We start from the raw sequence: 57,671 nt of genomic DNA, 5'->3' as shown, positions 1-57,671 counted from the left end.
GTCGCCAATCAAATGAACCTCCGTTCAATCGCAAAACCAATCATGGAAGAGCTGTGCGAGCAGACGAATGAGACAGTCATGCTTAAGATTGTAGACCATTTGGAAGGCATCTGCATAGAAAAAGTGGAGTCTTCCCAAAGCGTTCGCTATACGTCTCCGATGGGAAAAAGAGTGCCGCTTCATGCGGGAGCGACTACGAAAATATTAATGGCCTATCTGCCAGAGGATAGCATCCGGCAAATTATTGCCAACGGACTGCAGAGCTATACGAAATACACCGTATGCGATCCGGACGAGCTATTGCGGGAGCTGGCTGTGATTCGGGAGCAAGGCTATTCCATATCCGCGAATGATTTTTCGTTGGGCGGCATGGGAATTGCCGTGCCCATACAAGATTATACGGGCAATGTCGTGGCAGGTTTATCGATCTCTGGATTGGAGCTTCGAATGAGCAAAGAATCGGACCGCCTTGTTTGGCTTTGCCAGCAAGCAGCATTTTTACCCCCAACCTCTCGGAAGAGTTCGGGGTAACCCCGTCTACGATCAGCCTGAATGTGACTTTCAGCAAATTGTTCTTTGGGATTGCCGCCATTATTTATACGGCGTTGTCCGACATCAGCAGCATAGCAAGCTCTGAATGGCGCCGAGGTCTTTTTTATGGAAGTACAGCGAGACGATACAAGCAATAGAGGGGATCGAGTGGTCATAAAAGGATGGGAGAGAGACTGGGTGAATGGTGCCCGAGTCTCTTTTTTTGAGGGAGGGCGTCAAGGTAAGGCTTCGACATCGTGCCGCGCAGACGTAAACAAGGTCGTCTGGTTTCTTCCCTGCTGCTTCGAAAGGTAGAGCGCTTGATCTGCAGATGTGACAAGCTGGATCGGCTTGCTCCCATCCAGCGGAAAGCTCGCGATCCCCAGCGAGATGGTAATCGTGGATGTCGTCGGATTTTCCAACGCAGCAACAGCGTAGCGGAGACGCTCCGCGATGTGATAAGCCAATTTTTGATTGGCGTCGAGGATCAAGATTGCAAATTCCTCGCCCCCGTAGCGAAAGCAGAGGTCATCCTCCCGAGTTTGCTCCAGCATCGTTTTGGAGACGAGCTTGAGCACTTCATCACCCATGACATGTCCATAGGTATCGTTTATTTTCTTGAAATGATCGATATCCAGCATGACCAATGAAAAGGGAGTCTTGTTCTTGATGTGATCCTGGAGGGTGTAATCAAACATCTTTCGATTGTACAGCCTGGTCAATCCATCGATTCTGACCTCGGTCTGCAGCTTGATTAGCCGCTTGTTTACAAGTCGCATGGCCATTCGTGTGCTCTGGTACAGCTTTTGCACTTCGTAAATCTTGGAAGTAGTCATCGGGATCTCGGTACCCTTCCTTCCCGTTTTTACCGTTCCCCCGGAAAAATGAGCCAGCCTGGATAACGAGTTGCTGATATTTTTGGCGAGCAGCCAGACGATTCCGATAATGATTAAAAGGAAAGGCAGCGCTGTTGCTAGCAAGCTTTTGAGAAGCTGCAGGTTGGATTCATTTACGCGGGAGGTCGGCGTTTGCGATACGATCCCCCATCCGGTAATGGGTTCATAGGCATAACCTGCAAAGAAAGAATCCCCTTTGCTGTTGACGACTTCAGCAGAACCATTTTCTCTCGCCAGTGCTTTTTGAATCGCCGGGTTCATCGCGACGGACTCGCCTAGTCGCGCTTGCACTGGATGGAAGATCAAGCGGCCATCCTCATCCACGACGTACACGTATGAGCCGTCGCCGTAAAAATGCTCTTTCAGCATTCGGTTCAACACATTGGAATCCTCGAGGTAGATGGTTCCTCCGACAAAGCCTTTGTATTGTCCCTGATGATCGAAGAGGGGGGCTGATACCAAGAGAATCAGTCTGCCGGTGACGCCGACATAAGGTTTGGAGATCAAATGTTTCTTCAGTAAGATCGCTTGTTTGGCTGCAGGAGAAGTGAGCTTCGTACCTGGTTCAGCTCCTTCCACCATGGGGACAATCTGGCGTATGGTTCCTTGGGCATCCGCTATCAAAATGGAGTAAAAAAAATTCTTGTTTGCCGCAAACCAGTCCTGCAGCTCGGCTGGGGGAATGGGTTGTCTTGAGCTGCGTAAAGCCAAAGAGTCCATTGCGTTTTGCATGCCGTACAATACTTCTGTGGTGTTGCTCGCTAGCTTTCTGGCATAGTGGAAGTTGTTTTCCAAAAAGTTGGCGGTAAGTGAGGCTGTATTGACGCGAATAGAGGAAATGACACCAATCAAGACAGTGAGGAGAACGGAAAACAAGACTAGCAATTCAAGAATAAATCGGAGAGTATAGGTTTTTCTCTTCGTCATGCCCAACACCTTTTCATTTGCACCATATAAAACCATGGAATAATCTTTACCCCGTTTATTCGCAGATGAATCGTTTTTTCAAAGGAAAAAGCTGACCGTGCCGGAATGGACAGGAATAAGGTGGAGTAGAGTACCTTTTAAAAGGTATCGGCATTTCAAACACGGGACATGAGATGAGAATGACAAAATCCCAGTACCTTTACGGATACGGGGATTTGCTCTCAAAAAAGCTTCGCTCCTCAATCTGGTATTTCTTGATTTTTTGATAGAGGGTCGAGCGGCTGATAGCGAGTCTTTCAGCAGCGAGACTGCGATTTCCACCGCATTCGGAGAGAGCTGCGACGATCAAGTCTCTCTCGGCTGCCGCTATGACATCCCGCTTGCTGTGCGTCATGGCTGGCAGCTTTGCTGGGAGAAGAGGAGGGGCTGGCAAGGAAAGGGGCTCTGCATTGGCGAGAAAGGCAGGCAGCGCCTCCGGGACGATCCAGTCTCCCGCGTTCAGGTTCATGGCCCTTTCCAAGACATTTTCCAATTCCCGAACGTTTCCTGGCCAATGATGGTGCTGCAAACGCTCCAAGGTAGATGGAGTGACGCCTTGTACCTGCTTCCCTAAAATTTTATTCAGCTTCTGCACCAGATGGCTGCAGAGCAGGGGCAAGTCCTCTTTTCGCTCACGAAGCGGCGGGATGGCGAGATGAATGACGTGAATGCGGTAGTAAAGGTCTTCACGGAATTTTCGTTCGGCAATCAGATCCTCGAGATGCTTGTTGGTGGCAGAGACGATGCGCACATCCACGGTCCTGCTGACGGTGTCGCCGATCCGGTCAAAGGATTTCTCCTGCAAAACGCGCAAGAGCTTGGCTTGCAACGCCAGCGGCATATCGCCAATCTCGTCTAGAAACAGCGTGCCCCCGTCAGCCAGTTCGAATTTGCCGGGCTTTCCGCCCTTTCGAGCCCCGGTAAACGCACCGTCGGCATAACCGAAAAACTCCGATTCCAAAAGCTCCTCGGGAATGGCAGCGCAATTTACTTTGACGAAGCGGCCGGGTCTCCCTGAGATTTCGTGAATGGCTTGAGCAAACAGCTCCTTGCCTGTTCCGCTCTCGCCTGTGATCAGGACGGTCGAGGAGCCCTGGGCAGATAGATAGGCTTGGTTTTTGGTGGATTCCATCGCCGAATTGCGCGTGATCACATGGTCGAAAGCCGTACCTTGCACATGGGAGCGCATGTATTCGCCGCGATAGTAGGTGAGCTCGTGCTCCAGGTTTTCCATGCGGCTGAACAGGTCTTTCATATGGGGAAGCTGACGGAAGATGACTTTGGCAATCGCCCCCACCTGCTTGTTTTGAACGATGATCGGCATGCGGGTGATGACGCATTTGATGCCGCGGATGATCTGAATATCGCCGACGAGCTCTTTGCCCGTGCGCAGCGTGTCCTCCAGGTTCAGCTCTGGCAAGCTTTGCGAGGCTGGTGTACCGAGCAGCTCCTCCCGCGAAATGTCGTAAAGCTCCAGCAGCGCATCGTTGACCATTTGAAAGCAGCCCTGCTCATCGATGATCGCGATGCCGTCATAGGCCATCTCCAAGGCACTTTCGAGCATCCCCTCGAGACGCTTGGTCGTTTCCAGCTCGCGGGCCACTTTCTCATACGCAGTGAGATCACGCAGCACGGCAATTGCGCCAATCACTTTTTCGCGAAAAGAAATGGGGGTGTAGGAAGCCATAACGACAGCGGAAGGGAGCTGGACCTTTTGCGGTTCACGAGGGGCTTCGTTTTCCAGGGCGTGAATCATGCCGTCACTGATCTTGGGTAAAAGTGTCTGGATGTGTTCCTCCATCACTGTGGCGGAGTTGATTTGAAACATTTCCGCTGCAGCAGAGTTGAACGTATGGATATGATGCATGTGGTCGATCCCGATGACACCGTCCTCGAGATTTTCGATCAGGGCGGTCATCTGGTTGATCAAACGACGCTCTCGCTGCAGGAAGCTTTGAATCAAGTCGCTTTTGGTGGAAACACCGAGGACTTTCCCATCGTCATCCACGATCACCGCATGGGCGACCTTTGCGGAGAGCAGGATTTTCCTCGCTTCCGTGACAGGGTAGTGAAAGGGAACGGTCGTCACATCGCGGTACAGGTAAGGCGTGATGGGAGTGTCGAGTGGACAATTCTTGAGAATCATGCGATAGAGCTGATATTTCGTGATGATCCCTTCCAGGGTGCCGTCCTCATACAGGATGCATCCTACGTCTTGGCGATGCGCAAGAAACTGGGTCAAGACATATCCCAAAGTACAATCTGCCTGCAGAGCGACAAACTCTTTGGTCATGCAGCTGGACATGTTCACGAGCATTCCCCCTCTTCCACAAGATGTGTGTTTTTTTGTACAAGTGTCTGAATATTACATCAATTGTATGCGAAGGAGGAACATTTTTGTAGGCGCATTCACTTTTTTTCGTGTAAGCCAAGCAGTTGAAGGTGGCACTTCTTTTGCATAAATGAAAGCGTTAATCAGGTGAAGGGGATGGGGTGCCTGTGTCCTTATCCATTCATGCGAGGAATAGAATGGCAGTAGGCGGCATGTCGATGCGAGCTACTATGACAAATAGGCGGATGAACAGTAGAAGATGCTGGACAACCGCCAATAAGGGGGAGAAATAGGCTTGGAGCAAAAGCAATCCGTGTATGACTGGAAGCAAATCGTCGATCGCTTGCAGCAGTATTTGCGCTTAAAAACGACCCCGATCGGAATGAAGCTGTTTGCCACACGCGAGGAAATGGAAGCCATCCACCGGATTCGTCGTCCGCAGGCCATACATACAGCGGATCAGATCGTGGCGCAGGCTGCCCGTTTAGGCTGGACGGTCGGGATCACGGCAGACGATCTCGTATCTCCCCAGTGTGGAGTCGTCCTCGGGCTGCATCCTCGCACAGAGGAATGGCTGTCGGGGAAGAATATGGCCGGTGTCTGGTTTGAAAACGAACAAGAGGCAGCTGCCCATCAGCAAGCTATGACAGTCGTGCCTTTTGGACAATACGAAGCCATGGCGGTTTCTCCCTTGATCTCGCAGCGTTTTACACCCGATATTTGTCTGCTGTACGGAACACCGGGACAGATGATTCTGTTCATCAATGGCTTGCAGTGGTCCGGCTACAAAAAGCTGGAGTGGAGTGTCGTTGGTGAATCGTCCTGCGCCGATTCCTGGGGACGTGCATTGAGTACAGGGGAGCCGAGTCTCTCGATCCCCTGTTTTGCCGAAAGGCGCTACGGAGGAGTTCTGGATGACGAGCTGCTCATGGCTTTGCCGCCCGAATTTTTGCTAAAAGCACTAGATGGACTCGAACAGCTTTCCAAGAATGGACTGCGCTATCCGATTCCCCAATACGGGGTTCAGATGGATGTTCGCGCAGGGATGCAGCATAGCTACGGATAAAGACAACGCCTGGTCATAGAGGAATCCTCTGCGGCGAGTAGTATTCTTTAGAGAGACTATTCGCAGGAAATGAGGAGAAGTGCATGAACAAAATTCGCTATGAGCGCAGGCGCTACACGGCTGGACCCACTCCAATCGAGAAGCTGGAGCGGCTTTCGCAGGTGCTGGGGGGACCCACGATTTCCATCAAACGCGACGATCAGCTGGGACTGACCGTGGGGGGAAACAAGACACGCAAACTGGAATACCTGGTGGCAGACGCCCTCAGGCAGGGAGCCGATACACTGATTACATGCGGAGCCGTTCAATCCAACCATTGTCGCCTGACACTGGCTGCCGCAGTAAGGGAAGGGCTCAAATGCCAGCTAGTACTGACAGAGCCGATCGACGGCTACAATCCCCAGGCGAACGGAAACCATCTGCTGTTTCATTTGCTGGGAGTGGAAAAGATCGAAGTGATTCCTGCGGGTGGTGACACACTGCCTGTGATGGAGAAGCTGGCACAGGAGCTGGCAGACCAAGGAAGAAAAGCGTATTTGATTCCGGTGGGCGGCTCCAATGAAGTGGGGTCACTCGGCTATATGGCTTGCGCGCAGGAAATCGAGCAGCAGTCATGGGAGTCCGGCATCGTGTACGATTATGTGGTAACGGCGTCAGGGAGTGCGGGAACGCAGGCAGGCCTTTTGGCAGGCTTCCTCGCTCGCCAGTCCGACATAAAGGTGATTGGAGTAAACGTCAGCCGCGATCGTGCGGCGCAAGAAGCGAAGGTGCTGGACCTTTTCGCCAGCACCGCTGAAATGATTGGTCTGCGAGGGGAGATTCGTCCCGAGTCTGTTCTCTGCGATGACCGCTTCGTAGGTCCTGGCTATGCGATTCCAACCGAGGAAATGATCGAAGCCGTGAAGCTGGTTGCCCAAACAGAGGGCATCTTGCTCGATCCGGTTTATTCCGGAAAAGCGATGGCAGGTCTGATCGGTATGATCCGAGAGGGACGTTTTGCCAAAGAGGACCACCTATTGTTTTTGCATACGGGCGGATCGCCGGCACTGTATACGGTGCCGCAGCTGTTTATCCCCTGAGTGCCCTTTCGACAGGAAAGAAACTTTGTTCGATGATGGAGTGACGAAGACAGCATCAAGCCGATCTCAAGCAAACGCAGGGAAAAACTCGCTTTTTATGGCGAGTTTTTTTTGCTTCCTCTGCTATACTGTTCTTAGCATTCATTTGATTCGGAAAGTGGGTAACAAGTCATGATCTTTGTTCAAGTCATTTTGCCTGTCTTGTTGATCTTTCTCTCCGGTTACATCCTCCAACGCATTTTCAAGCTGGACCTGAAACCGATATCGACGCTGGCTATTTACGTTTTGACGACCGCCCTCGTATTTCGCACCTTTTACAAGACGGCCCTAGATCTTCAGCTCTTTTATATCGTGATCATTTCGATGCTGCTTCTGGCAGTCTTGATTCTGGTCACGCTCCTGACCTCCAAGCTGTTTAAATATGACAAGCAGCTGGAGAGTGCCGTGATGCTGTCCACCGCCTTCATGAACAGCGGAAACTACGGGACGCCGATTATCCTCTTTGCGTTTGGGGAAGCAGGTTTTACGTACGCCGTGCAAATCATGGTCTTTCACTCCATTATTATGGGTGTGTTCGGCGTGTATTTTGCCTCCAGGGGAAGAGGGGGAGTGGGGACGGCGGTCAAAGCCATTTTCAAGCAGCCCTCCAATTATGCCGTGGTAGTGGCGATTTTGATGCAACAGATGAATATCGTCATCCCCGAGAGCTACTACCAGGCGATTGATCTGGTCGCGCAGGCAGCTATCCCTGTTATTATGCTGATTCTCGGCATGCAGCTGGCGAATGTGTCTTCCTCCAACTTCGCATGGCAGCAGCTGAGTGTCGTCAGCTTGATCCGGCTGGTAGCGTCTCCTTTGTTGGCGTACTTGATTTGTCTGTTCTTTCCGATCGATCCGCTGCTGCGAAATGTGTTGGTCATTCTGGCAGCGATGCCTTCAGCGGCGACCACTGCGATCTACGCGATTCAATTCAATATGAGACCGCAGTTTGTATCCAGCAGTGTGCTGGTGACGACTGTCATCAGTGTAGGGACGCTCACGTTTTTGCTGAATGTCCTGCATTAGGAGCGAGCAGGAAGCAGTTTGACAATGCATGATAAAAAACAGCATTTTCCAAGCAGAAATGCATCGCAGACCGGAAGCTATGCCATTGGTCGATTCATTCAGCAGCTAAGAAAGCTGGAGAGGCAGTTCACGATTTTAATCATTCTCGGGGTGATCGGTGACTCGATCCTCGTGCTCCCCACTGTCATTGCGTCCTCCGTAAAGCAGGACGCTTGGCTATCGATGCTGATTGCATTATTTTTGGGGCTTGCTGTTGGTTGGTTATTCTCCGGAATCGCACACAAGCAGCAGCGAAAAAGCCTGATTGAAGTGGCACAAAGCAATTTTTTCTGCTTGAAATATATATGCAGCCTCACGCTAGTAAGCGAGATGGGTCAATTTATGACTACGCAGATGATGCCGGAGACCCCAGCTGAAGCCATTATCATCCTGTACACGACGGTGATCATCGCCTATCGCTATGGGGTAAAGGCATTCGCACGCATGAGTGAGCTATTGTTTCCGGTGTTTCTAGGATTGCTCGTATTTCTCGTCGTCTTCCTGATCCCTCAAGTGGACATATCGTATCTACAGCCACTTGCGGCTAAGGGCATGGGTCCCATTATAAGTGGAGTGCTTCCTGCCTTTACCTTCGGATTTGCGGAGATGTACATTCTCCTGATGCTGTATGTGGCGGGGAAGCTGCGGAAGAGCAAGACCGAGTAGAGCCTGGAAGAGAGAGCTTTATCGATCGAAACCAGGCTTTGCGCGTGTGCGGTATCTCAATATTCTGCACCTTATCATCGTTTTGTGATTCGAACTCTCATCTAGCTATGAGGCGTGTTCTATGTAACTTCCCTACTCATTTACGTATCATTTGGATATAGAAAAAAGGAGAGGGTCATCGTGATGGAAAAGATCAATATCAGTCAGCATTTTTCTCAGTTTCAAGGTTTCAGTGGTCCCGAGGTAATAGGGGAAATGAATGGATCCTCCATCAAACTGGAAAAGCTCCAGGGCGAATTTGACTGGCAGCAGCATGATGATAAGGATGAGCTCCTGTATGTAATCAAAGGTCGACTGCTCATGATGTACCATGAGCGCAACATCTGGGTGGAAGCAGGAGAGCTGATCGTCATTCCAAAAGGAGTGGCTTACAAGATCTTCGTTCCAAATGGAGAATGTCATACGCTGTTCATTGAGCCCAATCAACATTTACAAGCAAAGCTTAGGAGATGCTCTTAATAATGATAAATAGATCGTAAAAGCTGTCATGATCCGGCCGAAAGGAGCGGGATTGTGGCGGCTTTTCTTGTTTTCTGCGCAGGTAGGAAACAAATCATCTATACCATATAAAAACGTCTGATAATCTGCATTTTCAGAATTATGATACTGTTTTCGTAAAGTATTTCTACTACATACGAGGGGGCGACGATATGGGTACGACCGTATCTTTCAAAAAAATAGTAGCCTTGACGGCAATGGTGCCGCTGGTAGCTTCGTTGTTCGTGGGATGTAGCAGCTCGTCCACGAGCAACACAGCTGCGCCGAGCGGTACACAGGCAACGACAGGAGAACAGCCTGCTTCTGCGAGTCTGCAGCCGAAAAAGGGCGGGACCATCACCATTGGATTAAAAGACGAGCCGGATCAATTAGATATCCAAAAAACAGGGATGGCGGTCGCGAACCAAATCGCAGGGAACCTCGGTGGGGGATTGGTTACACAGGATCCCGAAACGCTGGAATTCAAGCCTTATTTAGCGGAGAGCTGGACCGTGTCGGAGGATGGGAAGACATGGACCTTTGTCATACGCTCCGGTGTGAAGTTTCAGGACGGCACACCGCTGACGGCCAAATCGTTTGCTGAAACGTATCAGCGAGCCCTTGACCCACAGACGGCTGCCAAAGTCGCAGGCAGCAACCTGTCTGAGGTAGCTTCGGTGGAAGCGCCGGATGATAAGACGTTAGTCCTTACGCTCAAACAACCGTTTGCGCCTTTGCTGCAATACTTAAGTGATCCGGGGTGGCTGCAGCCGCTTTCCCTGGAGGCGATCAAGAAAGCTGGAGACAAATACGGACGTCAACCGGTGGGCGTCGGACCGTGGAAATTTGAGAGCTGGGAGAATGGTCAGTCCATTACTTTCGTTCGCAATGAAGATTTCACCTGGGCGGATCCGATCGCCAAGAACCAAGGCCCTGTTTACCCTGACAAGCTCGTGTACAAATTCATCAACGAAAACCAGACCATGCTAGCGGCGCTGGAGAGTGGATCGATCGATATTGCTTCCAAAATCGATGCCAAGGACGTGAAGAAATACAAGGATAACCCACAGTATGAGGTAAAGGAAATGCTTCGCAATGGTCTCGGGCTGTTCATTATGATGAACACGAGAAAGCCGGTATTCCAGCAGCTTGAAGTCAGACAGGCTCTGAACATGGCGATCAATAAAGAAGCAATCATGAAGGCCGTCATACAGGGCGAAGGTGTGGTAGCCTATGGTCCGCTTCCTCCCTCCCTGTTTGGTTACGATGAAGGGGTAAAAGACTACGGCTATGCCTATAAAGCCGATGAAGCAAAGGCGCTGTTGGAAAAGGCCGGCTATCAGAAGAATGCGCAAGGAATCTACGAAAAGGACGGCAAGCCGCTGACGATGGAGATCTTGGCGCAAACAGGTACATGGGCACAGGCTGCGCAAGTCATTCAAGCGATGCTCAAGGATGTCGGTGTCGATGTGAAAATCGTGACGCTGGAGTGGGGCGCTTTGGTTGATACGGCGACAAAAGGAAATTTTGATATGACGCTGATGGGGTACACGCTAAATGACCCGGACGTCCTTTACCTGTTCCTGCACTCCAGCCAAATCGCCAATGGTCTGAACTTCAGTGCCGTCAAGGATGACAAGCTGGACAGTCTGTTGGTCAAAGGCAGAACGACGGTAGACAGCGCCGCCCGCAAGGAAGTCTACAAGGAAATCCAAAAATACGTCGTGGAGCAAGCATGGTGGGTACCGCTTTATACGGAGAAGCAGTTCAACGTGGTGCGTAAGCCGGTGGAAGGAGTACGGATGCATCCGTTGCGAGGCTTGATGTACCAGGACAGCTGGGTGAATCAATAATGAAACAGTTTCTATTACAGCGCTTGGGCTCCGGATTGATTGTGCTTTTGGGGATCTCGATCTTTTCCTTTGCCTTGATCCATTTGATCCCGGGTGATCCGATTCGCATCATGCTGGGGGAAAATGCGACGGCGGAGCAGGTTCAAGCCCTCCGAGAGCAGCTAGGATTGAATCAGCCGCTGTTGACGCAGTATTTTCAATACCTTTCTCATGTAGTCCAAGGGGATTTGGGGACGTCCTTCAAGACAGGACGCCCCGTCCTGACGGAAATCATAGAGCGCTTTCCCGCCACCGTCAAGCTGGCAGCGAGCGGGATGCTGATCGCGATATTCATCGGCATTACGATGGGTATTCTCGCGGCCAGATTTAAAGACACCCTGCTCGATTTTTCTGCGATGAGCCTGGCTACGCTCGGAGTTTCTATCCCTAGCTTTTGGTTGGGAATTTTATTGATCATGTTTTTTACCGTGAAGCTAGGGTGGTTCCCCATTGCAGGCGGAACTGGCTTCATGGATCTTGTTTTACCAGCAGTTACGCTCGGTGTATTGGCTTCTACGGTGATCAGTAGATTGACGAGAGCCGGAATGGTAGAAGTGCTCACGTTTGATTACATTCGTACGGCGAGAGCAAAAGGGCTGGGGGAGAGTGCGGTACTGTTCGTTCACGCTTTTCGCAATGCCATGATTCCAGTTGTGACGATCGTGGGCTTGCAGATTGCTTCGCTCTTGGGAGGTACCGTCATCATTGAGCGGGTATTTGACTGGCCTGGACTTGGGTCGCTGGCGATCAGTGCCATTGCGTCGCGTGATTTTCCCCTCGTCCAAGGAATCATTTTGTTCATCGGGGTGATTTTTGTCCTGATCAACGTGTTGGTCGACGTTTTATACAGCGTCATTGATCCGCGGATCGAGGTCGGAAAGCTCAAGGAGGGAACATGACCATGAATCAAGCCAATCCAGTTCTGCCAGCCCCTCCGCCGGTCCCTTCGCAAAAAGGAACCAGCAGGATGACGTGGATTCGGGAGGACAGCTTTCTGGAAAAGCTGTGGCGCAATCCGAAGGCCCGATACAGCTTAGGAATCCTGCTGGTGGTGATCGCTGTAGGAATAGCCGGGCCGTGGCTCGCTCCGCACGACCCGACCCAACCGTTCTATGAGGACTTGCTTACAGGACCTTCGGCAGAGCATATGCTGGGGACGGATTCCATTGGCAGAGATGTTTTATCCAGACTTCTGCACGGAGCAAGGGTCACGCTGATGGTGGCCGTCATGGCCGTATCCATCACCTTTATTACCGGGACCTTTATCGGCGTGACGAGTGGCTTCGTCGGCGGCATCGTCGACCAGGTCTTGATGCGAATCATGGATATTTTGCTCGCCATCCCGAACATCATCATGGCAATGGCGATTGTGGCAATCCTCGGTCCGAGCTTGACGAATGCGATGATTGCAGTAGGGATCGCGGGGATTCCCAAGTACGCCAGGCTGACGCGAGGTGCCACCTTGTCAGTCAAATCCTCGGGATATGTGGAGGCGAGCCGAGCAGTGGGAACCTCTCATGCTCGCATCTTGCTCTTTCAGATCATGCCGAATATCATGAGTCCTTTGCTCGTGTACACCACGCTGCAGATTGGCATCGCGATCCTGGATACAGCCGCTCTAAGCTTTATCGGTCTGGGTGCACAGCCGCCAACTCCTGAATGGGGAACGATGCTCAGCGAAGGCAAGGAATATATTCACGATGCCTGGTGGCTGGCGACCTTTCCAGGAATTTCGATCACGATCGTTGTGTTTACGGTAAATATTTTAGGAGATGCCTTGCGCGATATCTTTGACCCGAAATCAGCTTAGAACGTTTTGGCGAGGAGTGTTTTCCGTTCCAAAGCCTTGACGGCATGGATGAAAAATTCGACCAGATCGCGATTGCCATCTCGTAAAAAGATGATATCAATCTTGCGCGTGAGCTGAGCACTTGGCTGTGGCGAAATTTCATAGAGAAGGTTGTTGGACAGCTCCTCCGCTATACAGAGCTCCGGTAAAAAGCTGATGCCGACTCCGCGCATGACCATTTTTTTCGCTGCTTCAAAATTGTCTACTTCCATCATGATATGGGGATTGATCTGGTTTCGATGATAGTGGCGCTGGACCAAGAGCCACTCTATCGTGCCGTGAGCGAGAAGAATGTGCGGTTCTTTGCCCACCTTGTCCCAGGTCAGCTTTGAGGGAGGTATCTCCCGAAACGGATGATGCGGCGGCACGACCAGATGGAGTGTATCGGTGTGCAAGTGAAACGATTCGATCAGGGGATGCGACACCGTCCGTACCAGTCCAAAGTCGGCCTCCTTCTTCAATACCTTGTCCATGATATAGTCGGAGGACCCAACGAGAATCCGGATGTTGACTCCTGGGTATTTCCTGCGATAGATCGGGAGAATTTCCGGGAGAATATGCGTAGACATCAGCAGGGTGCAGCCGATGGTCAGGCTTTTTTCCGCCAAAGGCTTCTCGCGCAGCGTAGAGGAAATCTCTTGATAGGCATGCAAAATTTTTTGCGCGTACGGTAGAAATTGCTTGCCACGCTCTGTCAAAGCGATCTGCTTGCCGTCGCGGTGAAAGAGAGGGCCTTCCAATTCTCTCTCCAGGGACTGAATTCTGGCGGTGATAGACGGCTGAGTCAAGTAGAGCGCTTCTGCTGCCTTGTTGAAGCTACCGAGCTGAAACGCATACAAGAACGCCTCAATATTATCGAGATTCATCGCAACCACAACCTTTCAGAATATTACTACTTATTGATATGAGCAGAAGTATAACACAAAAAAGCAAGCGAACTTGCGGATTGGAGGTGCCAAATGAAACGCCAACCGCCCGTACTGGAGGTAAAGGGCTTGACCACCCAATTTTCCGCCCGCAAAAAAGCGGTTACAGTCGTGGATCAGGTGGACTTTTCGGTGCAAAAAGGTGAGACGCTGGGCATTGTTGGGGAGTCTGGCTGTGGGAAAAGCGTCACCTCCTTGTCGATCATGAGGCTTTTGGGCAAAAGCGGTAAAGTGGTCGCAGGCAGTGTCCTGTTTGAAGGAAAAGATATTTTGGAGTTGGAAGAGAAAGAGATGCGGACGATTCGCGGCAATCGGCTGGCGATGATTTTTCAGGAACCGATGACTTCTCTCAATCCGGTGCTGACCATCGGCAGACAAATCGGAGAAGTGCTGAAGCTGCATACCTCTCTCGGACAAGAGGAGCGAAAGCGTCGTGTCATTGAGCTGATTGCCCAAGTGGGAATTCCACGCGCCCAAGAGATTTACGGCGAGTACCCGCACCGTTTATCTGGCGGAATGAGGCAGCGTGTCATGATCGCCATGGCGATGGCTTGCCGTCCTCAGCTTCTTATCGCCGATGAACCTACGACGGCCCTCGACGTGACGATTCAGGCCCAGATGCTGGGGCTGATCCGTGAGATGCGCAAGGAAACAGGGATGTCTGTGATGCTGATTACCCATGACCTTGGCGTAATCGCGGAAATGTGCGATCGCGTGCTGGTCATGTACGCAGGTCAAGTCATCGAGTCGGCGGATGTCCGAACGCTGCTGCGCCATCCAAAGCATCCCTACACCAAAGGACTGATCCGTTCAGTACCCCATCACTCTCGGGGAGAAAAACGGCTGTATGCCATCTCGGGAAATGTCCCTTCACCGGGTGAATGGCCGACGGGATGTCGTTTTGCTGCAAGATGCACGGAGGCGATGCCAATCTGCCACGAAGAGAGTCCTGCCCTTTCTACCTTGCAGGATGGTTCTTTTTGCAGATGCTGGCTGCATGATGACCTTGTGCCGGCAGAGGGGAGGAGCATCCCGTGACGAAACCGATTCTGGAAGTAAAAGGATTGAAAAAGCATTTCGCTGCAAAAAGCGGCTGGTTTCAACCGACGGAATATGTACAGGCAGTAAATGGAATCAATCTGACTGTTCATGAGGGAGAGACGTTGAGTATTGTGGGGGAATCGGGCTGCGGAAAATCGACGACGGGCCGCTGCCTGCTGAGATTGCTGGAGCCAACGTCAGGTGAAATCTGGTATCGGGGAAAAGATTTGACGAAGCTGGCGGGAAAAGAAATGCGGGCGATGCGGAGCCAGCTGCAGATGGTGTTCCAAGACCCTTTTGCTACGTTAAATCCCAAGCTGACGATTCGCCGTATCCTGGAGGAGCCGCTGATCGCGCAAAAGGTCCCGAAGACGCGGCGGGCAGCATTAATTGAAGAGACGATACATATCGTAGGCTTGAACCCATCCCATTTGGATCGCTATCCCCATCAATTTTCAGGGGGACAGCGGCAGCGGATCGGAATCGCTAGAGCGCTGATGCTGCGTCCCCAGCTGATTGTGGCGGACGAACCTGTGTCAGCTCTGGACGTGTCCATTCAGTCACAAATTTTGAATCTTCTGCAGGACCTTCAGGAACAGTTCGGCATGACGTATATTTTCATATCCCACGATTTGGGAGTAGTTGAGCACATATCGGACAGGGTGGCCGTGATGTATTTGGGAGAGATTGTCGAGCTTGGGAGCAAGGCAGAGCTGTTCCAAAATCCACTTCATCCGTATACGAAAGCGCTGATTTCCGCCATCCCGATCTCGGACCCGGATGAACAGAAAGAACGCATCATTTTGCAGGGAGATCTGCCTTCTCCTGCGAGCCCGCCAAAGGGATGCCGCTTTCATCCCCGCTGTCAATCGTGCATGGATATTTGCAGGACAGAAGTACCGAAGGAAACATACGTACTCGGACAAATGGTCAAATGCCATCTGTACTCATAAGAAGCGAGGAGATGTAGCGCATGTATGCAAATATCAACGGAACGCGAATTTTCTTTGATGTAGAAGGAATGGGATGGGTACCGGATGGGCCGGTCTTGCGCCAGAAACCGGTGTGCTTTGTCCTTCACGGGGGGCCGGGAGGGGATCACACGGGCTACAAGCCAGGCTTGACTCCGCTGGCGGAAAAGATGCAGCTCATTTATATCGACAACCGGGGGAGCGGACGTTCTGCAAAAGGACCGCAGGAGTCGTACTCACTCGAAAACAACGTGGAGGATATTGAAGCACTGCGCAAGCATCTGGGATTGGACAAAATCATCCTGCATGGACATTCCTATGGGGGGATGGTTGCCCAGACATATGCTTTGCGCTACCCGGACAATGTGGCAGGGCTGCTGCTTTTGACGACCTCGCCCAGCTACGAGTTTTTGCATAAGGCCCAAAAAATAGTGGAGCAGAAGGGCACAGAAGAGATGAAAGCAATCGCCCAGGTATTGTGGGAGGGGGCATTTTCGTCTCAGGAGCAGCTTTCCAAGTTTTATGAATTGATGGCGCCGATGTACTCGGTGACACACAACGCTGATCCGAGTGAAGAGGAGAGAAAAGCGGCGATGGATGCACGTGCGCGTTCCAACCGCTGCTTCGAGGCATTGAATGAAGGGTTCGGCGGATTCCTAAAGACCTTTGATCAGCGCGACAAGCTCTCTACCATTCACGTGCCAACACTCGTCATGGGGGCTAGACACGACTGGATTACCCCTGTGGAGGACTCGGAGGAAATCGCAAGTCTGATACCGGAAAGCGAACTGGTCATCTTTGAGAACAGCAGTCATAGCGTCATCAAAGACGAGCATGCCCACTATGTAGCGACGGTGCTGGATTTTGTTCAAAGAAGAATCGTGTAGGATAAGGAAAGTTTCAAAGCTCCCGCGGTGCCTGTCATCGACGGGAGTTTTTGCATGGAAAAGGCTTGTTGCTCAGGAGAACTGGCAAACCTACAATCCTACCAGGTGATTATGATAGAATAGACAAATCTGGCGGTAGAGGTATATAAATAAGAGAATGTAAGTTTGCCAACTCGTTTTTTGAGGTGATGCACGTTGTTGGACGACAGTGCCTATATACTGATTAAAAAAGGCGATCCTGACCAGCTGCACAAGCGAAAGTTCTTGTCCAAGGACGCTTACACGATTGGACGCCGCGGGACGCAATTTCAGCCAGACATCGCTTTCTCCAGCTTGTACGTATCCCGAAAGCATGCCTTGTTGCAAAAGATGGGTGAGCTGTACGCCATTACGGATTTGCAAAGCAAGCATGGTACACAAGTCAATGGAGTGGACGTTTACGATACGCCGCAGCTGCTGCGGCATGGGGATCATATCAGTCTGGCGAAGGGAGCTGTTGAGCTGACCTTTTTCGCGGAAGGAAGCGAATTGGATGCGACTCGCGAGCTGTCGTTGCCCATGATGCAAGCGGCATCCGAATTGCCGGGGCTGCTGATTAATCTGGAGCGACGGGAAATTCGTCTGGATGGAAAACGGCTTCATCTGACAGGAAAAGATATGGATCTGTTGATGCTTTTGTACCAAAGGGCCAATCAGGCAGTAAGCTACGAGGAAATCATGGTGCTGATCTGGCCGGAAAGATTGGCGGGCTCGGACAAAACGATTCCCGATGTGGGCAAGGCTGAAATCAATGCGCTGGTCTACCGGCTCCGCAAGCGATTGGGGCGTTACGGCGAAAACGTCACGACCATTCCTCGCTACGGTTATATGTGGGAAATGGAAGAAGGAGGCTGAGGATGAGCCTCCTTTTTCGTGCGTAGCAGAACGAACGAGCCCTTATTCTCTGGAAGCATAGCGGAAAAAGGATGCAGCGTTTGCACGATCAGCACGCCATGCGAGGTGAGCAAGGCAGCCAGCGATTGCAAAATACCCTGAATGTCCTGGCCCAAAACTATCTTCCTCCAAGCGCCCTTTATAATCTGAATATTCAACATCATATCATATCTCTGTGATCCTGCTTTTATGGGTGCATGAGGATTTCTCCATATATTTTCCAATGCCTCTATATTATCTTGGGGAATGGGAAGGGAGAAGATCCTGGTGCGAAAGACATGGATATGGTTTTGGACGGTCTTCGTGGTCGTCTTGGCGGGATTTGGCGTAGTCTATTGGAGCCTGTGGCAGGACAGCCCCCAGCGAGAGGGAGAAAAGGCAAAAGAGATGTTTTCTGCGTACACCGCTCACTGGCAAAACGGAGAGTTTGCGGAGATGTACGAACAGCTTTCGGCAAAGACCAAACAGCAAATGACAAAAGAGCAGTTTATCTTGCGCTATCAAAATATTTATGAGGGGATCGAGGCGAGTCACGTCACGGTTGAGCCCTTGTACAACGGTCCACTAGAGCCAGATGATGATGGGACCATCAAGCTGCACTATCGTTTCAGCATGGAGACATTTGTAGACCCAATCGCCTTCACAGGGAAAGCGACCTTGGTGAAGGAGCAGCAAAACAGTGAGGAAGGCTGGTACGTCATGTGGAATCCGTCTTTCCTGCTGCCGGACATGCAGAATGGAGACAAAGTGCGAGCTTCTACGGTGGCACCCAAGCGCGGTGAAATCGTGGATCGTGCAGGTCGACCACTGGCAACCAATCGCGTCGTTGTGGAAGTAGGCGTAGATCCTAGCGAATGGAGCGAGCTGCCACAAGCCGGTCAAAGTCAGGTAGGCGACATCCTGCAGCTTTCCTCAGAAGAATTAGCTGACTTTTTGAAGGGAAGCTCTGCCGCGAAGAGTACCTTTATCCGGATTGCGACACTGGTGCAGGACGATACACGACTCTTTCAGCTGCCGGACACCAAAGGGATTGTCCTCAGAAAGAAGCAAGTGAGGTACTACCCATACAAGGAAGCAATGGCACATCTGATCGGCTATACAGGCGCGATCAGTGCCGAGGAACTAGAGAAACGAAAAGAACAAGGCTATATATCCTCTGACCGAATCGGCAAGGTAGGGCTGGAGCAAATCTATGAGGAGCGTTTGAGAGGGTCTGTAGGTGGGCGAATCTCGATTTTGAATGCAGAAGGAATCGAGAAAAAGCTCATTGGGGAAAAGCCCGCAAAAAACGGGGAGACCGTGAAGCTTACTATTGATGCCGAGCTCCAAAAAGAGATTTACGAACAGATCAAGCAGGAGGCAGGTACAACTGCAGCGATTCATCCCAAGACGGGGGATATTCTCGCGCTGGTCAGTACGCCAGCTTATGATCCGAACGATTTTATTCTCGGCATGTCGACGACGCAGTGGAACAAGCTGAATACTGATCCACAAAAGCCACTGCTCAACCGTTTTGCACACGGCTATGCGCCTGGCTCGACGTTTAAACCGATTACGGGAGCGATTGGCCTCGACACCGGTGCGATCACGACGCAAGCGGAGAGAAGCATCACAGGGCTGCACTGGCAAAAGGATTCATCGTGGGGGAATTACGAAGTTACGCGTGTCAGTGACTACAAATCTCCGGTCAATCTGCGAAAAGCACTCGTCTATTCCGATAATATCTATTTTGCGCAGACGGCACTGGCGATCGGCGAGGAGCCCTTTTTGCAGCAGGCAACCGAATTTGGCTTTGGGGAGGCGATCCCGATCCCGTTTCCTGTGGAAAAATCCAAGCTGACGAACGCAGAAATGAGAAACGAGATTCAACTGGCGGATTCAGGCTACGGTCAAGGGGAAGTGACGATGACCCCGTTGCATCTCGCCTTGGTATACAGCGCCTACGTAAACGATGGAAGCATGGTGTATCCTTCGTTAATCCAGGGGGAGCAGCATGAGCCATTCTGGAAGCAGAACGTCATGACGAAAGAAAGTGCTCAGATCATTGGGCAGGATTTGCTGCAAGTCATGGAGGATCCGCGGGGAACGGGGAGAGGAGCGCGTGTCTTTGGTCATCAGCTTGCGGGGAAGACAGGTACAGCTGAGCTCAAGCAAAAGAAGGGCGAGCTTGGGCGTGAAAATGGCTGGTACGCAGCCATCAATGTCGATGATTCCAGACTCCTGCTCGTGATGATGGTAGAGGATGTCCGCGGGCGCGGGGGCAGTCATGTGCTGGACTCCAAAGTCAAACGGATCTTTTCACAGGCCCTGCCCTAAGAAAGAGAAAAGAAAACAGGACGAAGGCTGTCTTTGCTCGCATGAACCATGAGCAAGGGCGGCTTTTTCTCTTTTTTGCTCCCCTCCACCCCCAATCGCAAAAGACTTTAGCCTTTTTTTAGAATTGATTTAGAGGCGGTTTAGACCTCGGGGCTATTCTTTATTCAGGGCCTTCCAAGCAAGGCGCTGAACCTAATGAGGCGGTGAATGACCATGAAGAAAAAATGGTGGGGAATCGGATTGAGTGTCGGACTTGGTGCGGTCGTGCTGTGGGGAGCCGGTTTGCCCGTGCAGGCGGACAATTCCGGACTGGCAGCGTATCAGGCAGCGATGAAGCATACCAAAACAGAACCGAATCTGACGGCGCATGTCAGCGTGGGTATTACGGACAACGGCAAGGACTTGATCCATGTAAGCGGTGAGGCAAAGGTCGATCGGGAGAAGCAGGAAGCGAGCGTGTCCGGTGTCATCCAAGACATTCTCGGTGAAAAAGAGCAGAGCTTTCAAGCCTATCGAGAGGACGGGAAGGTGATTGTCAAAACAGACGGCAGAGACACGTACCGCATTCTGGAGAAAAAGAACTGGGCGACAGGGCGCTTTGAACGCGAGCATACAGAGCCGCCGGTGATCGTGGAGCACATCCGAAACATTGCGCTGGGTAACATTCGTGAGCTTTCCAACGTGGAAAATCTGCCGGATGGGAGCAAGCAAGTCAGCCTGGAGCTGACAGAGGATAAGCTTCCTATATTTGCAGACAAGGCAGCGACGATGCTGTTCGCCAAAATAGCGGAGCACAAGCAGGACGCACCAGCAAAAATCAGCCTGCCTGCTCTGCAAGGGGATGTTGATGTCGAACAGGTATCCTTTCATGCCAGCATTGACGCGGACAACCGGATAAAAAGCCAGGAGGCCCAGATCCACGTATCGGGGAGTGACGCGGCAGGGGAAAAGCATGAGCTCGTCCTGAAAGTAGACGTAGCTCTCAGCGGCTTTTCCCAAACGAAGGTAGAGCACATCAATCTGACGGGAAAGCAGGTAGAAACGCTGGAGGAGTGGCATCATCCCGTATGGAAGTAGCGAGACGTCAGATCGGGTGAGTCCGCCGAAGCTGTATAGTATAATGCTTGTACGGCACCAATCGGAAAAATATGGAAGATTTTGCTGCGCTAGTAAAGGAGGGGAATGAACGCCATGTCTATCAAGACCAGACTTCTGCTATCCTATCTAGCCATGATGATCGTACCTGTCGTCTTGTTCGGATTGACGGCATCGACGCTGGCTACGTTCTTTTTTGGCGATATGGAAAGAGGGGGGATAGATCGTGGCGGACCTCCTTTCGTCAATCTGTTCAACGAGCAGAGCGAGGTGTTCGCAGGCGTGAAGTTCATGGCACAGCACGATCCCGACCGTCTGCTGGACCCAGACGTACTGAAGAGCGTGGACGGTCAGCTGGGTCCACTACAGGCAGCCGTTGTACTTGTGAAAAAGGGAGCGGTCGTGCATGCATCGCCCACAGTCAGCAAGCCAGAGCTGGAGCAGCTCATGACAGGGGCGTGGGGTAACGATAGCAGGCCGTGGTCATGGAGAAAAGAGAAGAGCGTCGAGACACTCTCATTTACCTACAAGGATCAGAGTGCAGGCATAGCCTATTTCCTTACTGACAACAAGCCCCTGCTTTCCCTGGGAAGAAATTTTATCCTTTCGCTGGTTTTGTCGCTTTTGGTCATCATCGTGCTGACGAACGGGCTTCTGACTTATCTCGTCTCCCGCAGTATCATCAAGCCTTTGAATGCCTTAAAGCGTGTGGCAGGAGACATAAAAGAAGGGAACCTGGAGAGATCCTTTCGGCTGAATCGAAAGGATGAGCTGGGCGAAGTGGGCGATGCCTTTGAAGAAATGCGAGTACGACTGCACGACTCGATTCGTTTGCAGCTACAGTATGAAGAAAATCGCAAAGAGCTGATCGCCAGTATCTCGCATGATCTCAAGACACCTATTACCGGTATTCAGGCGTGCGTGCAGGCGATGACGGACGGCATTGCCGATTCCGAAGCAAAAAGGGAAAAGTATTTGAAAATGATCGGGATCAAATCCGAGCAGATGAACCGGCTGATCGACGAGCTGTTTCTGTTTTCCAGGCTGGACCAGGGGAAGCTTCCTTTCCATTGGGAGGAGATGGACATGGCGGCTTTCTTGAAGGATTTTACGGAAGAATTGCAGCTTGACCCGCGCTTGGAGGATGTCGATGTGAGCTGCAGCCTGCCCGAGCTGTCGCCCGTTCTGGTCATGGCCGATCGTGAAAAGCTTGGGAGGGTGTTCATGAATGTGATCGACAATAGCTTGAAGTACCTGAATCAACCGGAAAAGAGAGTTCGTCTGACGCTTTCCCATGACAACGAGAACGTGATGATCGCAATCGAGGATAACGGGTCAGGCATCGAGCAAGGGGCGCTCCCGTTTATCTTTGACCGCTTTTATCGGGCAGACCCATCGCGCAACACAGCGAAAGGCGGCAGCGGACTCGGGCTTGCAATCGTAAAGCAAATCATAGAAGGGCATGGGGGCAGCGTGACAGCGGTGAGCCAGATTGGCGCGGGAACGAGCATTTGCATGACCATACCAAGACGCAAGGGCAAGGGGTGAACGGCTTTGCGACCTATTCTGATCATTGAGGATGATCCAGTCATCGCAGAGGTGGAAAAGGATTATCTGGAAGCGAGCGGCTATGCGGTGGAGATCGCGATGAGCGGCGATCTGGGACTTCAAAAGGCGCTGACGGAGGAGTACGATCTGATCCTGCTCGATTTGATGCTGCCGGGAGTGGACGGCTTTGAAATATGCAAGCGTGTGCGGGAAGTCAAAAACATCCCGATCCTGCTCGTCTCCGCCAAAAAGGAGGATATCGATAAAATCCGCGGCCTGGGTCTGGGTGCAGATGATCATATCAGCAAGCCGTTCAGCTTAGGAGAGCTGGTCGCCCGAGTAAAAGCGCATTTGTCCCGTTACGACCGCTTGCTTGCAGATCAGACGCGGAAGCTGCCTGCAGAAGAGCTCAAAATACGGGGAATCCGCATCGATAAGCTTGCGAGAAAGGTATTCGTAAATGGGGTAGAGACAATTTTGACCAGCAAGGAGTACGATCTGCTGCTCTTTTTGGCGTCCCATCCCAACTGGGTGTTTACCAAAAATGAGCTGTTTGAAAAGATATGGGGGATGGATGCGTACGGAGACAATGCAACCGTAACCGTTCATGTGAGCAAGCTTCGGGAAAAAATCGAGACAGACCCCTCGAATCCCCAGTATATCGAGACGATCTGGGGCGTCGGTTATCGTTTTCAGCTGTAAAGAAAGTCAGCAGTTGGGGAGGTGTAAAAAATGAAGACAATCAGCATGACGCAGAAAAAGTGGCTGCTGCTGCTTCACGTGATCTTCTCCGCGATCATGCTCGGAGGGGCGGTCATTTTTCTGGTCCTGAGTATTGTTGCCGGAACCACTGGAGATCCACAGGTCGTTCAGGCTTGCTATACGGTCATGCATATCCTATCCGAGAGCTCTGTCCGCGCATCGACGATTGGGACGCTGGTTACGGGCATTCTCCTGTCGGCATTTACTCATTGGGGCTTCCTGCGCTATCACTGGATCCTTGCAAAGGAGGCTCTGTCTGTTGTAGCAATCCTTCTCGGACCTATCGGGATGTACGTTTGGACGGCTGGAGCGCTTCACGGAGGAAATCGGGATATGCTCTTGATCGGGATCATCCTGCAGATCGTTTCGCTAGCAGCTATTTTTCTGCTGTCCGTATTTAAGCCTTGGGGAAAAAGAATACCCAAGTAGCATTCTCTTTCATGCTTCGTCTCCCATCGAAATAATCATCAGGTATGATGAAAGCAACAACCGGACGGAAGAGATGGGAGCGAGAGTGATGAATCCAATTTTGTTTGCGATTTTGGTCGTGGTGACAACGTCCTTGATGGGATCTTCATTTGCGATTGGAAAGATTGGTTTGACGTATGTTTCACCGCTGCTTTTGGTAGGGATGCGCTTTACGCTCGCCGGACTGCTCATGGCGCTGTGGGTGCGGAAAAAGCCCATTCCGGCAACGCTGGGAGAGTGGGGGAAGGTCGGTCTCATCGGCTTTTTGCAAACGGCAGTGGTCATGGGCTGCATCTTTCTGAGCCTGCGTACTATCACGGCTGGCGAGTCTTCCATATTGACGTTCATGAATCCGCTGCTGGTCGTCATCTGGGGAACGGTTTTCCTCGGCATGCGGTATCGTTTCAGCCAATGGGCAGGGGTGTTGGTCGGGATTGCAGGTGTCTTTATTACGCTCGGATCGCATTTGCAATGGGAAACAGGGACCTTGTTTGGCATTGGCTCCGCGATCTCCTGGTCGATTGCCACGATTCTGGTGAAGAAATGGGGTATTCATTTCAACGTGTGGGTGATGACGGCTTATCAGATGCTGGCGGGAGGAATCGTGCTGCTCATCATGGGGGTCACGCTGGAGGTGCCGAAGCTGATCCTCACGCCAACCTCGGTGTTCATCGTGCTCTGGCTGGCGATCATGGCATCGATCGTCCAGTTTGCCACATGGTTCTATCTGCTGAACCAAGGAGACCCGGGGCGGACCAGCGCCTTCCTGTTCCTCGCCCCGTTCTTTGGCGTGCTGTCTGGCTGGCTGCTTCTGGATGAAGTCGTTCAATGGCATGTTTACGCAGGTGGGCTGCTTATTTTCGCAGGTATTTTTCTCGTAAACTGGACGTTTTCAGCAAAAAGGCAATCGCAGCCTAGTGCGGCTTCGAGTGACCGGACGGGATGAGCGGTTAGTGTACGGATTCTTTTCCTTGAGAAATGTCTACTCCGAACTGTTCATAGAGCCCAGCTATCCCGGCAGGAGTGAGGCGTATCGCGCGTCCTTCCGGCAGTCGTTCGATCCAGCCGAGGTCAAACAAGCGATTGGTCAAGGACGCACCGAGCACACCTGCCAGATGATGACGGCGCTCGCTCCAGTCCAGACAGGGGCGGGCAAAGCGGCGGCGGTTTTTGGGACTGAATTCCACATCGACCCCGAGGCTTTGCAGCTTTTGTCTCCCTGTTTCCGTTAAGACAAATTCCTGATCCGCTTCTTCAATCATCTGCAGAGAGAGCAGCTGATCAGTCAGGGCAACCCCTACTTCCCCCGCCAAATGATCATAGCAGGTACGGGCAAAGCGCATGGCACGGACCTGATCGGACTCGCGCAGAGAGCGGATCGGCCTCGGAGTTGCGATGGCGAGCAATGCTTCCAGAGCGTGCGCGACTTCCGCATTGGCCAAACGGTAATAGCGGTGACGGCCGTAGGATTCATTCACTAACAGGCCACCTTCGACCAGCTTTGCCAAATGGGAGCTGGCGGTTTGGGGCGTGATGCGTGCCGCACGCGCAAGCTCACTGGCGGGCAGCGATTTGCCACCCAGCAAAGAGAGCAGCATAGCGACCCTGGATGGTTCTCCGATCAACGAAGCGACCTCACCGATATTGGGCACAGAACTCATCTCACATAACCTCCTTGGATTGCAATGATAATTCGATCATAAGCGAAATGTGATTGCCTTTCAAGCAAGGAGAAGACGAAAAAGGCTGCCAGCACCGGAATGCTTTCCGATGAGGCTGCCTTTTGTTTGGCGTAAACCTAGACCTTAAACTGCTGCACCAAAGCTTGCAGTTCTTCTGCCATCTGGGATAGAGACGCAGCAGAGGAGGAAATCTCCTCCATGGAAGCCAGCTGTTCCTCGGCTGCAGCGGAGACGTTCTGTGTGCCAAATGCAGTGGATTCCGCTGTATGCGCGATGACATCGATGGAGTGAACGACTTGCTCGGCACCAGAGCTCAGGACCGAGGTGGCGGTCGTCACTTCCTGGATCTGGGCGGTGACATTTTGAATGCCTCGGAGGATTTCGTGGAAAGACTGTCCGGCACCGTTGACGATATCGATACCTGCTGCCACCTCTGCTGACGTGATTCCCATGGCATCTACGGCATGGTTCGTTTCATCCTGAATGGCTGCGATCAGCCCGGTAATTTGCTTGGTAGAATGGGCGGATTGTTCAGCGAGCTTGCGTACTTCATCCGCAACGACGGCGAACCCTCTGCCGTGCTCTCCTGCACGGGCCGCTTCGATCGCAGCATTCAGCGCAAGCAGGTTGGTTTGCTCCGCAATCGAAGTAATGACCTCGACAATCTTGCTGATTTCAGCAGAGCGCTGCCCAAGCATTTGAATGGAGGCAGACAATCCGCCAACAGTGTCGCTGATCGAGCTCATCTGGGTAATAGCCGTTCCGATGGCTTGATTTCCTTGGGCGATGATTTGCGAAGCTTCCTTCACTGTGGCAGACACTTGCTCCGTGCTGGCCGCGATTTGCTGCAGACGTGTCGACATGCCAGTGACAGTCTCAGAGGCTTGCTCGACAGTGCGCGCTTGTTCATCTGTACCTGTCGCGACTTCCTGCATGGTGACAGCGATCTGCTCCGTCGCCTTGCTGGTTTGCTCGGCGCTTGCTGTCAGCTGCTCAGAGGTAGCCGCCACATGCTCGGCACTCGCCCCTACTCGCTGGATCAGACCACGGAGGTTTTCCGTCATATCATTGAAGTCAGCGGCGAGCTGCCCGATTTCATCCCGGCTTTGCACAGCGACTTTCAACAGTCAGGTCACCGGCTGCCACTCTTTGCACGGATACAGCCATCGCTTTGATCGGCTTTGCGATTCGACTGGCAAAAATCCACGAGATGACAATGCCGATGAGGATGAACAGACCTAAGAAGAGCAGCAAATTGTACAGAACCATTTTGGCTGGCTTGTTGAAATCCTCCATATAGGTGCCCGCACAGATGATCCAGCCCCAGTGCGGGTCCTGCTTCGCATAGGTGATTTTCGGAGCCAGGACGTTTGGCATCCCAGGATTCCTTGCCCTCCATTTTGGGGGAAGCCAGCATGGAGCCTTTATCGCTCAAGACAAAAATGTACCCATTTTCACCCACGTCGATGTTTTTGTTGATCGTACGCGTGCCGTCCGCTTGCTTTGGACCGAGAATATGCTCTTTGACCTGCTCCTGGGCTTCCTCTTGGCTGATCTTCCCTTCCTCGACGTACTTTTCCCATAATAAAGAACACCTACCTTGCCGATTCTTTAGTTGTGTTTCTAAGAAATATATCGACAATAGAGAACGGAAAATGGAGTCAGAATATAATTAATATATACAAAAATGCGTATAAAAAAACTGCCTGTGCTAGAAGGGAAGTGCTAGCAGGAGACAGTTTTTTGTAAGGCTTCCTATACTTTGAATTGTTGAACCAGCGCTTGCAGGTCCTCGGCCATTTGCGAGAGAGAGCCAGCGGATGAGGTGATTTCCTCCATGGAGGCAAGCTGCTCTTCGGCTGCAGCAGAGACGTTTTGTGTCCCAGACGCAGTCGTTTCAGCCGTGCTCGCAATGCCTTCGATCGAGTGGGTGATCTGTTCGGCACCTGCATTCATTTCCACAGTAGCCGCTGTTACTTCCTGAATTTGCTGGGAAACCGCCTGGATGCTGCTCAAGATTTCCTGGAAGGAATGCCCCGCAACGTTTACGACCTCGATTCCTGCGGCAACCTCAGTCGTCGTTGTTTCCATCGCTTCGACTGCTTGGTTCGTATCGTTCTGGATCGAGGCGATCAGTTCCGTGATTTGCTTGGTGGACTGGGCCGATTGCTCCGCAAGCTTGCGTACTTCGTCGGCAACGACAGCAAAGCCTCTACCATGCACGCCAGCACGTGCTGCTTCGATCGCAGCATTGAGAGCGAGCAGATTGGTCTGTTCGGCAATGGACGTGATCACTTGAATGATGTTGCTGATTTCAGCCGAGCGTTGACCGAGCATTATGATCGAGGAAGCCAGCCCGTTTACAGTCGTGCTGATCGAGCTCATTTGGGCAACGGCTGTATGGATGGCCTGATTTCCGTTCGTGATCGCTTGTGAAGCTTCTTCTACGGTAGCGGATACTTGTTCACTGTTGGCAGAAATATGCTGGAGTTGTCCGGCCATGACGTTCATCGTCTGCACGGTTTCTTCGACAGTGCGAACCTGCTCATCCGTGCCTGTGGCTACTTCCTGCATCGTGACAGCGATTTGTTCCGTTGCTTTGCTCGTTTGTTCAGCACTTGCTGTCAGCTGCTCAGAGGTGGCAGCGACCTGCTCCGCGCTTTCTCCCAGATGAGAAATGAGTCCGCGCAGATTGGCTGTCATGGAATTAAAATCATGGGCAAGCTGTCCGATCTCATCCCGGCTTTTTACTTGCAGCGGCTCGACAGTCAAATCGCCCTCGGCTACACGATTGACGGAAGAAGCCATGGAGACAAGCGGTTTGGTAGAGCGGACTGCAAAAATGCGGCAACGATCCATCTCCAATGCGGATCCATCTCGGCATAAGCGACTTTTTCCTGGAATTTTCCTGGATTCTTGCTGTCCTCCAATTGGTAGACGGTGTAGTCGCCGCCGTCGATGGCTTTTTTGATTAAATCCCGCATGAAGAACGTGCCATCGGCTTGCTTTGGTCCGAGAATGTGTTGCTTCACCTGTTCTTGCGCTTCTTCCAGGCTGATTTTGCCTGCTTCGACGTATTTATTGAGGGCATCAATCATTTCCAAGGTCAGCTTGACGTTGTTCTTCAGTGAACGCGCGCCAAGATCATTGAGATTGGCCGTAGCGGAGTAGTAGCTTTTCAATCCAATGACGATACTGGGTACTGCGAGTAACAGCAAGCACATGATAATCAGTTTGTAGCGAAATGAAAAAAAGAAGAAGTCTTATGATGACATTTATTCTTATCGTCAGAACCTCAGTGGGAGTTTAGTGAAATGTTACATAAGAAAACGCTTATATCATTCGTTTGTCAGGGAACTAGAACACGTATGATAATCCAGCTTTCAAGTGCTGTAACAATCTCACTGTTTCTGCGCAGGAGCGAATGACAAGTAGAAATGGTATGATGGAGAAAAGAACGTTTTTGGATGGAGGAAGAATCCGATGAAATTTATTGATAATCAAGGAATTACGGATCCCCGAATCAATCTTGCCATTGAGGAATACGCACTGAAGCAGCTGCCGGCGAGCGATGACTATTTGCTCTTTTATATAAACGAGCCTTCGATCATCATCGGAAAAAATCAAAATACCATCGAAGAAATCAACACTACATACGTAGAGGAAAACAACATCCACATCGTCCGCAGATTATCTGGCGGGGGAGCGGTTTATCATGACCTGGGCAATCTCAACTTCAGCTTTATTACCAACGACGACGGCCAGTCCTTTCACAACTTCCGCAAATTTACAGAGCCAGTCGTACAGGCATTAAAAGAGCTGGGAGTCGAAGCCGAGCTCACTGGCCGCAACGACATCCAGGTGGGCGAGAGAAAGATCTCCGGCAATGCGCAATACTCTACCAAAGGGCGCATGTACAGCCACGGGACACTCCTTTTTGATTCGGAAATGGAGAATGTCGTATCGGCGTTGAAGGTAAATGCGGAAAAGATCCAGTCCAAAGGGATCAAATCCATCCGCAGCCGCGTCGCCAATATTACTGAATTTTTGGAGCGGGACATGACGATTGAGGAGTTCCGCGTGGCGATTTTGCATTCCATTTTCGGCGGCGGAGAAGTCGAAGAGTACAAGCTCACCGAAGAGGACTGGGAGAAGATTCACGAGCTGTCCCGCGAGCGCTATCAAAACTGGGATTGGAACTACGGAAAATCGCCAAAAAGCAACTATCGCGCCACCAAGCGCTTCGAAGGCATCGGCACGATCGAAGTGCAGCTGGATATTGAGAAGGGGCGCATTCAGACGGCCAAAATTTACGGGGACTTCTTCGGGGTAAGAGATGTAGCGGAGCTGGAGGCGCTGCTGCACGAAATACCGTATGATCGTCAAGCAGTGACAAGTGCACTTGCCGACACCGACCTCCAGGCGTTCTTTGGCAATCTGAAGAAAGAGGATTTTGTGTCCCTGCTGTTTGGATAAGGAAAGGGGGTGGCACCATGTCAGCCTTGTTGGAAGTTAAAGGGGTCACAGGTGGCTATTCGGCTAGCCATGCAGTAATCGAGGATGTCTCCTTTCGTATTCAAAAAAACGAGATTGTTGCGCTGATTGGATTGAACGGCGCGGGGAAGAGCACGACAATCAAGCATATATTGGGATTGCTGGAGCCTCAAAAAGGGGAGATTAGCATAGCGGGAAGAACCTTTTTCGATGATCCGGATTCGTATCGTCACGCGTACGCCTACATCCCGGAATCCCCTATCTACTATGAGGAATTGACGCTGTGGGAGCATCTGGAGCTGGCGGCGATGAGTCACGGCCTGTCCAAAGAGGAATGGGAGGAAAGGTCGCTTCCGCTGCTCAAAGAGTTTCGCATGGAAGCAGCGAAGGATCGGTTTCCGCAGCAATTTTCCAAAGGAATGCGCCAAAAGCTGATGATTATGATGGCACTGATGGTCCAGCCCTCGCTCTACATCGTAGACGAGCCGATACTCGGGCTCGATCCGCTGGGTATCCGTACGCTGCTGACTTGGCTTGCGCGCTGCAAAGAGCAGGGGGCAGGCATATTGATGTCCACCCATATTCTGGCTACCGCGGAGAAGTATTGCGACCGCTTTATTATCTTGCATAAAGGCAGGATCAAAGCGCAGGGGACGCTGGATGAGCTGCGCCAGTCCACGGGAATGACGGGGCACTCGCTGGACGATATTTATTTGCACCTGGTCGAGGAAGAATGATGATGGATGTAGATGCGCTGTTTCGCGAACGAATGCAGCGGTTTTCCGCTGAGCTAATCCGCTACGGTCAGTATATGGCAAACGGAGGCGTGCTCATGGTCGCCGTCTTTCTTTGCGGGCTATTGGCCTACTACTACCCGAGTCTCGTTCAGGCGATTCCTTCGTGGGTTCCCGTCCCGTATTTGCTTGCCCTGGTATATGCCTTTTTTGTGACGAAAACGCTGCATCGAACCTTTTTGCTAGAGGCGGATCTGATCTTTTTGACACCTGCTGAGACCAAAATGGATCGGTATTTTCAAAAGACGCAGGTCTATAATTTTGTAGTCCAAAGTATCGGGTTGTTTCTCATCCTTCTGCTGTTTTTGCCTGTGTATCAAGGGAAGGTTGGGATGACAGGTGCACAGGGCTGGCTGTATTGGGGAGTGCCGTTGATCCTCAAGGGCTGGAATGTGTACAGTAGCTGGATCATTTTGCGCCTGCCGGACAAAAAACGCCAAACCCGCTACACCTTGGCGCGATTTATCCTGACGTATTACGTGCTCGCCTGGATGCTCAGCCAGGGAAGCTTTCTTGCTTACCAGCACGTCCCGTATGGTGCCGTTGTCTGGATGGTGCTGCTTGTCTGGTTAATGATTCGTATCCAGTCCATCGTAAAACGCCATCGATATCAGTGGTATTCACTATTGGAGATGGAAAACAGACTGCGCCTGCGGTTTTACCAGATCGCCAATCAGTTCCGGGATGTTCCGTCCCTGCAGCTGCGAGTCAAGCCGCGAAGGTGGCTGCTGTGGACAGCGCAGCTGATTCCTTATGGCAAAGCGAACGCGGCACGGACCCTGTACTTGAAGCTGTTTTTACGATCGGACGATCTCGCGGGTATTTACTTGCGATTGGTTGTGATCAGCTCTCTCTTGATCTTGATTCTGCCCGGAGCGCTGGGGAAGCTGGCGGTCATCGCGGTCTTTCTCCTGATGTCGGCAAGTCAGCTGAAGGGAATGGGCGGACAGGCACGCCATCGCAGCCAGACGTTTTTGCTGCCTATCAACGAAGAGCAGAGGAAGGCAGCGGCCGTATGGGTGCGACGGGTACTTTTGCTCGTGCAAGGGGCCGTGAATCTTTTGATCGGACTCGCCGTGTGGAAATGGTAGTTCTAAAGATCGGGCAAGAGGCTTGGCTAGCAGTTGCGTAGTCAAGCCTCTTTGTCATGGGGCACCTCTGTAAAGAAAATGTAAAGACCGAAGCAAATCCAATCATTCATTCTCCCGAAATAATCCAAAGGTAAGGCAGCTTGTCCCTTAGGCAAGCTGCTTTTTATGTCTTAGTCCCTAGCAGGAGCATTTCGGTAGGCTCCTGGTTGTAGGTAGAAAATATGTGTTTCGTTGTGATTTGAAGTCCTGAAATGTGTTATTAATATCAAATTTACTGTTTTTACTTTTGCGTTTCATGAAGGCTTTACAATACACTTCTACAATTATTTTGGTAAAACATTCCAGCCTGCATGCAATTAGGGAGAAGGAAAGGGAGGATTGGTATCCTACCACATGAGCTCGGCGAGAAGATCTACAAGGTAGAAAAAGGGCTTGCTGCATTGCTGACCGCTACGACTCTGATGACGGGTGGCGTTGTTGGACAAGCCCCGTATCTGAATGCAACTGTTCATGCAAAAGAGACGATGGTAAAAGAACTTTCACCTGAAAAGCAACTCTATCGATTCCTGTTTGAAAACAAAATCGAGGATGGCTCAAATGCTCATTATCCTGTAGAAGTTCACGGAAAACCAAAGTATGCACAAGGTCGTGAAGGATTGGGCAAAGCCGTTCACTTCCAATCGACATCCAAAGACAATGCAACCTGGGTTGATCTAGGTGAGAATGATAAATTGAAGTTTGGCGCTGATCAGGATTTCACCGTTTCCTTTTTGGTGAAGACTCCGGGTGTGGATGCAGATCGAGGTTGCCAAGATCGTCATGGTGGATGGCCGCCCAACGGTTGTAGCCGGCAAGCCGGGAAAAGCAAAAATTACGGTAAAAACCGTCGATGGCAGCAAAACAGCGAAAGCCGATGCCACGGTGACAAACTCAATTAACGTATCAGGAGATGGCCTCTTAGCGAGGATGATCTGACAGCTATTGAAAAATACCAGGGTAGCCGATCGGAGGATAAAATATGGGCAAAAGCGCAGACAGCGGATATCAACAACGACTAAAAGGTAGACCAAAAAGACCTGAAAATGATGAGCGACAAGCTGGCGCCTTATCAGGATGAGTTCCTTTACAAACGGGTCGTGGTCATCGGGATTGATGGAGCAGGCGATGCCGTGAAAAACCCGGAGGCAAATGCTGCGAATATCCTGAAGCTGATGGAAGAAGGCGCGGGAACCTTTGAAGCCAAAGCGATGCTGCCCACGATCAGTGCGCAAAACTGGGGAGCGATTCTGCACGGTGTCACACCAGAGAAGCATGGATTGACGAACGATATCGTAGCGGCTACCCCTTATCCAGAGAAAAACGCGTACCCGTCCTACATGAAGCTGCTGAAGCAAGAGCGTCCAAAGCTGGCGCAAGCGTCCTCCGCTACGTGGGGCTCTATCAACATCGGGATCATTGAGGATTCCGCTGGAGCCGGACACACTCACGGCTATTTCACACCGGAATTCTACGACCAGCTTCAAAAAGAGGATGAAAATGTGGGAGCTATCCTTGAAGCCTTGGAAGAGAATCTTGATGGAGGATACTTTGGTCATCGTCACCACGGATCATGGAGGAAAAGGAACAGGGCATGGTGGATCTTCCGAGGAAGAACAGACCATTTTCTGGGCAGCCAAAGGTGCCTCCATCAAACCGGGGACCGAGCTGTCTCAGGTAAGGAATATGGATACGGCTGCGGTAGTAGCACGCGCTCTACGACCCGATATCCCGAAAAACTGGGATGCCCAAATTCCAAAAGGGCTATTTGAAGAACAATAAAGCATTTCATTTGCAGCAAGAAGGCTTGCGCTCCTAATTTCAGGACGCAAGCCTTTTTCCTGTTTCCTCGTTATTTTTTCGGCACGGTTACCTGCACGACTTTTTTCGTCTCATTGCCTGCTGCATCTTTTGCCACATACGTGATCGAGTAAATGCGCGGTGCATTCTTTTTGCCTGACCCAGTTCGATCTGCGCGGAGCAGGAACGAGGTGTCTTCTGTACCGTAATCCGCTCCCTGAATATCATCCGGGTTCATATCTGCTTCGTTGCTTGTGATGGATACCAGCTCTACGGAATGAAGCCCAGACAACGAATCGTGATACTTTAGCTTCACCTGGATGGGAACCAGCTCGTGGTTGACGGGCCACAGTTTGGATTTGTTGACCGATACGTCAAGCTTTGGGGCAGTCTTGTCAATTTTTAGCTCGAGCTTTTGCGGTTCTTCTCCATTGCCTGCAAGATCGGTGCTGCGGTACTGAATCTGGTAGATGCCCTCTTTTTTGACGGAAACGGCTTTTTTATAGCGCTCCCATTTTTTCTTGGTCAGCTGGTACTCGGTTTGTTTCACACCAGATTGATCATCTTGGGCAGACAGTGTAAAGGAGACGGATTGATTGAACCAGCCTTGTTCAGAGGGCGTGCATTTCTCGCATAGCTGCAGTGTGGTCACCGGGGGCGTGGAATCCTTTTGCTTTCGGACAATGGCCCGAAATTCTACTGCTTTGGAGGCGTTCCCTTTGGTGATGGTTGCCTTCAGGGTGACGGACTCTTCGTCTTTCTTGGGGGGAGATATCTCCCCGGTTGGGGCAATCACGTCAGGCTTGCTGGACCACCAAGTGATCGTTGTCCCGTTCATGCCTGCGGTGGGAAGATCCACTCTGGGCGGTACGTATTCCATATAGCTCATCGTCTCTTGCAGCCAAGTGACATCTTGGTTGACCGCTTCCTCATCTTCTGGAGAATAATCGGATGCATGTACGGTCGCTTCGATGGAATCGCTGGGCAAGAAGCCGGGAGTTTCCGCTGTGAATGCCAGTTGGTCACCTTCTTGAAGGGATACCCCTTCGGCCAACGGAATGTTGAAGGACTGGGAATCGTCGTCGTTGACATACGTGATGCCTTGGGCCACCGTTTCGTCATCTCGTGTGATGGTTACGAGAGATTTCAAACCGTACAGAACTTCGCCGCGGATTTCACCGCGAATCTGGGTATCCTTTTCTTTGATAGGTGTCAGTTTGGTAGGAGGAGTGGTTTTGGTAGAGGAGGTCGGCTGCACTTCGACTGGGACTGTGTAGGTTTTTTCTTGGGTAGGATCGTAGATTTGGAATGTGATGATGTCCCCTTTATGAAAGAGGGACGTATCGAGGTAGGTTTGGTAGCCCCAGGTGGAGCGGCGATCTTCTCCGTAGGTGGTAATCGTGGCTAGCAGCGTGTCGCCTTTGCTGATCGTAATGGTCAACCAGCTGACAGGTGCGGACATGTGGAAGAATTTGCTGTTCTCATAGAGTACGGGCTGGTAGGGACTGTCCTCTTGCTCGGCTGCCTGAGCCACACGGATGCCTCCACCAAGTGATAGCGCAAGCAGCAAGAGACTTACCCAAAAATGAAAAAGCCTTATTCTAACCCTCATAATTCCTTCACCCTCTCTTTGATTTACAAATCTTTGATATAGTTCTTTCAAAACAAAGAAAGACCTTCCTTATTTTGTAAATTTATTAAAATACCCCTCCAAGCGAGAAGGAAATATGACTTTTGTCCTGACTGCTCAGAGGGGCCTTTTGTACAGTAAGAATTTATAAGATTCTTAGCCAGTATAAGGGCAACATAGTGAGACTTCGAACGAAGAGAGTTAGCGAGACTTGTGCCCTTTGGGTACTAAGGCTCCACCTAAAAGCTTGGCGGAGCCAAGTTTTCTAACCATCTAGCCTTGCAATTGCATTAATATTTGCGGGTCCTTGATCTTCGTATTTTCGTCGAGGAAGGGCAGGAAAAGGCGTCCACGATGCTGCATGTGTACCGGGATAATGTGCAGGGCACCAGTTGCCTGCTTGAAGACCATGCCACTGCCCAGATGAACCGCGAACTCTCCCAGGCTTCCTTCGATGCGAGCATAGTTGCTATCGATACGCACGTTGCCAAGCTTCAAAAGACGCAGCGATTCCGAAACGATGACGCGGCGCATTTCGACGGTCGTCAGGCTCGCTTCCGGATCAACGCCGCCGACATGGGCCACGCTGACCACCAGATCGACATCACGCATGACTTCTGAGAAAAGGACGAGAGGAACTTTACTCAGCTCCACGTTCTTGTAGGTCGCGCGGTCGACAAATTGAATGACCTCAAGGGTAGGCGCTTTTGTATCCGAAGGGGAGAACCAGTTCGCCATGGCATGTAGACTGGCAATCAGATTTTCGGAATAAAAGACCTTTTGCAAGCCTTCCTCATAGCTGACTGTCCACTGTCTGCCCTCTAGGAGAGCGACTGTTTTCTTCGGCTGCACCTGATAACCCGCATAGCGGCGTGAATGTGTGGCGTGGGCCAATTCATCCGCATTCGGCAGGTACAGCTCGCGAAATACTTGCTTAAAAGAAACAGGAACTTATCCCGTATTTAAGGCAATACCTAATCTATCAAAGTGATGGTCAAATAAGTTTCATAACATTAAATTATGACCTTTTTATTTATAACGCATTAAAAAAGAACTTTGAGCCTCAAGACATTAATTACGTACTTCCTTTCGAACTTTGTCGGGTTCGCCTATTATAAGCAATTCCTGACCGATAGCCGCATGTGGGCTGCCCTGTACAATACGCTCGTGCTGATTCCATGGTCCACGAAGGCGAAGTGCTTATGCACCCAATCAGGAGTGACTGCCAGGCACTTTGGCCAATCGTATGGAAGGTGAAATGAGCCAGGAAGCAGAATATATACCTGATAAACAAGTAGTGAGGGGAAGGGTCAAACAACATGGAACCAATCGTAATCACAGCCATTTTAGTGCCGAAGGAAGGCCTCGAAGAACAATTGTTACAGGAACTCCAAAAGGTACAAACAGCTTCGAGGGCGGAAGCCGGTTGTATCAGGTACGACCTTCACCAGTCTCTCGACAACAGTACGTTTGTCCTCTATGAAGTATGGAAGGACAACGAAGCAGTAGATAGCCATATCCAGTCAAGCCATTATCAAGAATATCGTGCAAATATCGCCGATATTGTAGCAACGAGAGAAGTGCATAAGCTCAAAACAATCAACTAACAAGCAACACCGCCATCTTCTGAATGGCGGTGTTTTTCTATGTACCGGCTTGACGGATGACCTCGACCAACAGATAGTGTCTAAAATAACTTAATTTTCAGACTAATAGTGTCGTTGCTTGATATTACGGCAGTCCATTACGATAAGGACAATATCAACGAACCTACCTCTCTCATATTAGAACGCAATAAAAGGAGGGATACGTTCCCTATTATTTCCTGCGTTTCATTTTACATTCAGGTATGAAAAAACGATTCAAAATGGGGGGATTGTACGAAAATGATGAACGGAAAAGAATATTTAGACAGTCTCAATGATGGTCGAGTGGTGTATTTGAACGGTGAGAAGATTGAGGATGTCACTTCTCATCCCGCATACCAGAATTCTGCCAGATCGATTAAACGCATGTACGATGCCTTGCACGACCCACAAACCGCTCCTGCATTGACGACAAAAACAGAAGATGGACACCTTACGCACAAATTTTACAAAGCACCTAAGAGTGCAAAAGAGCTGCTGGAATCGAGGGATGCGGTTGCGGAATGGTCCAGATTGAGCTACGGCTACATGGGGCGGACCCCTGACTACAAAGCGTCGTTTACCGCACACTTGGGTCCATTCGCGGAATACTACAAAGGTTTCGAGAGCAATGCGAAGAGATGGTACGAGAAATCGGTGAAAGAATTGCCGTTCTGCAACCACACGCTGGTCAATCCTCAAATTGACCGCTCCAAACCGCTTCATGAAAACAAAGATGCATTCGTTCGCGCAGTAGCCGAGCGTGATGACGGGATTATTGTAAGCGGTGCCAAAATGGTAGGAACCGCAGCAGCGCTAACTCATTATAACTTCGTCTCCAACTACGGTGCGACCGATCTTGGGGATGGCGACACAAGCCATGCACTGATCTTTTTTGTCCCGATGAACGCGCCGGGTCTGAAAATGATAAGCCGCCAATCCTATGAATTGTCAGCAGCAAAAAATGGAACACCCTTTGATTATCCGCTCTCCAGCCGCTTCGATGAGAATGACGCCGTGATCGTCCTCGACAACGTGTTCATTCCTTGGGAAGACGTCCTGACCTACAAAAATGTAGAAGTCACAAACAACTTCTTCGTTCAAACCGGCTTTTTCAACCGCTTTACCCTTCATGGCTGTACCCGTTTCGCAGTTAAACTCGATTTTATGGCAGGTCTCTTGCTGAAGGCGACGGAGATGTCTGGCACCAATCAATTCAGAGGTGTTCAGGCGAATATCGGTGAAGTGCTTGCTTGGCGCAACACCTTCTGGGCACTCTCCACAGCCATGTGCTCCGAGGTGACCATGGGACCAAATGGGGTCGTCATGCCGGGAACGAATGCAGGAGCATCCTACCGTGTACTGGCGCCGATGGTCTGGTTGAAGGTTAAGAGCATCTTCGAACAAGTCGTCGCCGGTGGGTTGATTCAATTGCCGTCGAGCGCGCATGATTTTCAAAATCCTGAAATCCGCCAGTACCTGGACGTTTACTATAAAGGTTCTGGAGTGAGCGCGGAAGAACGTGTGAAGTTGATGAAGCTGGTTTGGGATGCGATCGGGAGCGAGTTCGGCGGCCGCCACGAATTGTACGAGGTGAATTACGCCGGCAATACCGAAAACATCCGTCTGGAAACATTGAAAATCATGGACGCTACCGGCCAATCCGCTAAATTCAAAGCGTTTGTGGAGCAAGCGATGGGTGACTACGATCTGAATGGCTGGACGAACAGCAATTGGGTGAACGTCGGAAAAGAGGAGCTGGTACGCTGATGGACGATCGGTTGTTTCGCACAGCTATGGGCAAATTTGCCACGGGGGTCACAGTCATAACCACCGAGTTTGAAGGAAGACCCTATGGCATGACGGCAAACGCCTTTGTTTCGGTCTCATTGAATCCCAAGCTTGTGCTTGTCTCTGTCGGTTTGCATGCACACATGCACAATCGGCTCCAGCAGACAAAGCGTTATGCGGTCAACATTTTAGCGGAAAATCAGCAAGCGTTGTCGGCCCTTTTTGCCGGTCAAAAGAAAGAGGAGACGGAAGTCAAATTCGATACACTCGACAGCCTGCCCGTACTCCAGGGAACGATCGCGACGATTACGTGCAACGTGGTCGCTGAGCATCTGGCGGGAGATCACACATTGTTCATCGGGGAAGTAACGGAGATTCGATTGAATGAGGGCGAGCCTTTGCTGTTTTCACAGGGAAAATATCGTGAGCTGGCGACTCTGCAAGAAAATCCAACGCATTGACGAAGTCGCCAGAAAAAGGAGTCCATTCATTTGAAAACCGTGCACATAACACATTGTCCAACCATTTCATTCACTGATGCTGAACCTTGTGTGATGGCACTTGGCTTTTTCGATGGAGTTCACCATGGGCATCGCGGTGTGATCCATTGCGCGAAAAGGCTGGCGAGGAAACGTAATGTTAAGCTGGCTGTCATCACATTCTTTCCACATCCGAAAGAGGTGCTGAGCAAGGGAAGGGAGGTTGTCGAGTATTTGACACCATTTTCCAAAAAGGAAAAGCTGCTGGAGCAACTGGAGGTAGACATCCTCTATGTCATCCGGTTCGATCGGGAGTTTGCCAGGCTTCCATCCAAGGAATTTGTGGAACGATACATCATCGGTTTGCAGGCGGAGCATGTGGTTGCCGGTTTTGATTTTACTTATGGATATCAAGGCCAAGGCAACATGAGCACCATGGAAGTAGAAGTAAAGGGGCAGATACCTGTCACGACCATACCGGAAATCGAATGGGAAGGAAAGAAAGTGAGTTCTACCTTGATCCGGGAACTGCTGAAAGCAGGATGTGTAAGTGCGATCCCTCAATATCTTGGAACGTATTACGAGACCAGAGGAACGCTGTCCAAGTTTACTGGGGACGGAAGCCAGCATAGAAGCGTCATTGCTGAAGTTGTCCCAGACCCAGGCTACACGCTGCCTGTAGAAGGAAGCTATGAGGTAGAAGTAGCGTATGAGAATCAGCTCATTCATGGAATCGCTTCCATCGCAAAACAGAGTAACCATATCCACAAACTTCGGATTGAATTGCACGACTTCCCGAAAAGCATGCATGGGGAAACGCTGCAAATGAAATGGCTGAAAAAGATTTGAAAAACGAGGAGGAATCAAGCATGTCCAAAGAGCCCATTTTTGATGTCGCCCAACTTGCCCACGTAGAAATTTATTCGCCGAAACCGGATGAGACCTTGTGGTTTTTCAAGGAACTGCTAGGGATGGAAGAAACGACCCGTCAAGGGCAGTCGGTCTACCTGCGCGCCTATGAAGACTTTTACCACCACACCCTGAAAATTACGGAAGCGAAGGAGCCGGGGATGGGGCATGTGGCCTGGCGGGCGAGTTCCGAAACGGCGTTGGAGCGCCGGGTGCAGGCGCTGGATGCCAGCGGGTACGGCCAAAAGTGGATTGACGGGGATCTGGGCCACGGGGCGGCGTATCAGTTTGTCACCCCCGACGGTCACCAGATGGAGATTTTGTGGGATGTCGAATACTATCAGGCTCCCGAAGAGAAAAAGAGTCAACTGCTGAGCCGGCCACAGAAAAAGCCGTTGCGCGGCGTACCTGTTCGTCGCCTGGACCACGTCAACCTGCTGGCTAGCGATGTCACGGAGAACCGCAGCTTCCTCATGGATCAGCTCGGCTTCCGGCTGCGGGAAAACATCGTGATGAACAATCAAAGTGAAGCGGCGGCTTGGTTGAGCGTGAGCCCATTGGTCCACGAGCTTGCCTTCATGGGGGATCAGCTGGGCGGGCGGGGACGGCTGCACCATCTTTGCTACTGGTACGGCTATCCGCAGCATCTGTCCGACATTGCCGATATCTTCACGGAAAATGGGATCAAGATCGAGGCTGGTCCCGGCAAGCACGGGGTGAGTCAGGCCTACTTCCTGTATGTGGTCGAGCCCGGTGGAAATCGCGTGGAGCTGTTCGGGGACGCCGGCTATCTGATCTTTGATCCGGCATGGCAACCGGTCACCTGGAAAGAAGAACAGCTGGAAAAAGGGATCATCTGGTACGGTTCACCGCTGCCAGCCGAGTTTTTCATGTACGGCACGCCCGTCATTGAACCGGCCAAGGTGTAACAGTCGGTTGACCGAAATCCGCCAAAAAGCGCGAAAACAAAGATAGGGGGAGATGAAAATGGAACAGAACAAACCGTTTACCGGCAAGGAGTACCTCGACAGTCTGGATGATGGCCGTGAAATTTGGCTCAATGGGGAGAAAATAAAGAGTGTAGTGGATCACCCGGCGTTCCGAAACGCGGCTCGCTCAAACGCACGGCTGTATGATGCACTGCACGATCCGAAATATCGCAATGTTCTGACGACAGAAACAGATACGGGAAATGGTGGGTTCACTCATAAGTTTTTCAGGTCCAGCAGAACAGCGCAGGAGATGCTGGAAGCGCGTGATGCCATCGCAGCCTGGGCGCGGCTTAACTATGGATGGATGGGCCGCAGCCCAGATTACAAAGCCTCCTTTCTCGGAACGCTCGGAACCAATCCTGAGTTTTACGGACAATATCAAAATAACGCTCGCCGGTGGTATAAGGAGGCGCAGGAAAAAGTCCTGTTCTTCAACCATGCGATCGTCAATCCACCAGTCGATAGGCACAAGCCGATTCACGAAGTAGGGGACGTGTTTGTACACGTAGAGAAGGAAACGGACGCTGGTTTGATCGTGAGCGGTTCGAAGATGGTCGCAACAGGCTCGGCTCTGACCAACTACAATTTCGTAGCCAACTACGGAAATACACCGGTTCAAAAAGAGGAATTCGCTGTCGCGTTGGTTGTCCAGATGGATGCACCAGGAGTCAAACTGCTGACTCGTCCCTCGTATGAGCTGAAAGCAGCAATGACAGGAAGTCCGTTTGATTACCCACTTTCCAGCAGGATGGATGAAAATGATGCGGTACTGATTTTTGATAAAGTGCTCATCCCATGGGAAAATGTGATCGTCTACCGGGATCTGGAAACGGCAAATAACTTCTTCCTGAAATCCGGATTTCTGCATCGAGCCCTGCTCCAAGGTTGTACCCGCTTTGCCGTCAAGCTGGACTTCCTGACAGGTCTGTTGTTGAAAGGATTGGAAACAACCGGCACGATCCAATTCCGTGGCGTGCAAGTAAATGTGGGGGAAGTGCTGGCATGGCGCAGCTTATTCTGGTCGCTCAGCACAGCCATGGCTACGGACCCTGATCAGGGTACGAAAGGCACTGTGCTTCCCAATTTTGATGCGGCGCTCTGCTACCGGGTCATGTCTGCGATCGCCTATCCGAAGGTAATGGAAATTATACAAAACATCATGGCCGGCGCATTGATCGTACAGCCATCTAGCGCTGAGGACTTTAAAAATCCGGAGCTGAGACCGTACCTGGATAAATTGTACCGCGGATCGAATGACTACGATGCACTTAGCAAAATTAAGCTGATCAAGCTGCTCTGGGATTCAATCGGTAGTGAATTCGCCGGTCGCCATGAGCTGTACGAGCGAAACTACGGCGGCAATCACGAAAACAGCCGCTTGGAAATTTTACTCGACGCGATGGCAAAAGGCAGCGCTGCCGGATTCAAGGAATTTGCGGAACAATGCATGAGTGAATACGATCTGGAAGGCTGGACAGACCCTACCTGGATCAACCCGGATGACGTGAACCGAGTGAAAGGCTACTACGATAACAAAATGACATCGCCCCAAGCCTAACAAGATTCTAGCCGACTCTGTTCACCTGGGAGCCAGCGAGTTTCCCGATCTAGGCATGCGCCGCGTGACCTTCAGCGATCTGGAGGGGGACCAGTTGGTGCTTCTCGAGCTATTGGACGAAAAAGCGTTGATTTCTCATTTTACCATTATCTCATCGGCAAACGATAAACGGTCACGGAGTCTCAGCGTGGACTCCGTGGCAGAACCATTCAGCAAGAATGGGTGGTTGGCCTTGCGATTGTAGCGTAGCCATGAAATTTTCATGAGGGGTGCATATGGAATGAATCTTCCATTTACCTATAAGCTTCATACCCCATCACAAATGGAACCGGGTAAGAAATATCCAGCTGTTTTTGCGTTGCATGGCATCGGGTACAACGAAGAAGACATCTTGGCTTTGGTAGAGGATCTGAAAGAGGATTTCATTCTATTGGGCGTCCGAGGCCATCTTCCCTACGAAAATGGTTATGCCTATTACTATATGAAAGAATATGGCAAGCCAGAGCGCGTACGATTTGATGCCAGCATACAGCTGCTAACGAGCTTTATCGATTATGCATCCTTTACTTATCCGATCGATCCAGCAAAAAGATATTTGATAGGGTTCAGCCAGGGCGCAGTCCTGAGCATGTCCCTTGCCTTGGTTCTAGGAGATGCCATCCGAGGTGTTGGGGCCATGCATGGCTACATTCCAGCTTTTGTGAAAGACGAATACCCCCTCAAACCCATTGCGGATACTTCCTTCTTCCTTGCCGATGGACAATTCGACCCGATTTTCCCCGTGACGATCGGTCGTGAAAATGATGAATACCTGCGGCAGCATTCTTCCTCCGTAACCTATACCACATATCCAGTCGGGCATGAAATATCTCCGGAAAATCAACGAGACCTAGTCAAATGGCTGCATCAAGACTCATTGAAAGGTGGTGAAGCAAGTCGCGGAGCGTCGTAAGCGGATGGATTGTCTTCCTATACAAAAAACAATTCAGAATGATTGAAAAACGAGGAGGAATCAAGCATGTCCAAGGAACCCATTTTTGATGTCGCCCAACTTGCCCACGTAGAAATTTATTCGCCGAAACCGGATGAGACCTTGTGGTTTTTCAAGGAACTGCTGGGGATGGAAGAAACGACCCGTCAAGGGCAGTCGGTCTACCTGCGCGCCTATGAAGACTTTTACCACCACACCCTGAAAATTACGGAAGCGAAGGAGCCGGGGATGGGGCATGTGGCCTGGCGGGCAAGTTCCGAAACGGCGTTGGAGCGCCGCGTGCAGGCGCTGGATGCCAGCGGGTACGGACAAAAGTGGATCGACGGGGATCTGGGCCACGGGGCGGCGTATCAGTTTGTCACCCCCGACGGTCACCAGATGGAGATTTTGTGGGATGTCGAATACTATCAGGCTCCCGAAGAGAAAAAGAGTCAACTGCTAAGCCGACCACAGAAAAAGCCGTTGCGCGGCGTACCCGTTCGTCGCCTGGACCACGTCAACCTGCTGGCCAGCGATGTCACGGAGAACCGCAGCTTCCTCATGGATCAGCTCGGCTTCCGGCTGCGGGAAAACATCGTGATGAACAATCAAAGTGAAGCGGCGGCTTGGTTGAGCGTGAGCCCATTGGTCCACGAGCTTGCCTTCATGGGGGATCAGCTGGGCGGGCGGGGACGGCTGCACCATCTTTGCTACTGGTACGGGTATCCGCAGCATCTGTCCGACATTGCCGATATCTTCACGGAAAATGGGATCAAGATCGAGGCTGGTCCCGGCAAGCACGGGGTGAGTCAGGCCTACTTCCTGTATGTGGTCGAGCCCGGTGGAAATCGCGTGGAGCTGTTCGGTGACGCCGGCTATCTGATCTTTGACCCGGCGTGGCAGCCCGTCACCTGGAAAGAAGAACAGCTGGAAAAAGGGATCATCTGGTACGGTTCGCCGCTGCCAGCCGAGTTTTTCATGTACGGCACGCCCGTCATTGAACCGGCCAAGGTGTAAGCGTGGGCTGAACGCAAAGCTTTCAAAAACAGATAGACAAAGGAGGAAGCAGGGGTGAGGTGCTTCTGCTTTTCCTCTGAACAAAATTAAATGGGGATAGGGAGTGGTCGAAATTGGGTGAACAGGGAAAATTTATGGAAGCCGGCGGCATCATGACGCATTTTCATGAGGAAGGACGGGGGGAGCCGATTTTGCTGATTCACGGTTCAGGGCCGGGGGTATCCGCGTGGGCCAATTGGCGTCTGGTGTTTCCCCTCTTGTCGAAGCATTATCACCTGTATGCGCCAGATGTCGTCGGCTTCGGATATACAGAGCGGCCAAAGGAAATCCAATACTCAGTTGATCTATGGGTCAATCACATGATTTCGTTCATTGAAGCAAATGACCTGCCACAGCTCTCCATCATCGGAAATTCCATGGGGGGTGCGCTCGCCCTTCATCTCGCCCATCGAAGGCCTGATTTGGTCAAAAAACTGGTGTTGATGGGCAGTGTCGGCATTTCTTTTCCCATTACGAAGGAGTTGGATGATGTCTGGGGATATACGCCGAGTTTTGAGAACATGAAGCGTCTGGTCCGTACTTTTTCCAGTGATCCATCCATGGCGGATAACGATGACCTTGTAGAGCTGCGTTATCAAGCGAGTATGCAGGAAGGGTTTCAAGAATCGTTCTCTGCCATGTTTCCGGCGCCTCGTCAGCGGCACGTCGATGCGCTTGCATTGAGTGAAGAAGCCTTAAAAGGGATCACGAGTCCCGTTTTGCTGATACACGGCAGGGAAGACCACATCATTCCCATCGAACAGACAAGCTGGAAGCTGGCACAATTGTTGCCCAATGCACAGCTGCATGTCTTTTCCCAATGCGGACACTGGACCCAGATTGAAAAAACAAAACCGTTTTGCGAACAGGTAATTCAATTTTTCCAGCAATAGGGGACTCGTCTCCAGCTTTTAATACCCTAGGGAATCAAAAAGTGGAAATGGAGAGAATCAGACGGGAGCGGATGTGAAATCAAATGGCAAGAATCAATCATGTAAAGATCGCCGATCAACTGCTGGAAGCGCAGCGCAATGGGAGTACGCTTGAACCACTGACGACAACCTACCCCGAAATTTCTGTCAAAGACGCCTATGAGATTCAACTCGCGCAGATCCAGGCCAAAGTCGCACATGGGGCAACCGTTGTCGGAAAGAAAATCGGATTGACCAGCGAAGCCATGCAGAAGATGTTTAACGTCGCGACCCCTGACTATGGGCATTTGCTGGATTCGATGATGCATGTCGATGGAGATACCATTTCTCTCGAACGATTGATCCAGCCCAGGCTGGAAGCGGAGATTGGGTTTGTTTTGCAAAAAGAGCTGCGAGGTCCCGGCATCACCGTCACAGATGTGATGGATGCCACCGCATATGTCATACCCGTGTTTGAAATCGTGGACAGCCGCATTCGTGACTGGAAAATCAAATTTGAGGACACGGTTGCGGACAATGGTTCCTCCGCTCGGGCGATCCTCGGCGGCAAGCCGACCTCACTGAATGATTTGGATCTGCACCACATCGGCATGGTTTTTAGCCGAAACGGAGAGCAGATCGCAACCGCAGCGGGTGCAGCCGTCATGGGAAATCCCATTCACGCTGTCGTTTGGCTGGCGAACGCGATCGGTGAGTTCGGCATCCCGCTCAGAGCGGGCGAAGTCATTTTATCCGGTGCCCTAAGCGCTGCCGTACCCATACAAGCCGGTGATACGTATTCCGCTGAATTCGCCCATATCGGGTCAGTCACTGTCAAGTTTGGAGAGGGGAAGGATACAAAAAAATGAGCAAGGTCAAAGTAGCGATCCTCGGTTCTGGCAATATTGGCACGGACTTGATGTATAAAATCGAGCGAAGTGAATGGCTGGAGGTAGGTGTCATGATTGGCATCGATCCTGAGTCGGAAGGACTGCGTCGTGCACGGGCGCACGGCTATCACGTGATCGAAAATGGGATCGAGGGATTTTTGGAACGACCGGAGCTGGCGAACATCGTCTTTGATGCGACTTCAGCGAAAACACACATCCGCCATGACTCAATGCTGCGAGCCATCAACAAGCAGATCATCGATTTGACACCGGCAGCAAAAGGACCGTTCGTCGTACCTTCCGTCAACCTCGGCGAACATCTGGATTCGCCCAATGTGAACATGATTACGTGCGGCGGTCAAGCGACAATCCCGATTGTACACGCAATCAACCGCGTATCTGAAGTGGAGTACGGTGAGATCGTGGCCACCGTAGCCAGTAAAAGTGCCGGTCCCGGGACCCGGGCCAACATCGACGAGTTTACCAGAACGACTGCACGAGGAATTGAGATCATTGGCGGGGCGAAAAAAGGAAAAGCGATCATCATTCTGAATCCGGCAGAGCCGCCGATCATGATGCGTGACACCGTCCACGCCCAGTTTTCGGAGAAAGGGAAAGAAGAGGAAATCGTAGACTCCATTCACCAAATGGTCGCTTCCGTGCAAACGTACGTGCCAGGCTATCGACTGATCAGCGACCCCGTTTTCGAAGGCAACCGTGTGACCGTCTTCATTGAAGTCGAAGGGGCCGGAGATTTTTTTCCTCCTTATTCCGGAAATCTCGACATCATGACAGCAGCTGCGACGAAGGTTGCCGAAGAATTCGCCAAACAGAAAACAACGTTACGGAAGCCATAAGGAATGGAGGGAGAAAAGAACAATGACTGCAACCCAATCCAAACTCCATCTTCTCGATGTGACGTTGCGCGATGGCAGCCATTCGATGAAACACGCTTTTACAGAGGAACAGGTTCGCGCGGTAGCTCGCGGGCTTGATACAGCGGGCGTTGAGTTTTTTGAAGTCTCACATGGCGATGGCCTGGGCGGATCCTCCCTTCAGTACGGATTGTCCGCTGTAGATGAGATGGAACTGATTGCCGCGGCAGCGGAAGAATGCAAGCAGGCGAAAATATCCGTTCTTCTGCTGCCTGGCATCGGCATTCAAGAAAATCTGGAAGAAGCGGTCCAAGCGGGTGCAAAGATGGTTCGCGTCGCTACGCATGTCACGGAAGCGGACGTGGCAAAGCAACACATCGAGCTAGGTCGTAAGCTGGGGCTGAAAACGGTTGGCTTCTTGATGATGGCGCACATGGCTCCAGTCGAAAAGCTAGTCGAACAGGCGAAGTTATTTGAAAGCTACGGAGCCGAAATCGTCTATGCCACAGATTCAGCCGGAGCGCTGCTTCCCCATGAAACCAGAGAGCGGATATCTGCCCTGCGCCAACATTTGTCTTGCGAGATCGGCTTCCACGGACATAATAACCTTTCCCTTGCGATGGCGAATACGCTGGCCGCAATCGAAGCAGGCGCGACCTATATCGACGGAAGCCTCCGTTGTTTGGGAGCGGGCAGCGGCAACACCCAGACGGAAGTCATGGTCGCTGTGCTTGACCGTTTGGGCTATCGAACGGACATTGCCCTTTATCCGATCATGGATGTGGCCAATCAAGTGGTGGCCAAGTTCATGCCGCGCCCACAAGAGATTACGGGTGGGAGTCTAATCATGGGCTATTCCGGGGTATACTCCAGCTTTCTCTTGCATACGCAGGCAGCTGCAGAAAAATTCAATGTGGATGAACGTGACATCTTGATTGAATTGGGTAGGCGCCAGGCGGTTGGGGGTCAGGAGGACTTGATTGTGGAAGTAGCCTCCATGCTTGCAAAAAACAGATGATCGAATTGAAAGTAAGGGGGAGCATTCGTTGGGAGAAACAGAACTGATCGAGAAAATCGCGTCGATCCTGTTCAAAGCGGAACGGGAAGCCTTCGAAGTGGATAGGATGGTCGACCGCTACCCTGAATTGACTTCAGACTTGGCGTATCGAATCCAGAATCGTGTGGTCGAGCTGAGGAGCCAAGCGGAAAACAGCAGGATCTCAGGCCGCAAGCTGGGACTCACCAGTGTTGCCAAACAGCAAATGATGGGTGTCGATGAACCGCTGTACGGCGTTCTGCTGGATCGTATGCTATTGCCGGAGGAATCGCCGATTTCACTCAAGGCGTTTATCCATCCCAAGATCGAACCGGAGCTTGCCTTTGTTTTCAAACGGGAAATAAAAGGTCCCGCCGCCTCGGTTGCCGAGGTGCTCGACGCAACCGCCTATGTCATGCCTGCCTTGGAGATCATCGATAGCCGTTATCGCAATTTCTCCTTTACGCTGTTGGACGTCATTGCGGATAACGCCTCCTCAGCCGGGTATATTTTAGGCGGACCCTGCTACAAACCGGAACGCTTGGACCTGCGTCTGATGGGCATGGTTTTCAAGAAAAACGGACGCATCCTCTCAACAAGCACAGGCGCAGCAGTCATGGGGCACCCCGCTAGAGCAATTGCGTGGATGGCCAACAAACTGGCTGAAACTGGACAGTCGATTCGACCGGGGGAGGTGGTCTTGAGCGGTGCGCTATGCGAAGCTACATCGATAGCCCCCGGGGACGAGATTACCGTGAGTCTCGACGGACTTGGAAAGGCTTCGGCTGTTTTCACCGACTAAGAAGGAGGAGTGAGACGATGCCGTTCATTCAAATCAATTTGTTGGCAGGAAGATCGCCTGAAAAGAAAGAGAAGCTGATCCACGAAGTCTCCCATACGGTGGCAAACGTCCTGGAAGCGCCTATTGAAAGCGTCAGGGTGATGGTGAATGAAATGCAGCCGGAGCATTGGGGGATTGCCGGAGAATCGGTGAAGAAGCGCCAATCCAAATAAGGAGGGACCATTCATGGCAGAAGTCCTCTCGAGGGTACGGGAGATCAAGCTCTTCATCGATGGACACTATAGAGCCTCGAGCGAAAACAAGACGTTTGAAGTGTACAACCCAGCGACGCAGGAGCTAATCGCCAATGTGCATGAAGCCACCAAAGAGGATGTGGATCGCGCGTGCCAGGCAGCTCGCCGTGCATTTGAAGAAGGCCCGTGGCGGACGATGACAGTGAAAGAGCGTTGCGCAAAGGTACGCAGGATGGCTGAAATCATCATGGAGCGCAGAGAAGAGTTGGCGCGCCTGGAGGCATTGGACGTCGGGAAGCCCTTTTCGGTCGCCTACGAGTTTGAAATTCCGCGAGCTGCACACAATCTATCTTTTTTTGCGGATTTTATCGAGCATCATCCGAGTGAAATGTATCCGATGGAAGAGGAATTCTTGAACTACACGCGGTATGAACCCGTAGGCGTAGCCGCGTTGATCACCCCATGGAATTTGCCGTTCATGCTGACGACGTGGAAGCTCGGCCCTTGCCTGGCTACGGGAAATACAGCCGTGATCAAACCAGCGGAGCCTACGCCGTTGACCGTCTCGCTCCTCGGTGAAATTGCCAAGGAAGCAGGGATCCCGGATGGCGTAGTCAATGTCGTTCAAGGGTTTGGACCAAATTCGACGGGTGAGTTCATGACGACCCATCCGGAAGTGGATCTCATCTCATTTACAGGGGAGACGTCCACAGGTAAGGCCATCATGAAAAATGGCGCTGACACGTTGAAGCGGGTCTCCTTTGAACTGGGAGGAAAGGCAGCGAACATTGTGTTCGAAGACGCCGATTTGGACAAAGCCATCCCTACATCGATACGGGCGGCATTTCTGAATTCCGGTCAAGTATGCCTGGCGGGTTCACGCATTCTCGTCCAGCGCAGCATATTCGATGAGTTTGTGGATCGCTTTGCAGCTGCAGCTCGCCAATTGAAGGTGGGCGATCCGCAAGATTCCAATACCAACATGGGGCCGCTCGTCAGTAAAGAGCATTATGAAAAGGTAACCAGCTACTTGCAGATCGCGGAATCAGAACATTCCACACTGATTTGCGGAGGGAAACGACCAGAACTCACTGAATATTTAAAAGATGGTTATTATTTGGAACCAACTGTTTTTGTTCAGGAAGATCCTCATGCACGCATTTGCCAAGAGGAAATCTTTGGCCCGATTGTAACGCTGATCCCATTTGATACAGAGGAGGAAGCGCTGCAAATCGCCAACTCCACCCAATATGGCCTGAATGGCGTGGTATGGACGGATAATCTGCAGCGAGCGCATCGGGTTGCGAGTAAGGTGCGCGCCGGCACGATCTGGGTTAACTGCTGGTTTGTCCGCGACCTGCGGGTGCCATTCGGAGGGTTCAAAAAGAGTGGGATCGGGCGCGAGGGTGGCCACCACAGCCTGGAGTTTTTTACAGAAGCTAAGACGATTTGCTTGGCTCTGCGTTAATAGGTGAAAAAACGGACGTTTGGATGTTTCAGCGACAGTAGGTTCTCACTCTGAAAAGAGGTGTGAAGGCAGATGGCTCTGGCTAATAAGCAGCTTTTATACGATCATCTCACTGTATCAGACGAAAACGGAACGATTCACATGAATGACGATAGAATGATAGTCATCTCTTCATCAGCATTCGGAACGCTTCGCAAAGACTTGATCGAAAATCTGGGTACGGATAGAATGAAAGGCTTCTTGATCCGGTATGGTTGGGATCTCGGGGTAAAAGATGCGAAAAAGGTCATCGAGATGAATTTGCCAACCGTTGAAGATATCGTCACCATGGGCACGATCCTGCACATGATCAAAGGACATACAGGCGTCCAAACTGACCTGCTGAACATCGAGTTTTACCAGGATGGTAAGGTGAAATCCATTCACATGGAAGGCGCTTGGGTCAGCTCGTACGAAGCGCACGAACACGTATGCGGCTTTGGCCATACGGAGTCACCGGTCTGTCATACCTTGATCGGGTACGCCAGCGGCTATTTGTCCACCGTGTGCAACCAGAGGGTGATTGTGAAGGAATTGACGTGCGCCGGAATGGGACACACCGAGTGTCGCTACCTGGCGAAATCGCTCGAGCTGTGGGACGGAGAAGTAAATGATATCCTGCGTTACTACGAAGATACTCCCATCGTCATTGAATTAGAAATGACCTATGAGAAGCTGCTGGAGGAACGAAATACGCTTTCGCGAATATCCAGCATCCATAAAAAACTGACGGAAGAAATACTCAACGGGAACGATCTTCAGTCGATTGCGGATGTGGTCTATGATACTACCGGAATCTCGTTGATTATTGAAGATGTCAATTTTCGCTCCTATGCCTATTCCGGACTGACCCCGGAATGTTTTCAAGAAGTGAACGACGATTTTCAAGACTACATCCAACGATTCAAAAAGTCGGTGCATGAGCCGGAACGGATGGAAAACGAATCGTTTTTGCTGACTAGCAAGATCAATGCGAAATGCCATTTTCGTCTGATCACTCCGATCTTCATCCGAAAAAAAATATCGGGTTACTGTTCATTCGTCTATCAGCATGTGGATGATTATCCGCAGATCGACATCATTACGTTGGAACAGATTGCCTCCGTATGTTCGCTCTATTTATTAAATGAGAAGACTAGCCTGGAAGCAACGGAGCGTATGAAAGGACATTTCTTAGAGCAAATCCTGCAAGAGCAGTTTACTTCCAAAAAAGATATTTTGAAGCGCGGCAGTTATCTCCATTTCAATCTGGACCAGCCTTTTTACATCGTCGCGTTGAAATATCAAAATCTGCAGGGGAACCTCGCGAATGAGATGCTTTTCTACGAAGAATTGATGGAAACAACCTTGCAGTATTTTAAAGACAAGAAAAAGCATGTGTTAATTTGCCACAGGGGCAACAACGTAGTGTTATACGTGCAAACGGAATCGCGTGAAAATGCAAATATCTCATCATTGTGCATCGGTTTTATCGAGTGCTTGAGCCAAATGTTCCATAAGTACACCTTTCAGATCGGTGTCAGTTCAAGAGGGGAAGAAATCGATCGAGCCTCGGACTATTACGATGAGGCGATCATCGCCCTGCGAATGAGCACACCAACCGCCAAAAAAATGGTGCTGTTCGATTCTCTCGGTGTAGTGGGTCTTTTGATTAACAACAAAAATGAGAGCGCTATCAAAAATTTCGCCCAGCAGCAATTAGGTCCCCTCTATGATGCGGATTGCCATAAAAATACGGAATTTATCAAAACCTTATACGTATTCCTGGCGAACGGCGGAAATCTCGAACAAACGGCAAACGACTTAACCCTCTCGCTGAGCGGACTCCGCTATCGCATTCAAAAAATGGAGACGCTTCTGGGTCAGGATTTGCGTAATCCAACAGTGAATTACCAGCTATTCCTCATGCTGCAAGCACTGCTGGTGATCGGCGAAATCGAGATGTGAACGGGTAAACAAAGAGGAGGAAGAAAAATGACGGGACAAAATGAGGTTGCAAAGCTTGGCCACGTGGCTCTTGTCACGCCGGATATCGAGAAGTCCTACTGGTTTTGGCACGATGTCGTAGGCTTGGAAGAGGTAGAGCGGCGCGATGGCCACATCTACATGCGGGCTTGGGGCGAATTCGAGCACCACAGCCTGATCCTGATCCCCGGAGAGCGGGCCAGGGTCGACCATGTCGCATGGAAAGCGCGAAAACCGGAGGACGTGGAGCTCTACGCACGGTATCTCAGGAGTCAGGGAGTAGAGGTTCAAGACGTGGAGGCAGGCGAGGAGGCCGGTCAAGGTCGGGCCATCCGCTTTAAAGTGCCTACGAGTGGCCACCCGTTTGAAATCTACTACGATATGGAGCGGCCCGGCGCACCTGATGAAAAGCGTTCCCGACTCAAAAACCAAGTATATAAGGCATGGTCCAGAGGAATTTCTCCCCGCCGGATCGACCATGTAAACATCACGACTTCGCCCACTCCTGCCCTCACGCAGAACTGGCTGTCGGATCATATGGGCTTTAAGATGCGGGAGTACATCAAGCTCAACAACGGGGATGTGCATGCGGGCTGGATGAGCGTTACCCCGCTGGTGCATGACATCGCCATCATGCACGAAGGCAAGCACGCTGGACCCCGTTTCCATCACGTTGCTTATTTCCTGGACAACGCGCAGGATGTGCTTCGGGCGCTCACCATTCTCCGCGATCATAACATCACACCGGATCTCGGACCAGGTCAGCATGGCATTAGCCAAGCCATCTATACGTACGTGCGCGACCCAGGCAGCGGTCATCGATTGGAACTGTTCAGTGGTGGGTATCTCATATTCGATCCCGACTGGGAGCCTCTCGAGTGGAGGGAAGAGGAACTGGTGGAAGGGCTTTTCTGGTGGGGCGACCGCTGGGCACCAGGCTCAGGGCACGCCATGGACGAAACAACCGAGGCGTAAATCATGAAACGTGATGTAATCGCTTCACGAATCGGTCTCCAACAAACCCGAGGAATTTGCTAGGTCTCACCGTTGTTCAATCGAAACTATGGAAGCGTTAGTCAAGCCCGATACTTATTCAGGGAGGATGAAAAATGACACTGAATAAAACGCATGACAATTCCGAGACTGAAGAAAAACCAGACGAGGCAGCTTTGCTAGCCAGTGCAGAAGCGATCGGACGGCTTGCGGAGGAGGAGTCCAAAGAAGCGGACAAAAACGCTCGCTTCTCGGATCGGGTGGCGCAGGCCATTAAAGAGGCACAGATACACAAGATGCTGCGGCCCAAACGGTACGACGGTCTGTCTGTGACTCCGCGGGTCTTCGAAAAAGTCATTCGCACCGTAGCGAGACACAGTGTGGCAGCCGCCTGGCTCACGTACTTTTACCCCATCCATGAAGCTTGGGTATCGCATTTGCCCCCTCAGGGTCGCGAGGAGATTTTTGGCCAGGGCGGACTCGTCGCGGACGTGTTCACCCCGATCGGACGGGCGGAGCGGGACGGCAACGGCTATCGGCTCTATGGGCAATGGAAATTTGCCAGCGGTGTTCTGTGGGCGGATTGGATCGGGCTTGGGGCGCTGGTGGAGTTTCCAGACAGCGAGGGACCTGAACCATGCCTGCTGGCCGTACACAAGTCTGATGTCAAAGTGGTGGAAAACTGGGATACCTTGGGACTCCGGGCTACGGGGAGTAATGAGGTCGTGGTGGATGGAGCGTGGGTCCCCCTGCACCGTATCCTGCCCATCGCAAGGGTAGTGAGAACAGGCAAGCCGATCGGCGGTGACGCAGATGAGGATGAGCCGATCTACCGCATGCCCTTCTTCACTTGGTTCCTTGTCGGCTTTCCCGCTATTGCCGTGGGTGGGGCGGACCGCGTGCTTAACATCTTCCGCGAGCGCACCGAAAAGCGTATCCGCGTCTACCAGATGGGGGCGAAAGAACGGGATGCACCAAGCAGCCAGCGACTTTTAGCCGAACTGCGAACGCAATTGGACGCAGCTGAAGCTCTCGTCGACCGCTATGTGGGGCAATTGGAATCATGGATGAAGGAAGGGAAAACATTGGTCAGCGAAGAGGAGAGAGAGCGGATGTTCGCATGGCGCGCTCAGACAGCAAAAATGTCGGCGGAAATCGCACCGAGGGCGATGCTTGCCTTGGGAGGAACAGCGTTTTTCAAGGGAGATCCTGTAGAACTTTTCACCAGAGACCTCCTCACGGTAGCCTCTCACACCACCCACATGTACGAGGACGCCTTGGCGGCCTATGGACGGACGATGTTTGGCCAACCAGGTCACCCCATCTGGTGAGGATATGGTCGTTGCGCTGGGTCACCCCGGGAATCGTGCGAAGGGGGTGGGCAACAACCAATGGCCTACACTCCGAACGAAAGTGAATGAAAAGTTATCTGGAGGGTGAGGAATATGAGTATCGAGAAAGTACAAGTAATAACAGGGGGTAACGAAACTTGCCTGAATCGGGCGGGTTCAGGTGAAGCGATCCTGTTCCTCCACGGTTCGGGTCCGGGCGCGACGGGGCTCTCCAATTGGCAGCATGCCCTGCCTGAGTTTGCGAGCAAGTACCTGACTTTGGCCCCCGATTTTATCGGCTATGGGGGAAGCACCCATTTGGAGACGCCGCCCCAAGGGATGCGGGCATGGATGCGGTTGTGGGTGGATCAAATGGTGAACTTGCTGGACACGCTGGAGATCGAGCGCGCTCACCTCGTCGGAAACTCCTTGGGCGGAGCGGTGGCACTCCAGCTTTTGATGGAAGCGCCAGAGCGCTTTGACAAAGTCGTTCTGATGGGCCCTGCGGGAGCACCGATGCAGCTTCCTCCCGAGCTTGACCGCATTTGGGGTTTTTATGAGGACCCCACAGAAGCTACCATGCGAAATGCGATCCGCTGGTTTTCCTATGACGAGGGCTTCATCGCGGACCGTCTCACCGAGATTTCCCGGATGCGCCTAGAGGCTGCGCTTCGCCCGGACGTGCGACGCAGCTACGAGGCCATGTTCCCAGCCCCTCGCCAGCGCCATTTGGATGAGCTGGTAGTGCCCGAATCGGCTCTGAAACGGATCAACCAGCCTGTGCTCATCGTCCATGGCCGGGACGACAAAATTGTCCCCTATACCACGAGCCTCCATTTGATGGAGCACCTTCCCGATTCGCGACTCTACTTGATGGGCCAATGCAGCCACTGGAGCCAGATCGAGCACAAAGAGGCATTCCACCACCTGCTCTGGAACTTCTTCGGAGGTGTTCTATGAAGATGAAGGCCGTTCAAACAGCGGCGTTGAAAGGCTTTTCCATGGGCGAGATCACGTTGCGTCCCTTCGCGGGGGACAATATGATGGTTGTACGCGTGGAGGCTCCAAAAGGCGCGATTGCACCAGGCCACGCCCATCCCCATGAACAGATTTCCATGATCATCTCGGGCAACGTTCGCTTCCGGATTGGGAATGAAGAGCGGGTACTCGGACCAGGGGAAATCGTCCATATCCCATCCCAGGCAGAGCATGAAGCTGAAATGCTGGAGGACTCTCTCTTCTTGGATATTTTCCAACCGGTTCGGGAGGATTTCCTTAGGAAGGTGGAAGAGGAATGAAAGTTGCCATTTTGACGGGAGCCTCCAGCGGTATAGGCTTCGCGGTGGCGAAACAACTGGCAGAAGAAGGCTACAAGCTCATCGTGGGTAGCCGTCGACCTGAGGAATCGGTCGAGAAGCTGAAGGCGCTAGGGGCAACTGTCGTGGGAGTTTCCGGGGATCTGGCAGAGGAACAGACGACTCGTCTCCTCATTGAGGAGGCAGAACGCTTTGGACGCTTGGACGCTCTCTTGCTGAACCACGGTGGGCCACCAATCAAGCCGCTCATGGAGGTGAGCGACGAGGAGTGGGAACGCTACTTCCGGCTCATGGTAACGGGACCGCTTAGACTCTTGCGCAAAGCCGTGCCCCTCCTGCAGAAGAGCGGTGGTGGACGGGTAGTGGCGGTCACCTCCTTTACAGTGAAGAGCCCCTATCCCGGAATCGTTCTATCCAACTCGCTTCGGGCAGCGCTTGTCAATGCACTCAAAACTGCGGCCTTGGAGCTGGGACGGGACGGGATTCTCATCAACATGGTCGCCCCTGGTTACATCCTGACCGAGCGCATTCGGGAGTGGAACGCCAGCTACGCCTCCCAGGAAGGAGAAAACCCCGAGGAAATCGCACGGCGCACCACCGAGAAGATCCCATTGGGCCGCTACGGTAAACCAGAGGAGATCGCCGAAACCATCGCCTTTTTGTTGACCAAAAACAGCTATGTCAGCGGACAGCAGCTTCTGGTCGATGGGGGATTGGTGGCAGCGAATTGAAAAAAAGCAGCGGTCCGTACCAACCTGGAATCGTGACTTCCGGAAGTTTGGGAGTAGTACAACTATGGAGTCTGATAAAAAAACTGTGGGTTTCTGGAGGCAACTGAATAAGTCCCTTTGAGTTAGTAAGGTACAGCCCCCTCAAAAAATGAGGAGGTTGTACCTTTTTTCGATATGAGCATTTTGCTTAATTCCTTTCTCTTGACACCTCGCTCGCCAATTAAAGAACACATCTCGATGTTGAAAAAACGACGATTCGTCGACTTGTACGTGCTAATCCTTTTCATTAGACGAATTGTCAAGCCAAGT

General features: G+C 51.5%; 53 protein-coding genes and 2 pseudogenes (1 of these 55 running past the window's edge). 45 read left to right on the top strand and 10 right to left on the bottom strand.

Annotation, left to right across the window (positions count from 1 at the left end; genetic code table 11):
- Positions 1-531, top strand: the 3' portion of a protein-coding gene (locus tag EDM55_RS27675; protein ID WP_307723933.1) for an IclR family transcriptional regulator. The gene continues 126 nt to the left of window position 1, outside the view; only the last 531 of its 657 coding nucleotides appear in the window; its start codon lies beyond the left edge, outside the window; the stop codon is at positions 529-531.
- A 236-nt stretch (positions 532-767) separates the two neighbouring features.
- On the opposite strand, the gene EDM55_RS27670 is transcribed toward EDM55_RS27675, so the two are convergent.
- Together EDM55_RS27670 and EDM55_RS27665 are read right to left on the bottom strand one after the other, a co-directional pair.
- Complete coding sequence (locus EDM55_RS27670; RefSeq protein ID WP_170184419.1) at positions 768-2,354, bottom strand: sensor domain-containing diguanylate cyclase; 1,587 nt, start codon at positions 2,352-2,354, stop codon at positions 768-770.
- 199 nt (positions 2,355-2,553) lie between these two features.
- Positions 2,554-4,698, bottom strand: a complete 2,145-nt coding sequence (locus EDM55_RS27665; RefSeq protein ID WP_246070999.1) for a sigma-54-dependent Fis family transcriptional regulator — start codon at positions 4,696-4,698, stop codon at positions 2,554-2,556.
- A gap of 322 nt (positions 4,699-5,020) precedes the next feature.
- On the opposite strand from EDM55_RS27665, the gene EDM55_RS27660 reads away from it, so the two are divergent.
- The 8 genes from EDM55_RS27660 to EDM55_RS27625 all read left to right on the top strand — a co-directional run bounded on the left by EDM55_RS27660 (position 5,021) and on the right by EDM55_RS27625 (position 12,879).
- A complete protein-coding gene (locus EDM55_RS27660; protein WP_122961880.1) occupies positions 5,021-5,791 on the top strand; it encodes a DUF169 domain-containing protein in 771 nt (256 codons plus the stop codon).
- Between the two features lie 83 nt (positions 5,792-5,874).
- Positions 5,875-6,870: a D-cysteate sulfo-lyase gene (cuyA, locus tag EDM55_RS27655; RefSeq protein ID WP_092272680.1), complete on the top strand. Its 996-nt coding sequence runs from the start codon at positions 5,875-5,877 to the stop codon at positions 6,868-6,870.
- A 171-nt stretch (positions 6,871-7,041) separates the two neighbouring features.
- On the top strand, positions 7,042-7,935 hold the full coding sequence (locus EDM55_RS27650) for an AEC family transporter (protein ID WP_092272677.1): 894 nt from the start codon (positions 7,042-7,044) through the stop codon (positions 7,933-7,935).
- A gap of 24 nt (positions 7,936-7,959) precedes the next feature.
- A complete protein-coding gene (locus EDM55_RS27645) occupies positions 7,960-8,640 on the top strand; it encodes a GerAB/ArcD/ProY family transporter (RefSeq protein ID WP_122961879.1) in 681 nt (226 codons plus the stop codon).
- 183 nt (positions 8,641-8,823) lie between these two features.
- Positions 8,824-9,159 (top strand): cupin domain-containing protein, encoded by a 336-nt coding sequence (locus EDM55_RS27640; RefSeq protein ID WP_092272671.1) that lies wholly within the window; start codon positions 8,824-8,826, stop codon positions 9,157-9,159.
- Positions 9,160-9,350: 191 nt separating this feature from the next.
- Positions 9,351-11,030, top strand: a complete 1,680-nt coding sequence (locus tag EDM55_RS27635; protein WP_122961878.1) for an ABC transporter substrate-binding protein — start codon at positions 9,351-9,353, stop codon at positions 11,028-11,030.
- Complete coding sequence (nikB, locus tag EDM55_RS27630) at positions 11,030-11,968, top strand: nickel ABC transporter permease (RefSeq protein ID WP_122961877.1); 939 nt, start codon at positions 11,030-11,032, stop codon at positions 11,966-11,968. The genes EDM55_RS27635 and nikB overlap by 1 nt, the downstream gene beginning before the upstream one ends.
- Positions 11,965-12,879 carry an ABC transporter permease gene (locus EDM55_RS27625; protein ID WP_309599984.1) on the top strand — a complete coding sequence of 305 codons (915 nt, stop codon included), beginning with the start codon at positions 11,965-11,967 and terminating at the stop codon, positions 12,877-12,879. The genes nikB and EDM55_RS27625 overlap by 4 nt, the downstream gene beginning before the upstream one ends.
- Here the strand turns inward: EDM55_RS27625 and EDM55_RS27620 are convergent.
- Complete coding sequence (locus EDM55_RS27620; protein ID WP_092272662.1) at positions 12,876-13,784, bottom strand: LysR family transcriptional regulator; 909 nt, start codon at positions 13,782-13,784, stop codon at positions 12,876-12,878. The two genes, EDM55_RS27625 and EDM55_RS27620, sit on opposite strands and share 4 nt — an antisense overlap.
- A 93-nt stretch (positions 13,785-13,877) precedes the next feature.
- Here EDM55_RS27620 and EDM55_RS27615 point away from each other — a divergent pair, with 93 nt between their 5' ends.
- From EDM55_RS27615 to EDM55_RS27565, 10 genes are all read left to right on the top strand, one after another.
- On the top strand, positions 13,878-14,882 hold the full coding sequence (locus tag EDM55_RS27615; protein WP_122961876.1) for an ABC transporter ATP-binding protein: 1,005 nt from the start codon (positions 13,878-13,880) through the stop codon (positions 14,880-14,882).
- Positions 14,879-15,838 carry an ABC transporter ATP-binding protein gene (locus tag EDM55_RS27610; protein WP_092272656.1) on the top strand — a complete coding sequence of 320 codons (960 nt, stop codon included), beginning with the start codon at positions 14,879-14,881 and terminating at the stop codon, positions 15,836-15,838. The genes EDM55_RS27615 and EDM55_RS27610 overlap by 4 nt, the downstream gene beginning before the upstream one ends.
- Before the next feature lie 20 nt (positions 15,839-15,858).
- Positions 15,859-16,743 carry an alpha/beta fold hydrolase gene (locus EDM55_RS27605; protein WP_092272653.1) on the top strand — a complete coding sequence of 295 codons (885 nt, stop codon included), beginning with the start codon at positions 15,859-15,861 and terminating at the stop codon, positions 16,741-16,743.
- A 195-nt stretch (positions 16,744-16,938) separates the two neighbouring features.
- Positions 16,939-17,637, top strand: coding sequence for an FHA domain-containing protein (locus EDM55_RS27600; protein ID WP_122961875.1), 699 nt, complete (start codon positions 16,939-16,941; stop codon positions 17,635-17,637).
- 306 nt (positions 17,638-17,943) lie between these two features.
- On the top strand, positions 17,944-19,992 hold the full coding sequence (locus EDM55_RS27590) for a penicillin-binding transpeptidase domain-containing protein (RefSeq protein WP_122961874.1): 2,049 nt from the start codon (positions 17,944-17,946) through the stop codon (positions 19,990-19,992).
- A 213-nt stretch (positions 19,993-20,205) separates the two neighbouring features.
- The gene (locus EDM55_RS27585; protein WP_139228103.1) at positions 20,206-21,069 is read left to right on the top strand and encodes a hypothetical protein; all 864 of its coding nucleotides are present in this window, start codon (positions 20,206-20,208) and stop codon (positions 21,067-21,069) included.
- Positions 21,070-21,183: 114 nt separating this feature from the next.
- Complete coding sequence (locus EDM55_RS27580) at positions 21,184-22,635, top strand: sensor histidine kinase (RefSeq protein WP_122961873.1); 1,452 nt, start codon at positions 21,184-21,186, stop codon at positions 22,633-22,635.
- A 6-nt stretch (positions 22,636-22,641) separates the two neighbouring features.
- On the top strand, positions 22,642-23,337 hold the full coding sequence (locus EDM55_RS27575) for a response regulator transcription factor (RefSeq protein ID WP_122961872.1): 696 nt from the start codon (positions 22,642-22,644) through the stop codon (positions 23,335-23,337).
- Between the two features lie 30 nt (positions 23,338-23,367).
- The gene (locus tag EDM55_RS27570) at positions 23,368-23,826 is read left to right on the top strand and encodes a hypothetical protein (protein WP_092272631.1); all 459 of its coding nucleotides are present in this window, start codon (positions 23,368-23,370) and stop codon (positions 23,824-23,826) included.
- Between the two features lie 88 nt (positions 23,827-23,914).
- On the top strand, positions 23,915-24,811 hold the full coding sequence (locus EDM55_RS27565) for a DMT family transporter (RefSeq protein ID WP_122961871.1): 897 nt from the start codon (positions 23,915-23,917) through the stop codon (positions 24,809-24,811).
- Positions 24,812-24,815: 4 nt separating this feature from the next.
- Here EDM55_RS27565 and EDM55_RS27560 read toward each other — a convergent pair whose 3' ends face one another.
- The 5 genes and pseudogenes from EDM55_RS27560 to EDM55_RS30665 all read right to left on the bottom strand — a co-directional run bounded on the left by EDM55_RS27560 (position 24,816) and on the right by EDM55_RS30665 (position 28,771).
- On the bottom strand, positions 24,816-25,526 hold the full coding sequence (locus tag EDM55_RS27560; protein WP_122961870.1) for an ArsR/SmtB family transcription factor: 711 nt from the start codon (positions 25,524-25,526) through the stop codon (positions 24,816-24,818).
- Positions 25,527-25,663: 137 nt separating this feature from the next.
- A complete protein-coding gene (locus tag EDM55_RS30500) occupies positions 25,664-26,671 on the bottom strand; it encodes a methyl-accepting chemotaxis protein (protein ID WP_246070995.1) in 1,008 nt (335 codons plus the stop codon).
- Positions 26,643-27,189: pseudogene (locus EDM55_RS31225) on the bottom strand (cache domain-containing protein). The gene EDM55_RS30500 and the pseudogene EDM55_RS31225 overlap by 29 nt, the downstream one beginning before the upstream one ends.
- Positions 27,190-27,302: 113 nt before the next feature.
- Positions 27,303-28,406: a methyl-accepting chemotaxis protein gene (locus EDM55_RS27550; RefSeq protein ID WP_218033705.1), complete on the bottom strand. Its 1,104-nt coding sequence runs from the start codon at positions 28,404-28,406 to the stop codon at positions 27,303-27,305.
- Positions 28,331-28,771 carry a cache domain-containing protein gene (locus EDM55_RS30665; protein WP_218033704.1) on the bottom strand — a complete coding sequence of 147 codons (441 nt, stop codon included), beginning with the start codon at positions 28,769-28,771 and terminating at the stop codon, positions 28,331-28,333. Before EDM55_RS30665 ends, EDM55_RS27550 begins: the two co-directional genes overlap by 76 nt.
- A 259-nt stretch (positions 28,772-29,030) precedes the next feature.
- Between EDM55_RS30665 and lplA the strand changes: the two genes are divergently transcribed.
- The 5 genes from lplA (at position 29,031) to EDM55_RS31215 (ending at position 33,734) form a co-directional block, all read left to right on the top strand.
- Entirely contained in the window at positions 29,031-30,023 is a 993-nt protein-coding gene (gene lplA, locus EDM55_RS27545; protein ID WP_122961869.1) for a lipoate--protein ligase, read from the top strand.
- Between the two features lie 17 nt (positions 30,024-30,040).
- Positions 30,041-30,778 (top strand): ABC transporter ATP-binding protein, encoded by a 738-nt coding sequence (locus EDM55_RS27540; protein WP_092272612.1) that lies wholly within the window; start codon positions 30,041-30,043, stop codon positions 30,776-30,778.
- A gap of 2 nt (positions 30,779-30,780) precedes the next feature.
- Positions 30,781-31,926: an ABC transporter permease gene (locus EDM55_RS27535; protein ID WP_246070996.1), complete on the top strand. Its 1,146-nt coding sequence runs from the start codon at positions 30,781-30,783 to the stop codon at positions 31,924-31,926.
- A 350-nt stretch (positions 31,927-32,276) separates the two neighbouring features.
- The gene (locus EDM55_RS31220) at positions 32,277-32,864 is read left to right on the top strand and encodes a hypothetical protein (RefSeq protein WP_259676111.1); all 588 of its coding nucleotides are present in this window, start codon (positions 32,277-32,279) and stop codon (positions 32,862-32,864) included.
- 144 nt (positions 32,865-33,008) lie between these two features.
- Positions 33,009-33,734 (top strand): alkaline phosphatase family protein, encoded by a 726-nt coding sequence (locus EDM55_RS31215; protein ID WP_259676110.1) that lies wholly within the window; start codon positions 33,009-33,011, stop codon positions 33,732-33,734.
- A gap of 80 nt (positions 33,735-33,814) precedes the next feature.
- Here EDM55_RS31215 and EDM55_RS27525 read toward each other — a convergent pair whose 3' ends face one another.
- The gene (locus tag EDM55_RS27525) at positions 33,815-35,374 is read right to left on the bottom strand and encodes an OmpL47-type beta-barrel domain-containing protein (RefSeq protein WP_141295458.1); all 1,560 of its coding nucleotides are present in this window, start codon (positions 35,372-35,374) and stop codon (positions 33,815-33,817) included.
- Positions 35,375-35,665: 291 nt separating this feature from the next.
- Positions 35,666-36,331 (bottom strand): annotated as a pseudogene (locus EDM55_RS27520) (DUF7737 domain-containing protein); the annotation flags it as partial.
- 380 nt (positions 36,332-36,711) lie between these two features.
- Here EDM55_RS27520 and EDM55_RS27510 point away from each other — a divergent pair.
- The 21 genes from EDM55_RS27510 (at position 36,712) to EDM55_RS27410 (ending at position 57,362) form a co-directional block, all read left to right on the top strand.
- Entirely contained in the window at positions 36,712-36,999 is a 288-nt protein-coding gene (locus EDM55_RS27510) for a putative quinol monooxygenase (RefSeq protein WP_122961865.1), read from the top strand.
- A 279-nt stretch (positions 37,000-37,278) separates the two neighbouring features.
- The gene (locus EDM55_RS27505) at positions 37,279-38,787 is read left to right on the top strand and encodes a 4-hydroxyphenylacetate 3-hydroxylase family protein (protein ID WP_092272600.1); all 1,509 of its coding nucleotides are present in this window, start codon (positions 37,279-37,281) and stop codon (positions 38,785-38,787) included.
- Positions 38,787-39,269 (top strand): flavin reductase family protein, encoded by a 483-nt coding sequence (locus tag EDM55_RS27500; protein ID WP_092272597.1) that lies wholly within the window; start codon positions 38,787-38,789, stop codon positions 39,267-39,269. Before EDM55_RS27505 ends, EDM55_RS27500 begins: the two co-directional genes overlap by 1 nt.
- A 39-nt stretch (positions 39,270-39,308) precedes the next feature.
- A complete protein-coding gene (locus EDM55_RS27495; RefSeq protein ID WP_246071000.1) occupies positions 39,309-40,136 on the top strand; it encodes a riboflavin kinase in 828 nt (275 codons plus the stop codon).
- A gap of 20 nt (positions 40,137-40,156) precedes the next feature.
- Positions 40,157-41,125 (top strand): catechol 2,3-dioxygenase, encoded by a 969-nt coding sequence (locus EDM55_RS27490; protein WP_092272585.1) that lies wholly within the window; start codon positions 40,157-40,159, stop codon positions 41,123-41,125.
- Positions 41,126-41,183: 58 nt separating this feature from the next.
- Positions 41,184-42,746, top strand: a complete 1,563-nt coding sequence (locus EDM55_RS27485) for a 4-hydroxyphenylacetate 3-hydroxylase N-terminal domain-containing protein (protein ID WP_307723976.1) — start codon at positions 41,184-41,186, stop codon at positions 42,744-42,746.
- Between the two features lie 280 nt (positions 42,747-43,026).
- Positions 43,027-43,698 carry an alpha/beta hydrolase gene (locus EDM55_RS27480; RefSeq protein ID WP_092272588.1) on the top strand — a complete coding sequence of 224 codons (672 nt, stop codon included), beginning with the start codon at positions 43,027-43,029 and terminating at the stop codon, positions 43,696-43,698.
- A 66-nt stretch (positions 43,699-43,764) separates the two neighbouring features.
- The gene (locus EDM55_RS27475; protein WP_092272585.1) at positions 43,765-44,733 is read left to right on the top strand and encodes a catechol 2,3-dioxygenase; all 969 of its coding nucleotides are present in this window, start codon (positions 43,765-43,767) and stop codon (positions 44,731-44,733) included.
- A 113-nt stretch (positions 44,734-44,846) separates the two neighbouring features.
- Complete coding sequence (locus tag EDM55_RS27470; protein ID WP_281285188.1) at positions 44,847-45,665, top strand: alpha/beta fold hydrolase; 819 nt, start codon at positions 44,847-44,849, stop codon at positions 45,663-45,665.
- Positions 45,666-45,748: 83 nt separating this feature from the next.
- Positions 45,749-46,552 carry a 2-keto-4-pentenoate hydratase gene (locus EDM55_RS27465; RefSeq protein WP_092272582.1) on the top strand — a complete coding sequence of 268 codons (804 nt, stop codon included), beginning with the start codon at positions 45,749-45,751 and terminating at the stop codon, positions 46,550-46,552.
- Positions 46,549-47,430 (top strand): acetaldehyde dehydrogenase (acetylating), encoded by an 882-nt coding sequence (locus tag EDM55_RS27460; protein ID WP_122961863.1) that lies wholly within the window; start codon positions 46,549-46,551, stop codon positions 47,428-47,430. Before EDM55_RS27465 ends, EDM55_RS27460 begins: the two co-directional genes overlap by 4 nt.
- Positions 47,431-47,452: 22 nt before the next feature.
- Positions 47,453-48,466, top strand: a complete 1,014-nt coding sequence (gene dmpG, locus EDM55_RS27455) for a 4-hydroxy-2-oxovalerate aldolase (RefSeq protein WP_122961862.1) — start codon at positions 47,453-47,455, stop codon at positions 48,464-48,466.
- A gap of 28 nt (positions 48,467-48,494) precedes the next feature.
- Positions 48,495-49,286, top strand: coding sequence for a 2-keto-4-pentenoate hydratase (locus tag EDM55_RS27450; protein ID WP_092272573.1), 792 nt, complete (start codon positions 48,495-48,497; stop codon positions 49,284-49,286).
- On the top strand, positions 49,199-49,498 hold the full coding sequence (gene thmT, locus EDM55_RS27445; protein ID WP_092272569.1) for a 2-hydroxymuconate tautomerase: 300 nt from the start codon (positions 49,199-49,201) through the stop codon (positions 49,496-49,498). The genes EDM55_RS27450 and thmT overlap by 88 nt, the downstream gene beginning before the upstream one ends.
- A gap of 13 nt (positions 49,499-49,511) precedes the next feature.
- Positions 49,512-50,987: an aldehyde dehydrogenase gene (locus EDM55_RS27440; protein WP_122961861.1), complete on the top strand. Its 1,476-nt coding sequence runs from the start codon at positions 49,512-49,514 to the stop codon at positions 50,985-50,987.
- A 72-nt stretch (positions 50,988-51,059) separates the two neighbouring features.
- On the top strand, positions 51,060-52,973 hold the full coding sequence (locus tag EDM55_RS27435; RefSeq protein ID WP_122961860.1) for a XylR N-terminal domain-containing protein: 1,914 nt from the start codon (positions 51,060-51,062) through the stop codon (positions 52,971-52,973).
- Between the two features lie 27 nt (positions 52,974-53,000).
- A complete protein-coding gene (locus EDM55_RS27430) occupies positions 53,001-53,966 on the top strand; it encodes a VOC family protein (protein WP_092272560.1) in 966 nt (321 codons plus the stop codon).
- Positions 53,967-54,100: 134 nt separating this feature from the next.
- Complete coding sequence (locus tag EDM55_RS27425; protein ID WP_122961859.1) at positions 54,101-55,315, top strand: acyl-CoA dehydrogenase family protein; 1,215 nt, start codon at positions 54,101-54,103, stop codon at positions 55,313-55,315.
- A 114-nt stretch (positions 55,316-55,429) separates the two neighbouring features.
- Entirely contained in the window at positions 55,430-56,275 is an 846-nt protein-coding gene (locus tag EDM55_RS27420) for an alpha/beta fold hydrolase (protein ID WP_092272555.1), read from the top strand.
- Positions 56,272-56,613: a cupin domain-containing protein gene (locus EDM55_RS27415; RefSeq protein WP_218033731.1), complete on the top strand. Its 342-nt coding sequence runs from the start codon at positions 56,272-56,274 to the stop codon at positions 56,611-56,613. Before EDM55_RS27420 ends, EDM55_RS27415 begins: the two co-directional genes overlap by 4 nt.
- Positions 56,610-57,362, top strand: coding sequence for an SDR family oxidoreductase (locus tag EDM55_RS27410; protein ID WP_092272552.1), 753 nt, complete (start codon positions 56,610-56,612; stop codon positions 57,360-57,362). Before EDM55_RS27415 ends, EDM55_RS27410 begins: the two co-directional genes overlap by 4 nt.
- Positions 57,363-57,671: the final 309 nt, after the last annotated feature.

The organism is Brevibacillus centrosporus (genome assembly GCF_003710815.1).
GTDB lineage: Bacteria > Bacillota > Bacilli > Brevibacillales > Brevibacillaceae > Brevibacillus > Brevibacillus centrosporus.
This window is presented reverse-complemented; position numbering and strand designations above follow the sequence as displayed.

Bases quoted from the DNA above. Each gene is read 5' to 3' on its own strand.
- EDM55_RS27425 (WP_122961859.1), top strand. From the start codon at position 54,101: ATGACACTGAATAAAACGCATGACAATTCCGAGACTGAAGAAAAACCA.
- thmT (WP_092272569.1), top strand. From the start codon at position 49,199: ATGCGAAGCTACATCGATAGCCCCCGGGGACGAGATTACCGTGAGTCT.
- EDM55_RS27640 (WP_092272671.1), top strand. From the start codon at position 8,824: ATGGAAAAGATCAATATCAGTCAGCATTTTTCTCAGTTTCAAGGTTTC.
- EDM55_RS27585 (WP_139228103.1), top strand. From the start codon at position 20,206: ATGAAGAAAAAATGGTGGGGAATCGGATTGAGTGTCGGACTTGGTGCG.
- EDM55_RS27500 (WP_092272597.1), top strand. From the start codon at position 38,787: ATGGACGATCGGTTGTTTCGCACAGCTATGGGCAAATTTGCCACGGGG.
- EDM55_RS31215 (WP_259676110.1), top strand. From the start codon at position 33,009: ATGATGAGCGACAAGCTGGCGCCTTATCAGGATGAGTTCCTTTACAAA.
- EDM55_RS27645 (WP_122961879.1), top strand. From the start codon at position 7,960: ATGCATGATAAAAAACAGCATTTTCCAAGCAGAAATGCATCGCAGACC.
- EDM55_RS27490 (WP_092272585.1), top strand. From the start codon at position 40,157: ATGTCCAAAGAGCCCATTTTTGATGTCGCCCAACTTGCCCACGTAGAA.
- EDM55_RS27525 (WP_141295458.1), bottom strand. From the start codon at position 35,374: ATGAGGGTTAGAATAAGGCTTTTTCATTTTTGGGTAAGTCTCTTGCTG.
- EDM55_RS27535 (WP_246070996.1), top strand. From the start codon at position 30,781: ATGGATGTAGATGCGCTGTTTCGCGAACGAATGCAGCGGTTTTCCGCT.
- dmpG (WP_122961862.1), top strand. From the start codon at position 47,453: ATGACTGCAACCCAATCCAAACTCCATCTTCTCGATGTGACGTTGCGC.
- EDM55_RS27565 (WP_122961871.1), top strand. From the start codon at position 23,915: ATGAATCCAATTTTGTTTGCGATTTTGGTCGTGGTGACAACGTCCTTG.
- EDM55_RS27510 (WP_122961865.1), top strand. From the start codon at position 36,712: ATGGAACCAATCGTAATCACAGCCATTTTAGTGCCGAAGGAAGGCCTC.
- EDM55_RS27570 (WP_092272631.1), top strand. From the start codon at position 23,368: ATGAAGACAATCAGCATGACGCAGAAAAAGTGGCTGCTGCTGCTTCAC.
- EDM55_RS27475 (WP_092272585.1), top strand. From the start codon at position 43,765: ATGTCCAAGGAACCCATTTTTGATGTCGCCCAACTTGCCCACGTAGAA.
- EDM55_RS27605 (WP_092272653.1), top strand. From the start codon at position 15,859: ATGTATGCAAATATCAACGGAACGCGAATTTTCTTTGATGTAGAAGGA.
- EDM55_RS27670 (WP_170184419.1), bottom strand. From the start codon at position 2,354: ATGACGAAGAGAAAAACCTATACTCTCCGATTTATTCTTGAATTGCTA.
- EDM55_RS27415 (WP_218033731.1), top strand. From the start codon at position 56,272: ATGAAGATGAAGGCCGTTCAAACAGCGGCGTTGAAAGGCTTTTCCATG.
- EDM55_RS27460 (WP_122961863.1), top strand. From the start codon at position 46,549: ATGAGCAAGGTCAAAGTAGCGATCCTCGGTTCTGGCAATATTGGCACG.
- EDM55_RS27505 (WP_092272600.1), top strand. From the start codon at position 37,279: ATGATGAACGGAAAAGAATATTTAGACAGTCTCAATGATGGTCGAGTG.
- EDM55_RS27420 (WP_092272555.1), top strand. From the start codon at position 55,430: ATGAGTATCGAGAAAGTACAAGTAATAACAGGGGGTAACGAAACTTGC.
- EDM55_RS27485 (WP_307723976.1), top strand. From the start codon at position 41,184: ATGGAACAGAACAAACCGTTTACCGGCAAGGAGTACCTCGACAGTCTG.
- EDM55_RS27620 (WP_092272662.1), bottom strand. From the start codon at position 13,784: ATGAATCTCGATAATATTGAGGCGTTCTTGTATGCGTTTCAGCTCGGT.
- EDM55_RS27550 (WP_218033705.1), bottom strand. From the start codon at position 28,406: ATGGATCGTTGCCGCATTTTTGCAGTCCGCTCTACCAAACCGCTTGTC.
- EDM55_RS27410 (WP_092272552.1), top strand. From the start codon at position 56,610: ATGAAAGTTGCCATTTTGACGGGAGCCTCCAGCGGTATAGGCTTCGCG.
- EDM55_RS27625 (WP_309599984.1), top strand. From the start codon at position 11,965: ATGACCATGAATCAAGCCAATCCAGTTCTGCCAGCCCCTCCGCCGGTC.
- EDM55_RS27435 (WP_122961860.1), top strand. From the start codon at position 51,060: ATGGCTCTGGCTAATAAGCAGCTTTTATACGATCATCTCACTGTATCA.
- EDM55_RS27430 (WP_092272560.1), top strand. From the start codon at position 53,001: ATGACGGGACAAAATGAGGTTGCAAAGCTTGGCCACGTGGCTCTTGTC.
- EDM55_RS30665 (WP_218033704.1), bottom strand. From the start codon at position 28,771: ATGTGCTTGCTGTTACTCGCAGTACCCAGTATCGTCATTGGATTGAAA.
- EDM55_RS27580 (WP_122961873.1), top strand. From the start codon at position 21,184: ATGTCTATCAAGACCAGACTTCTGCTATCCTATCTAGCCATGATGATC.
- EDM55_RS27560 (WP_122961870.1), bottom strand. From the start codon at position 25,526: ATGAGTTCTGTGCCCAATATCGGTGAGGTCGCTTCGTTGATCGGAGAA.
- EDM55_RS27440 (WP_122961861.1), top strand. From the start codon at position 49,512: ATGGCAGAAGTCCTCTCGAGGGTACGGGAGATCAAGCTCTTCATCGAT.
- EDM55_RS27665 (WP_246070999.1), bottom strand. From the start codon at position 4,698: ATGTCCAGCTGCATGACCAAAGAGTTTGTCGCTCTGCAGGCAGATTGT.
- EDM55_RS27465 (WP_092272582.1), top strand. From the start codon at position 45,749: ATGGCAAGAATCAATCATGTAAAGATCGCCGATCAACTGCTGGAAGCG.
- cuyA (WP_092272680.1), top strand. From the start codon at position 5,875: ATGAACAAAATTCGCTATGAGCGCAGGCGCTACACGGCTGGACCCACT.
- EDM55_RS27540 (WP_092272612.1), top strand. From the start codon at position 30,041: ATGTCAGCCTTGTTGGAAGTTAAAGGGGTCACAGGTGGCTATTCGGCT.
- EDM55_RS27480 (WP_092272588.1), top strand. From the start codon at position 43,027: ATGAATCTTCCATTTACCTATAAGCTTCATACCCCATCACAAATGGAA.
- lplA (WP_122961869.1), top strand. From the start codon at position 29,031: ATGAAATTTATTGATAATCAAGGAATTACGGATCCCCGAATCAATCTT.
- nikB (WP_122961877.1), top strand. From the start codon at position 11,030: ATGAAACAGTTTCTATTACAGCGCTTGGGCTCCGGATTGATTGTGCTT.
- EDM55_RS31220 (WP_259676111.1), top strand. From the start codon at position 32,277: ATGCAATTAGGGAGAAGGAAAGGGAGGATTGGTATCCTACCACATGAG.
- EDM55_RS27635 (WP_122961878.1), top strand. From the start codon at position 9,351: ATGGGTACGACCGTATCTTTCAAAAAAATAGTAGCCTTGACGGCAATG.
- EDM55_RS27650 (WP_092272677.1), top strand. From the start codon at position 7,042: ATGATCTTTGTTCAAGTCATTTTGCCTGTCTTGTTGATCTTTCTCTCC.
- EDM55_RS27615 (WP_122961876.1), top strand. From the start codon at position 13,878: ATGAAACGCCAACCGCCCGTACTGGAGGTAAAGGGCTTGACCACCCAA.